The sequence below is a fragment of the Sedimenticola thiotaurini genome, from assembly GCF_001007875.1.
In the GTDB taxonomy this organism is placed as follows: domain Bacteria; phylum Pseudomonadota; class Gammaproteobacteria; order Chromatiales; family Chromatiaceae; genus Sedimenticola; species Sedimenticola thiotaurini.
Genome location: NZ_CP011412.1, coordinates 692058 through 749728, shown reverse-complemented (window position 1 = coordinate 749728; position 57671 = coordinate 692058). Strand labels below are relative to the sequence as shown.

General features: G+C 55.1%; 56 protein-coding genes, 1 tRNA gene and 1 pseudogene (2 of these 58 cut by a window edge). 18 read left to right on the top strand and 40 right to left on the bottom strand.

From position 1 onward, the window contains the following. Positions 1-57: the 3' end of an FHA domain-containing protein gene (locus tag AAY24_RS03290; protein ID WP_046858475.1), read on the top strand. 630 nt of this gene lie to the left of the window's left edge; 57 of the gene's 687 nt are visible here — the last part of the coding sequence; its start codon lies beyond the left edge, outside the window; the stop codon is at positions 55-57. A gap of 46 nt (positions 58-103) precedes the next feature. Beyond that, complete coding sequence (locus tag AAY24_RS03285; protein ID WP_046858474.1) at positions 104-469, top strand: PilZ domain-containing protein; 366 nt, start codon at positions 104-106, stop codon at positions 467-469. Positions 470-531: 62 nt separating this feature from the next. Here the strand turns inward: AAY24_RS03285 and radA are convergent, their stop codons facing one another. From radA to rnr, 9 genes are all read right to left on the bottom strand, one after another. After that, positions 532-1914 carry a DNA repair protein RadA gene (radA, locus tag AAY24_RS03280; protein ID WP_046858473.1) on the bottom strand — a complete coding sequence of 461 codons (1383 nt, stop codon included), beginning with the start codon at positions 1912-1914 and terminating at the stop codon, positions 532-534. A gap of 9 nt (positions 1915-1923) precedes the next feature. Then, positions 1924-3000, bottom strand: coding sequence for an alanine racemase (alr, locus tag AAY24_RS03275; protein ID WP_046858472.1), 1077 nt, complete (start codon positions 2998-3000; stop codon positions 1924-1926). Continuing rightward, entirely contained in the window at positions 3000-4403 is a 1404-nt protein-coding gene (gene dnaB, locus AAY24_RS03270; RefSeq protein WP_082117008.1) for a replicative DNA helicase, read from the bottom strand. Before dnaB ends, alr begins: the two co-directional genes overlap by 1 nt. A 188-nt stretch (positions 4404-4591) precedes the next feature. Next, a complete protein-coding gene (rplI, locus tag AAY24_RS03265) occupies positions 4592-5047 on the bottom strand; it encodes a 50S ribosomal protein L9 (RefSeq protein ID WP_046858471.1) in 456 nt (151 codons plus the stop codon). Positions 5048-5079: 32 nt separating this feature from the next. Then, positions 5080-6000, bottom strand: coding sequence for a YybS family protein (locus AAY24_RS03260; RefSeq protein WP_046858470.1), 921 nt, complete (start codon positions 5998-6000; stop codon positions 5080-5082). Between the two features lie 74 nt (positions 6001-6074). Then, positions 6075-6299, bottom strand: a complete 225-nt coding sequence (gene rpsR / locus AAY24_RS03255; RefSeq protein WP_029133745.1) for a 30S ribosomal protein S18 — start codon at positions 6297-6299, stop codon at positions 6075-6077. 81 nt (positions 6300-6380) lie between these two features. After that, entirely contained in the window at positions 6381-6806 is a 426-nt protein-coding gene (gene rpsF / locus AAY24_RS03250; protein WP_046858469.1) for a 30S ribosomal protein S6, read from the bottom strand. Positions 6807-6936: 130 nt separating this feature from the next. Beyond that, positions 6937-7692 (bottom strand): 23S rRNA (guanosine(2251)-2'-O)-methyltransferase RlmB, encoded by a 756-nt coding sequence (gene rlmB / locus AAY24_RS03245; protein ID WP_046858468.1) that lies wholly within the window; start codon positions 7690-7692, stop codon positions 6937-6939. 17 nt (positions 7693-7709) lie between these two features. Next, on the bottom strand, positions 7710-10124 hold the full coding sequence (gene rnr, locus AAY24_RS03240; RefSeq protein ID WP_046858467.1) for a ribonuclease R: 2415 nt from the start codon (positions 10122-10124) through the stop codon (positions 7710-7712). A gap of 125 nt (positions 10125-10249) precedes the next feature. Between rnr and AAY24_RS03235 the strand changes: the two genes are divergently transcribed. The 4 genes from AAY24_RS03235 (at position 10250) to AAY24_RS03220 (ending at position 15115) form a co-directional block, all read left to right on the top strand. Then, positions 10250-10336, top strand: a tRNA-Leu gene (locus AAY24_RS03235). Positions 10337-10661: 325 nt separating this feature from the next. Continuing rightward, entirely contained in the window at positions 10662-12503 is a 1842-nt protein-coding gene (locus AAY24_RS03230) for a V-type ATP synthase subunit I (RefSeq protein ID WP_046858466.1), read from the top strand. A 463-nt stretch (positions 12504-12966) separates the two neighbouring features. Then, on the top strand, positions 12967-14478 hold the full coding sequence (locus AAY24_RS03225) for a PAS domain-containing sensor histidine kinase (RefSeq protein WP_046858465.1): 1512 nt from the start codon (positions 12967-12969) through the stop codon (positions 14476-14478). Further along, positions 14471-15115: a response regulator transcription factor gene (locus AAY24_RS03220; protein WP_046858464.1), complete on the top strand. Its 645-nt coding sequence runs from the start codon at positions 14471-14473 to the stop codon at positions 15113-15115. The genes AAY24_RS03225 and AAY24_RS03220 overlap by 8 nt, the downstream gene beginning before the upstream one ends. A 39-nt stretch (positions 15116-15154) precedes the next feature. Here AAY24_RS03220 and AAY24_RS03215 read toward each other — a convergent pair whose 3' ends face one another. Next, positions 15155-15604, bottom strand: a complete 450-nt coding sequence (locus AAY24_RS03215) for a universal stress protein (protein WP_046858463.1) — start codon at positions 15602-15604, stop codon at positions 15155-15157. A 316-nt stretch (positions 15605-15920) separates the two neighbouring features. Between AAY24_RS03215 and AAY24_RS03210 the strand changes: the two are divergent. After that, a pseudogene (locus AAY24_RS03210) lies at positions 15921-16658 on the top strand (DUF2238 domain-containing protein). Positions 16659-16664: 6 nt separating this feature from the next. Here the strand turns inward: AAY24_RS03210 and AAY24_RS03205 are convergent. The 7 genes from AAY24_RS03205 to AAY24_RS03175 all read right to left on the bottom strand — a co-directional run bounded on the left by AAY24_RS03205 (position 16665) and on the right by AAY24_RS03175 (position 23686). Further along, the gene (locus tag AAY24_RS03205) at positions 16665-17498 is read right to left on the bottom strand and encodes a hypothetical protein (RefSeq protein WP_046858462.1); all 834 of its coding nucleotides are present in this window, start codon (positions 17496-17498) and stop codon (positions 16665-16667) included. Between the two features lie 102 nt (positions 17499-17600). Next, positions 17601-19322: a nickel-dependent hydrogenase large subunit gene (locus tag AAY24_RS03200; RefSeq protein WP_046858461.1), complete on the bottom strand. Its 1722-nt coding sequence runs from the start codon at positions 19320-19322 to the stop codon at positions 17601-17603. A 115-nt stretch (positions 19323-19437) separates the two neighbouring features. Then, the gene (locus tag AAY24_RS03195) at positions 19438-20724 is read right to left on the bottom strand and encodes a (Fe-S)-binding protein (RefSeq protein WP_046858460.1); all 1287 of its coding nucleotides are present in this window, start codon (positions 20722-20724) and stop codon (positions 19438-19440) included. Then, positions 20721-21383 carry a hypothetical protein gene (locus AAY24_RS03190; protein ID WP_046858459.1) on the bottom strand — a complete coding sequence of 221 codons (663 nt, stop codon included), beginning with the start codon at positions 21381-21383 and terminating at the stop codon, positions 20721-20723. The genes AAY24_RS03195 and AAY24_RS03190 overlap by 4 nt, the downstream gene beginning before the upstream one ends. Further along, positions 21380-22471: a hydrogenase small subunit gene (locus AAY24_RS03185; protein WP_046858458.1), complete on the bottom strand. Its 1092-nt coding sequence runs from the start codon at positions 22469-22471 to the stop codon at positions 21380-21382. Before AAY24_RS03185 ends, AAY24_RS03190 begins: the two co-directional genes overlap by 4 nt. Positions 22472-22582: 111 nt before the next feature. Next, entirely contained in the window at positions 22583-23014 is a 432-nt protein-coding gene (locus tag AAY24_RS03180; protein WP_046858457.1) for a hydrogenase expression/formation C-terminal domain-containing protein, read from the bottom strand. Between the two features lie 192 nt (positions 23015-23206). Further along, a complete protein-coding gene (locus AAY24_RS03175) occupies positions 23207-23686 on the bottom strand; it encodes a HyaD/HybD family hydrogenase maturation endopeptidase (protein WP_046858456.1) in 480 nt (159 codons plus the stop codon). 152 nt (positions 23687-23838) lie between these two features. Between AAY24_RS03175 and AAY24_RS18845 the strand changes: the two genes are divergently transcribed. From AAY24_RS18845 to AAY24_RS03165, 3 genes are all read left to right on the top strand, one after another. Continuing rightward, complete coding sequence (locus AAY24_RS18845; RefSeq protein ID WP_082117231.1) at positions 23839-24147, top strand: hypothetical protein; 309 nt, start codon at positions 23839-23841, stop codon at positions 24145-24147. 547 nt (positions 24148-24694) lie between these two features. Then, complete coding sequence (locus tag AAY24_RS03170; RefSeq protein ID WP_046858455.1) at positions 24695-26851, top strand: adenosylcobalamin-dependent ribonucleoside-diphosphate reductase; 2157 nt, start codon at positions 24695-24697, stop codon at positions 26849-26851. Positions 26852-26941: 90 nt separating this feature from the next. Next, positions 26942-27631, top strand: a complete 690-nt coding sequence (locus AAY24_RS03165; protein WP_046858454.1) for a TSCPD domain-containing protein — start codon at positions 26942-26944, stop codon at positions 27629-27631. A 428-nt stretch (positions 27632-28059) separates the two neighbouring features. On the opposite strand, the gene AAY24_RS03160 is transcribed toward AAY24_RS03165, so the two are convergent. Beyond that, complete coding sequence (locus AAY24_RS03160; RefSeq protein WP_046858453.1) at positions 28060-30654, bottom strand: DEAD/DEAH box helicase; 2595 nt, start codon at positions 30652-30654, stop codon at positions 28060-28062. A 5-nt stretch (positions 30655-30659) separates the two neighbouring features. Next, positions 30660-31607, bottom strand: a complete 948-nt coding sequence (locus tag AAY24_RS03155) for a Hachiman antiphage defense system protein HamA (protein WP_046860971.1) — start codon at positions 31605-31607, stop codon at positions 30660-30662. 151 nt (positions 31608-31758) lie between these two features. On the opposite strand from AAY24_RS03155, the gene AAY24_RS18840 reads away from it, so the two are divergent. Then, entirely contained in the window at positions 31759-32775 is a 1017-nt protein-coding gene (locus AAY24_RS18840) for an IS110 family RNA-guided transposase (RefSeq protein WP_082117005.1), read from the top strand. Between the two features lie 496 nt (positions 32776-33271). Here AAY24_RS18840 and AAY24_RS03145 read toward each other — a convergent pair whose 3' ends face one another. Beyond that, positions 33272-33760 (bottom strand): GNAT family N-acetyltransferase, encoded by a 489-nt coding sequence (locus tag AAY24_RS03145; protein WP_046858451.1) that lies wholly within the window; start codon positions 33758-33760, stop codon positions 33272-33274. Between the two features lie 542 nt (positions 33761-34302). On the opposite strand from AAY24_RS03145, the gene AAY24_RS03140 reads away from it, so the two are divergent. The 4 genes from AAY24_RS03140 (at position 34303) to AAY24_RS03125 (ending at position 38088) form a co-directional block, all read left to right on the top strand. After that, positions 34303-34872, top strand: a complete 570-nt coding sequence (locus tag AAY24_RS03140; protein ID WP_199930479.1) for a hypothetical protein — start codon at positions 34303-34305, stop codon at positions 34870-34872. A 353-nt stretch (positions 34873-35225) separates the two neighbouring features. Continuing rightward, positions 35226-36239, top strand: a complete 1014-nt coding sequence (locus tag AAY24_RS03135; protein ID WP_335337208.1) for a DctP family TRAP transporter solute-binding subunit — start codon at positions 35226-35228, stop codon at positions 36237-36239. A 60-nt stretch (positions 36240-36299) separates the two neighbouring features. Next, positions 36300-36794 (top strand): TRAP transporter small permease, encoded by a 495-nt coding sequence (locus tag AAY24_RS03130; protein WP_046858448.1) that lies wholly within the window; start codon positions 36300-36302, stop codon positions 36792-36794. Next, positions 36784-38088: a TRAP transporter large permease gene (locus tag AAY24_RS03125; protein WP_046858447.1), complete on the top strand. Its 1305-nt coding sequence runs from the start codon at positions 36784-36786 to the stop codon at positions 38086-38088. The genes AAY24_RS03130 and AAY24_RS03125 overlap by 11 nt, the downstream gene beginning before the upstream one ends. 53 nt (positions 38089-38141) lie before the next feature. Here the strand turns inward: AAY24_RS03125 and AAY24_RS03120 are convergent, their stop codons facing one another. From AAY24_RS03120 to eutS, 18 genes are read right to left on the bottom strand one after another with little or no spacing between them, the layout of a single operon-like run. Continuing rightward, a complete protein-coding gene (locus AAY24_RS03120; RefSeq protein ID WP_046858446.1) occupies positions 38142-38696 on the bottom strand; it encodes a BMC domain-containing protein in 555 nt (184 codons plus the stop codon). A gap of 2 nt (positions 38697-38698) precedes the next feature. Further along, the gene (locus tag AAY24_RS03115; RefSeq protein ID WP_046858445.1) at positions 38699-40033 is read right to left on the bottom strand and encodes a 4Fe-4S dicluster domain-containing protein; all 1335 of its coding nucleotides are present in this window, start codon (positions 40031-40033) and stop codon (positions 38699-38701) included. A 17-nt stretch (positions 40034-40050) separates the two neighbouring features. Then, the gene (gene eutL, locus AAY24_RS03110; protein WP_046858444.1) at positions 40051-40707 is read right to left on the bottom strand and encodes an ethanolamine utilization microcompartment protein EutL; all 657 of its coding nucleotides are present in this window, start codon (positions 40705-40707) and stop codon (positions 40051-40053) included. 44 nt (positions 40708-40751) lie between these two features. Further along, positions 40752-41666 carry an ethanolamine ammonia-lyase subunit EutC gene (eutC, locus tag AAY24_RS03105; RefSeq protein WP_046858443.1) on the bottom strand — a complete coding sequence of 305 codons (915 nt, stop codon included), beginning with the start codon at positions 41664-41666 and terminating at the stop codon, positions 40752-40754. A gap of 11 nt (positions 41667-41677) precedes the next feature. Further along, positions 41678-43042: an ethanolamine ammonia-lyase subunit EutB gene (locus tag AAY24_RS03100; protein ID WP_046858442.1), complete on the bottom strand. Its 1365-nt coding sequence runs from the start codon at positions 43040-43042 to the stop codon at positions 41678-41680. A 10-nt stretch (positions 43043-43052) separates the two neighbouring features. Then, on the bottom strand, positions 43053-44483 hold the full coding sequence (locus tag AAY24_RS03095; RefSeq protein ID WP_046858441.1) for an ethanolamine ammonia-lyase reactivating factor EutA: 1431 nt from the start codon (positions 44481-44483) through the stop codon (positions 43053-43055). Continuing rightward, positions 44473-45771, bottom strand: a complete 1299-nt coding sequence (gene eutH, locus AAY24_RS03090) for an ethanolamine utilization protein EutH (protein ID WP_335337207.1) — start codon at positions 45769-45771, stop codon at positions 44473-44475. The genes AAY24_RS03095 and eutH overlap by 11 nt, the downstream gene beginning before the upstream one ends. A 37-nt stretch (positions 45772-45808) precedes the next feature. Beyond that, entirely contained in the window at positions 45809-47041 is a 1233-nt protein-coding gene (locus AAY24_RS03085) for an iron-containing alcohol dehydrogenase (RefSeq protein WP_046858439.1), read from the bottom strand. Then, positions 47034-47891, bottom strand: coding sequence for an ethanolamine utilization protein EutJ (gene eutJ, locus AAY24_RS03080; RefSeq protein ID WP_046858438.1), 858 nt, complete (start codon positions 47889-47891; stop codon positions 47034-47036). Before eutJ ends, AAY24_RS03085 begins: the two co-directional genes overlap by 8 nt. A gap of 10 nt (positions 47892-47901) precedes the next feature. Continuing rightward, a complete protein-coding gene (locus AAY24_RS03075) occupies positions 47902-49308 on the bottom strand; it encodes an aldehyde dehydrogenase family protein (RefSeq protein ID WP_335337206.1) in 1407 nt (468 codons plus the stop codon). 21 nt (positions 49309-49329) lie between these two features. Beyond that, a complete protein-coding gene (locus AAY24_RS03070) occupies positions 49330-49632 on the bottom strand; it encodes a EutN/CcmL family microcompartment protein (protein ID WP_046858437.1) in 303 nt (100 codons plus the stop codon). A 47-nt stretch (positions 49633-49679) separates the two neighbouring features. Further along, the gene (eutM, locus tag AAY24_RS03065) at positions 49680-50000 is read right to left on the bottom strand and encodes an ethanolamine utilization microcompartment protein EutM (RefSeq protein ID WP_199930478.1); all 321 of its coding nucleotides are present in this window, start codon (positions 49998-50000) and stop codon (positions 49680-49682) included. Positions 50001-50041: 41 nt separating this feature from the next. Continuing rightward, positions 50042-50344, bottom strand: coding sequence for an ethanolamine utilization microcompartment protein EutM (gene eutM / locus AAY24_RS03060; protein ID WP_234422272.1), 303 nt, complete (start codon positions 50342-50344; stop codon positions 50042-50044). 23 nt (positions 50345-50367) lie between these two features. After that, positions 50368-51348, bottom strand: coding sequence for a phosphate acetyltransferase (pta, locus tag AAY24_RS03055; RefSeq protein WP_046858435.1), 981 nt, complete (start codon positions 51346-51348; stop codon positions 50368-50370). Beyond that, on the bottom strand, positions 51345-52169 hold the full coding sequence (gene eutT, locus AAY24_RS03050) for an ethanolamine utilization cob(I)yrinic acid a,c-diamide adenosyltransferase EutT (protein ID WP_046858434.1): 825 nt from the start codon (positions 52167-52169) through the stop codon (positions 51345-51347). Before eutT ends, pta begins: the two co-directional genes overlap by 4 nt. 14 nt (positions 52170-52183) lie before the next feature. Further along, positions 52184-52849, bottom strand: coding sequence for an ethanolamine utilization acetate kinase EutQ (eutQ, locus tag AAY24_RS03045; RefSeq protein ID WP_046858433.1), 666 nt, complete (start codon positions 52847-52849; stop codon positions 52184-52186). Positions 52850-52894: 45 nt separating this feature from the next. Further along, positions 52895-53419 carry a EutP/PduV family microcompartment system protein gene (locus AAY24_RS03040; RefSeq protein WP_046858432.1) on the bottom strand — a complete coding sequence of 175 codons (525 nt, stop codon included), beginning with the start codon at positions 53417-53419 and terminating at the stop codon, positions 52895-52897. Beyond that, on the bottom strand, positions 53398-53760 hold the full coding sequence (eutS, locus tag AAY24_RS03035; RefSeq protein WP_046858431.1) for an ethanolamine utilization microcompartment protein EutS: 363 nt from the start codon (positions 53758-53760) through the stop codon (positions 53398-53400). The genes AAY24_RS03040 and eutS overlap by 22 nt, the downstream gene beginning before the upstream one ends. Before the next feature lie 694 nt (positions 53761-54454). On the opposite strand from eutS, the gene AAY24_RS03030 reads away from it, so the two are divergent. The 3 genes from AAY24_RS03030 (at position 54455) to AAY24_RS03020 (ending at position 57362) form a co-directional block, all read left to right on the top strand. Then, entirely contained in the window at positions 54455-55951 is a 1497-nt protein-coding gene (locus tag AAY24_RS03030) for a CoA-acylating methylmalonate-semialdehyde dehydrogenase (RefSeq protein ID WP_046858430.1), read from the top strand. Positions 55952-55998: 47 nt separating this feature from the next. Further along, entirely contained in the window at positions 55999-56871 is an 873-nt protein-coding gene (locus AAY24_RS03025; RefSeq protein ID WP_046858429.1) for a 2-hydroxy-3-oxopropionate reductase, read from the top strand. A 92-nt stretch (positions 56872-56963) separates the two neighbouring features. Then, the gene (locus AAY24_RS03020; protein ID WP_046858428.1) at positions 56964-57362 is read left to right on the top strand and encodes an OsmC family protein; all 399 of its coding nucleotides are present in this window, start codon (positions 56964-56966) and stop codon (positions 57360-57362) included. A 21-nt stretch (positions 57363-57383) separates the two neighbouring features. Here the strand turns inward: AAY24_RS03020 and AAY24_RS19100 are convergent, their stop codons facing one another. Further along, on the bottom strand, positions 57384-57560 hold the full coding sequence (locus tag AAY24_RS19100) for a hypothetical protein (protein ID WP_199930477.1): 177 nt from the start codon (positions 57558-57560) through the stop codon (positions 57384-57386). A gap of 33 nt (positions 57561-57593) precedes the next feature. Further along, a protein-coding gene (locus tag AAY24_RS03015; RefSeq protein WP_046858427.1) for an amidase crosses the window boundary here: on the bottom strand, positions 57594-57671 show its final stretch. Its footprint extends 1284 nt past the window's final position; only the last 78 of its 1362 coding nucleotides appear in the window; its start codon lies off the right edge, out of view; its stop codon occupies positions 57594-57596.

Here is a 57671-nt window from a genome sequence, read left to right as displayed (position 1 = left end):
ATGGGTGAGATAAAAATGCGTTTCCACGAACAGATCGAACAGTCTGCTGCTATATAGTTAGTAAACCAGCAGAACAATCCAACCAGCGAGGGGAGTTTTTTCCATGACCAGCGCGGATAAAAATGAACGTCGCAACTTCCAGCGGATTCTTTTCGATGCACCAGTGACCATCTCCCACAACAACAAGCTGTTCTGCAGCAAGTTGGTTGATATCTCCCTTAACGGAGCGCTGCTGGAGACCACCGATCAAGTTGATGTTCAATCCGGCGATACGGTCTTTCTCAATATCCGTCTTGGCGAAGAGTTCTTTATCGACATGGAAGCGCAGCTCACTCACCTGGAAGGCGGGCGACTGGGCCTGCGCTGTGTGCACATCGACATGGAGAGCATTGCCCACCTGCGCCGTCTGGTGGAACTGAACCTCGGGGATAGTAAACTGTTGGAGCGGGAACTCTCTGCACTGGGATAACACCTGCATAAACGGCGCTATAGCGATGCCACTACCAGCCCAACAGCGCCGGCACAGTGCATTTAATAGAGATCCAGCACATCGGACAGCCGGTCAACAGCAGAGACCTCTATCCCGTCTATCGGTTTTTTTGGTGCATTGGCACGGGGTACGATGGCCCGGGTGAAGCCGTGTTTGGCAGCCTCCCGCAAGCGTTCCAAACCGTTGGGTACCGGTCGAATTTCCCCCGCGAGCCCCACTTCACCAAAAGCCACCAGTTCCCGGGGCACCACCCGATCCCGAAAACTGGAGAGCACCGAAAGTAACAGCGGCAGATCGGAGGCCGTCTCGGTAATTCGCACACCACCGACCACATTGACATAAACATCCTGGTCAAACATGGCGATACCGGTATGCCGATGGAGCACCGCCAGCAGCATGGAGAGCCGATTCTGCTCCAGCCCAAGGGTGACACGACGTGGATTAGCCAATGGGCTCTCATCCACCAGGGCCTGTACCTCCACCAGCAAGGGCCGGCTGCCCTCCCGGGTCACCAGGATCACGCTACCCGGAACCGCCTCCCCATGCCGGGACAGGAAAATGGCAGAGGGATTGCTCACCTCCCGCAGTCCCCGGTCTGTCATGGCGAAGACGCCCAGTTCATTGACCGCGCCGAAACGATTCTTGATGGTACGGATAAGACGAAACTGGCTGCCGGACTCCCCCTCAAAATAGAGCACCGTGTCCACCATATGCTCCAGCACCCGGGGGCCGGCCAGGGCGCCCTCCTTGGTGACATGACCAACCAGGAACACCGTGGTTCCGGTCTGCTTGGCAAAGCGGACCAGTTGTGCCGCCGACTCCCTGACCTGGGCGACTGATCCGGGCGCCGACTGCAGCTGTTCGGTATAGAGTGTCTGGATCGAATCCACCACCATCACGGCGGGATTCTCCTGCCGGGCCAGGGCGATTATCCGTTCCACGCCGGTCTCGGCCAGCAAGCGCAGCTGGTCACCCTCCAGACCCAGTCGCAGCGCTCGCAGACTGATCTGTTCAGGAGACTCCTCGCCACTGATGTAGAGAGTCTTGAGCCGCACCGAGAGTTGGGCCAGGCTCTGCAGCAACAGGGTCGATTTTCCAATACCCGGATCACCCCCAATCAGGATTACCGATCCATCCACCAGGCCACCACCCAGCACCCGATCCAGTTCCGCCAGGCCGGTGGGCTCGCCACTGCGCTGTTCCGGCGACACATCGGCCAGATTGCGGATCTGGTTCTGGTTGGCATCACCCGCATAGCCGGCAAAACGGGAGTTAGGGGAAGAGACCGCAGCGGCCACCGACTCCTGCAGGGTATTCCAGCCCTTGCAATCGGGACATTGCCCGGCCCATTTCTGGAACTGTCCGCCGCAATCAGCGCAGATATAGATCGATTTTCCGCCTCGCTTGCTGCCTATACCGGCCATGGGTTAACCCTATCCATTAATCTCCTCAAACGGCACCCGCTGGGTCACGCCACAGAACAGTTCGTAGGCGATGGTACCGGACGAGGCCGCCACCTCCTCTGCCGGTAAACCAGCCCCCCAAAGCGTAACCGGATCACCCGGACGGGCGGTGGGCTGACTGCGCAGATCCACTGTCAGCATATCCATTGAGACCCGGCCGATGAGCGGCACCCTGCGACCATTTAGCAGCACCGGGGTACCGGATGGGGCATGTCGGGGATAACCGTCACCATAACCGGTCGCCACTACACCGACCGGCATATCTTCCGGACAGGTCCAGATACCGCTATAACCCACCGGGCTTCCCTTGGCAAAATGATTAACTGCTATCAACTCGCTATGCAGGGTCATAACCGGCTTCAGATCGATCTGTTCCCCGGTCTGTCCCGCCATGGGGGAAGCTCCGTAGAGCATGATGCCGGGTCTGATCCAATCGGATCTGGCGCTCGGCCAACTGATAATGCCGGCGGAGTTGGCAATGGAACAGGCGCAGCCGAACTGATCAGCGAAGCGCCGCAATGTTGCGATCTGGGCCAGGGTGGTTTGATCATCCAGATCATCGGCCGAGGAGAGGTGGGTCATCAGCCGCACTTCGTCGGCAACGGAGGGGATCTCCTGCAGCGCCTGCCAGGCCGCGGTCACAGCAGCCGGCTGAAAACCGAGCCGATGCATACCGCTGTCCAATTTCAGCCAGCAGACCAGGGGTTCTGCCAGTTGACGCTGACGTAATAACGCCAGCTGTTCCGGCTGGTGGACCGCCACCTGGAGTCCATATGTTGCCGCTGCATCCAGCTCTTCAGCACCAAAAAAGCCCTCCAGCACCAATAGGGGTTGATCCATCCCGTTCTGGCGAAGCCGGATTGCTTCATCGACCCGCGCCACCGCGAGACCGTCCGCATCCCTCAGGTAGGGCGCCACCCGCATTACGCCATGGCCATAGGCATTGGCCTTGATAACGGCAAAAACACGGCTGTTCGGGGCCAGCTCCCGCACCCGTTTCAGGTTATGCCTGAGAGCAGCAAAGTCGATGCGTGCAGTGGGTCCCATCAGTAACCGGAGTCTCCATAAACATCGTTGGCAAAGTTTTCAAACTTGGTGTATTCACCGAGGAACGTAAGGCGAACTGTTCCGATCGGCCCGTTTCGCTGCTTGCCGATAATAATCTCCGCAATACCCTTGTCCGGGCTGTCCTCATGGTAGACCTCATCGCGGTAGATAAAGAGCACCAGATCCGCATCCTGCTCAATAGCACCGGACTCACGCAGATCGGACATAATGGGACGTTTGTTGGTGCGCTGCTCCAGACTTCGGTTGAGCTGGGAGAGCGCGATCACCGGCACGTCGAGCTCTTTTGCCAGCGCCTTCAAGGAACGGGAGATGGTGGAGATCTCATTGGTTCGATTGTCACCCATACCCGGCACCTGCATCAGCTGTAGATAATCCAGCATGATCAGCCCCAGTTCTCCATGCTCACGCATCAGACGACGGGCTCGGGCCCGAACTTCCAGAGGACTCAGGGCCGGGGTGTCATCAATATAGAACTTGGTCTCCGCCAGCATGCTTACTGCCGAGGTGAGCCGGGGCCACTCATCATCGTCCAGCTTGCCGGTACGCACCCGGGTCTGGTTGATACGCCCCAGGGAGGACATCATGCGCATAGCCAGCGCTTCGCCCGGCATCTCCATACTGAAAACAGCCACCGGTTTACCGCTCAACAGGGCCACATTCTCCGCCACGTTCATGGCAAAGGTGGTCTTACCCATCGAGGGTCGCCCCGCGACGATCACCAGGTCAGCCGGCTGCAGGCCAGAGGTCATTTTATCCAGGTCGGCGAAACCGGTACTGAGTCCGGTGATCGGTTGATCCTGGGAAAACAGTGTCTCGATCTTATCCACCGCCTTGGTCAGCAGTGATTTGATCCCCTCAAAACCGCCCTTGCCCTTAGCGCCTTTCTCAGCGATTTCGAACACCCGGCTCTCGGCAGCGTCCAGCAATTCCGAACTATCCCGGCCATCGGGGTGAAACCCGCTATCGGCGATCTCGTTGCCGACATGGATAAGCTGGCGCATGACTGAACGCTCGCGCACGATATCCGCATAGGCACGGATATTGGCGGCACTGGGGGTATCCTTGGCCAGTCGCCCCAGGTAAGCAAGCCCGCCGGCGCTCTCCAGCTGGCCGTGGCGCCCCAACTCTTCAGAGAGCGTAATCACATCGAATGGCCGTTGCTGATCAGCCAACACCTCAATAGCCCGGAAGATCAACTGGTGTTCCCGGCGATAGAAATCCCCTTCCGCAACCCGGTCGGCCACATTGTCCCAGGCTTGATTATCCAGCATCAGACCGCCCAGTACGGACTGTTCCGCCTGGATCGAGTGCGGAGGTACCCGCAGTTGTTCGGTCTTGCCGCCCTCATCGGGCATATCAGATGGAAAAACAGGTTTTTGCATGCTTGGCTGACGTTCCGGGTGCAATAAATTCAAAGGATACGGCAAAACGTGGCTATCTGAAATTGTTCAGTGACCTTTCCAGTCAGTAACATCGGGAAGAGCAATGGAACCGGTGGATCCCTGAACAAAAAACGCCGGGGTCGATACATACATCGACCCCGGCGTTATGCTATCACCTGAAAGCGGGATCAGGCGACTTCTTCAGGCTTGATCACCAGTTTGAGGGTGGCATCCACATCGGTGTGCAGATGAACCTGGACATCGAACTCGCCTGTGGCATGGAACGGGCCATCCGGCAGACGGACTTCCCGTTTCTCCAGTTCACCGCCGGCAGCCACTACCGCTTCGGCGATGTCCGCCGTACCGACAGAACCAAACAGACGACCTTCATCACCCGCCTTGCGCTCAATGGTAACAGTCAGTGACTCCAACTTGACTTTACGGGCCTCTGCTTTGGCCAGTGCTTCAGCCGCCTGCTTCTCCAGTTCGGCACGACGTGCTTCAAACTCGGCCACATTGCTCTTGGTGGCGGTAACGGCCTTGCCGGTGGGGATCAGGAAGTTACGGCCGTAACCGGACTTCACATTGACCTTGTCTCCCAAACCACCCAGGTTGTCTACTTTCTCTAACAGAATAACTTCCATCGTTATTTCCCCTGTAATCAGGTATTAAATCTTCAGCTCGCCTTTCCCGGGCTACGGGGGCCAAGACGGGCCCTAAAATCAAACCATGCGTCTGCTATTCCAGCCATTGCCAACGCAATCATCATGTGTGGCAACGCAAATAACAGCAGCAGATAGGTACCAATCAACCAACCACTGCTTGAACCTAACTTGCCGACCAGCCCATGCACCAGTGCAAGGCCGTGGATAAACCAGGCAACCACCAACAGCACCACCGCATGCTCCAGCAGCGTTACCCGCCCCACCCCCTGCAAAAGCAGTGGAAGCGCCACGAGCAACAAGACAACCGAGAGCGCCCTGGGCAAGCGCAGCTGATGAAACTCGGCACGGAAACCGCCCGGGTTATACAGCGTCGCCTGCCACCAGCGTGCCAGCAGCAGCGAGACAACCATCTGCAGGAAAAAACCTGCGGCGATTATCCCCGGCATCCAACCGGCCATTGTTGTGACCAGAGACGCCTGCTGGCCCGGCTCCACCAGTTGCGCATCGACTAATGACTCCACGAAGGGAGACAGTAATCGCTGCCAATCAGCAGCGGGGTCAGCGGACTCCATAAACTGGCTGCCGAGCATCACAAAACCCAGCACCATTCCGCCAACCACTGTCAGAGACAACGAGCGACTCGATCTGAGCAGCACGGCCAGCAACCAGGCAGGTATCCACAACAGAACCAGAAACCCAATCGCCAGGCTGATGCTACCCAGGGAGAGCAGCGCAATCCCCCCACTGACAACTGTGGCAACCCCGAATATCAGGGCGCCGGCAGATGCCCCCTGCCGTAACGTCACCAGAGCGACTACGGCAGAACTGAGCATACTTGCCGGAGGAATAACCAGCGACAGGGCCGCCAACAGGATGGTCGACATCACCGCCTGTGTCAGGCCCCGCATCACGAAAGATGCTATAAACCGCATCTATTCCAATCCGGCAATTTCAAGCAGTGCCCGTTCGTAATCCACTTGAATCATGAACGCGGCGACCGACAGCCTCAGTGGCTGTCAGTGTAAGGTAACAGTGCCAGATAACGCGCGCGCTTGATGGCGGTAGCCAGTTGGCGCTGATATTTGGCTTTGGTACCGGTAATACGGCTGGGTACAATCTTGCCGGTTTCACTGACATAGGCCTTCAACAGGTTGAGATCCTTGTAATCGATCTCGGTAATCCCTTCGGCGGTAAAACGGCAGTATCTTCTGCGACGGAAAAAACGTGACATATCTTTCTCTCTATTCAATTCATTTGCGCCGGCAATCTCTGCTTGGCAGTTAGCCGGCAAAATCCGCAATCAAGCGCCCGATCAGGCTGAAGCAGCAGCCTCAGTCTCATCACTACCGCTGTCGTTATCTGCATCTTCTGCATTGTCGGTGTCATCAGCGGAGGATCTGGGTGCATCATCACGATCATCCTGGGACTTCACCAGCGGAGAGGGCTCGGTGATAGCTTTGTCGCATTTGATGATCATGTTACGCAGGATGGCATCGTTATAGCGGAACACGCTTTCCAGTTCTTCCAGAACCGCAGCGCTGCATTCGATGTTCATCAGCACATAGTGGGCTTTGTGCAGCTTTTGAATAGGATAGGCCAACTGACGACGACCCCAGTCCTCCAGACGGTGGACCTGGCCGCCATCGGCCTCAATCAGTGAGCGATAACGCTCGATCATTCCGGAAACCTGGTCACTCTGGTCCGGATGAACCATAAACACAACTTCGTAGTGTCTCATTATTTCCCCTTACGGATCATAAGAGCCTCCCAATTGAGATTTGGTGAGGCAAGGAGTAAAGCGCGGAGGTACCTCCACGCCAGGAAACCGCGAATTCTACATCCCCCAACCGGGACATGCAACCGGGATACTATTGAGCCGCTGCCCGTTGTCGCACCGCCTCGAACAGGCAGATACCGGCTGCCACGGATACATTCAAGCTCTCCACCGCACCGGCCATGGGCAATTTGACCAACAGGTCGCAGGACTCCCGGGTCAGTCGCCGCATCCCCTTCTCTTCGCCCCCCATAACAATGGCCAGCGCTCCCTGCAGATTGGCATCATAGAGCGAGGCGTCGGATTCTCCCGCAGTACCCACCAGCCAGATCCCATGGTCTGACTGCAGGCCCTTCAGGGTTCGGCTCAGGTTGGTGACCTGAATAAACGGGATGGTCTCCGCGGCACCGCTGGCCACCTTGCAGGCGGTTGGTGTCAGTCCCACTGAGCGATCCTTGGGTGCAATTACCGCATGCACCCCGGCGGCATCCGCACTGCGCAGGCAGGCGCCCAGATTGTGCGGATCCTGTACCCCATCCAGCACCAACAGAAACGGTGGCACATCCAGCCCGGCCAACAGCGCTTCCAGCGCCTTTTCGTCCAGCGAGGATGGCACCCGGGTGCGCGCAGCCACCCCCTGGTGATTGGATCCCCGGGTCATCTCATCCAACTGTTCCCGGCTCACGTAGGAGACCTGGACCGCCGACTCCCGGGCCAGACTGATCAGCTCACGCATCCGCCTGTCCTGTTTACGGGCCCCTTCGATCCAGATCTCCAGCAACGCCCCGGCGCCGTGCTTCAGCGCCGTCCTGACACTGTGCAGCCCGGCCACAAGCTGAGTTTCACTCATTGTCCGCACTCCCGGGATTAACTGGTCTTGGGTTTTCTGCGTCTACCGGCGCCACCCCGTTTCCGGGTGGTAGGCTGATCACCTGGCTTACCGCTATCGGTCTGCTTGGCCTTGGCCGGCGAACTGGCGGTGCGCCCCTTACCCCGCTTGCGGCGGCTTTTTCCGGCCTGATCCCCGGCCCCGGTTTCACCAGTGGTTTCCGCAGCCCCCGTTTTCCGGCGCCTGGATTTTGATCTGACATCGAGCGCCTCCACCAGGGTAAAGTCGATCTTGCGGTCATCCAGGTTCACGGCGGCCACCTTGATCCTGACCCGATCCCCCAGGCGATAGACCATACCTGAGCGCTCACCGGTGAGCCGGTGACCCACCGGGTCGAAATGGTAGTAGTCATTATCCAGGGCCGTGATATGCACCAGACCGTCGACAAAGATATCATCCAGTTCCACAAACACACCAAATGAGGTAACGGATGTGATAATGCCGGCGAACTCATCACCGATTTTGTCCATCATGTACTCACATTTAAGCCAGGAGGTGACGTCCCGGGTTGCCTCATCGGCACGCCGTTCGGTGGCGGAGCAGTGCTCGCCCAGACTCTGGAGTTCGGTTGGGGAGTAGTCGAAATCTTCCGCCGTACCGCCCTTCAGCAGATGCCGGATGGCACGGTGGACGATCAGGTCGGGGTAACGTCGAATAGGTGAGGTAAAGTGGGTATAGGCGGGGAACGAGAGCCCGAAATGGCCCTGATTTTCCGCACTGTAGACCGCCTGTGACAGCGAGCGCAGCAACACGGTCTGGATCAGATGTGAATCGGGCCGGTCCCGCACCTGGTCCAACAACTCCGCATAGTCCCGGGTGGTCGGCCTGTCACTGCCGGGCAGCCTGAGTCCCAGTTCACCGAGAAACTCCTTCAGATCCAGCAGCTTTTCCGCCTGGGGCCCGTCGTGGTTGCGGAACAGGGCCGGCAGTTTCTTGCGTAGCAGAAAACGGGCCGCCGCCACATTGGCCGCCAGCATACACTCTTCGATCAGCCGATGGGCATCGTTACGCACCACCGGCACAATCCGCTCCACCTTGCGCTCCTGGTTGAAGATGATGCGGGTCTCGGTGGTATCGAAATCGATCGCCCCCAGTTTGCTGCGGGCATCCCGCAACACCTGGTAGAGGGCGTACAACTGGTGCAGATGCGGCAGCAGCTCGGCATGGGTAGCACACAGCTCGGGATCGCCCTCGATCAACATCTCCGCCACCTGGTCATAGGTCAGGCGCGCCTGGGAGCGCATCACCGCCTCATAGAAGCGTGACCGGGTGACCTGCCCCTCCCGGTTGATATAGAGTTCGCAGGTCATGCAGAGGCGATCAACCGCCGGGTTGAGAGAGCAGAGGCCGTTGGAAAGGACCTCCGGGAGCATCGGAATCACCCGCTCCGGGAAGTAGACGGAGTTACCCCTTGAACGGGCTTCCCGATCCAGGGCACTGCCGGGCTGCACATAGCTGGAGACATCGGCAATGCAGACCAGCAGACGCCACCCCTTGGGCTTGGCCTCGCAGTAGACCGCGTCATCAAAATCCCGGGCATCGGCACCATCGATGGTAACCAGCGGCAGATGGCGCAGATCCACCCGTCCCTGCTTGGCCTGCTCATCAACCTCCGCCCCCAGGTGAGCGATCTCCTGCTCCACCTCTTCGGGCCACTCCACCGGTAGCTGATGGGTCCAGATAGCCACGTCGGTCTCCATACCCGGCGCCATATGCTCGCCCAGTACATCCTTCACCCGACCGATGGGTTGGCTCCGTTTGGTGGGCTGCTGGACGATCTCCGCCACCACCATCTGGCCGTGCCCGGCGCCGTTGAACTCACCTTCGGGGATGATAATGTCCTGGTTCAGGCGCTTGTTGTCCGGTACGACGAAACCGACCCCGCTATCCATATAGAGGCGGCCCACTACCAGCTGGTTGTTGCGCTCCAGCACTTCAACCACCGCCGCTTCCTTGCGACCACGACGATCCAGCCCCACCACCCGGACCACCGCCCGGTCGTTGTGCAGCAACTGGCGCATCTGGCGGGGCGACACAAACAGATCATCGCCACCCTCATCCGGGCGCAGGAACCCAAAGCCATCGGGATGGCCAATAATACGGCCGGCGATCAGATCCTTGCTATTGACGATACAGAGCGCGCCCTTGCGATTGCGCACCACCTGACCATCGCGCTCCATGGCATTGAGTCGCCGGCGCAACGCTTCCAGATCATCTTCGCTGTGCAGCCCCAGCTGCGCCGCCAGCTCCTGCCGGGCCATCGGCACCCCGGCGGTCGCCAGGTGCTCCAGGATGAACTCCCGACTGGGGATAGGATTGGCGTATTTCTTCGCCTCCCTGGTGAGATGCGGGTCGGCATCTCTGGATGTTTTCTTACGTGAACTTCTACTCAAAGGTATTTCCCTGAAATTTGTTTAATAGAAATGCCATTGTACCGTTGACAAGCATTAAATGTCGCTGTAAAGTTCGCGGCCTCTGGGAAATGAGCGCGATTAAAAGCGATCTGAACCAGACAAAAGCCGAGGTGGTGAAATTGGTAGACACGCTAGCTTCAGGTGCTAGTGGGGGAAACCCCGTGGAGGTTCAAGTCCTCTCCTCGGCACCAAACTCGAAAACCCCTTTCATATTTATATGTCAGGGGTTTTTTATTGCCCTCTAAACAGCTCATTATAGACTCAGTTGAACTCCAACCAGAGAAATTCAGTTACTACCTGGTAGCTCCACGATCTGCGGAGCTGATCCCCGACAGGCCGAACCATTTTTCCAGCAGAATCCGGCAACCCGCCGGTGACAACAGCCCTTGGGGATTGATCAGGGTCTATCCCCGGACAGGAAAGTCTGTAACCGTTCGCCCTGTCACGTGATAATGGCAGCGGACCCCGGACAGCGGGTTGCTGTTACATCGCTCTACTGGCCAACAGGGATTCAGCTTGCCTACTGCATTTAAATTAAAAGAGATTTTTCGACCCAAAGAGGCACACTGGTTCGAACTCTATGTTCCCCGTGACGACACGGTTTATGCCATTGAGGCGCTGGCCGCCACCGGCGAGGTGCAGCTGGAATCCAGTACCCGTCTGGCTTCTCCCCTGGACGTAGAGAAGATCCGAACCACCTTGGCGGAACTCGATCATTTCTGCAAAATCCACCAGATTGCCCTACCGGCCTATGAGGTCTCCCCGTCACGGCTGCTTGAATCCCCCGAAGAGACCGCCGAACAGGCGCTCTCCTCCATCCGCCACTGGGGTAACCGACTGGTATCCCTGCAGGACCAGATGCACGCACTTCAATCGGAAAAGGAGGATCTGCAACATCTGTTCAACTGTCTCAAGGCACTCCAGGAGGACGACACCGGCATCGAGTTGTTCGCCCACCACGGCGACTTCCTCTACAAGGGGATCTACGCCTGCCCACGGGACCACCCACTGACCCCCAAGCTGGACGATACGATCTGTCGTTATTTTGTCCTTGGAGACACCGAGTTTCTGTTGCTGGCCGCTGACCCCGACCAGAAAGCGGCCATCGATCAGCTGGTGGAGAATTCCGCCTGTATCGAGATCAAGATACCGGAATGGCTACCCCCTGGCCGGTCCGCCCAGAAACAGGCGGTCAGTGAGCGGTTGGCCGTGGTGGAAAGGAGATATCACGAGCTGCGGCACCAGATCGAAGCACATTGGGCCAGCGACAAGCTGAAAAAGACCCTGGCCAATGTGGCGCTTCTGCATTGGTTCCTCAGCAAAGCGCCCAAAGTCACCGAGCGGGGGCGATTCTGCCGGATCACCGGCTGGAGCACCCTGCCCGCCCCCAACGCCGTGGAATCGGTCTTGAAAAAAGCCCATATCGACGCCGTGGTACGTCATCCGCTACCACCACCCACTTCGTTGCCCCCGGTACATATGCTGGAGACCTGGTGGAGCCGTCCGTTCCACCTGTTCAAAGCGTTCTCCGGCACACCGGGACGCAATGAGATCAATCCATCTTTTATTATTCCCCTGGTGGTTCCCCTGCTGTTCGGCTTCATGTTTCCCGACGCGGGCCACGGATTGATGTTACTGGTCTTCGGATTGATTTTTGGCTTCAAGTATTCCCAGCTCCGGTTCCTGGCACCCTGCGGACTCTCCTCCATCATCTTCGGGCTCCTGTTTGGTGAGGCGTTTGGTGTAGAAGAGTTGCTGCCGGTGATCTGGTTCAGGCCCCTGGACGAGCCCTTGCGTGTGCTCGGGGTCTCCCTGCTGATCGGTTGCGGACTGATTCTGACCAGCATGATTTTTTCTGCTATTGAAGCAAAGTGGCGCGGGGCCTTATCCGAATGGTTTGCCACCGAGGCACCGGTAATGGGTCTTTATACCGCCGCCGTAATCGGCGTGTTTCACCACCCCACCCTGCTGGTCATGCCACTACTGCTGCTCTGGTATCTGGCTGGCAGCGTCCTGTTCCAGCAGCGCAGAGGAGAAGTCGATCTGGTCGCGGTTATCGGCCACCTGCTACAGAGCGGTTTTGAGCTGCTGCTGCACAACTTCTCTTTCATCCGTATCGGCGCGTTCGCGCTTGCCCATGCCGGCCTTACCAGCACCGTTGTATTGCTGGCGGATAACATGGAGAACGGAGCGGGTCGTCTGGTGGCGCTGCTGACAGGCCACCTGCTTGTGGTCGGTATTGAGGGATTGGTGGTTTTCATCCAGACCACCCGATTGATCTTTTTTGAGTTCTTTATCGGTTTCCTGCGCGCCGATGGCAGACCCCTGAAACCCCTGTCGCTGCCGGACAAAAAGTAATATAGGCGGAGTACAGTTCCCGGTCGCTTTTGGAACGCCAACACCATAACCAACTGCGCCGGCTCACGAGTATTTTATTTCTCACCCAATCCCCTCCCGACACTGTGATATTCGTTACGTTACCAGGGGTTCATTCCAGACAAATCGTGAAAAGCAGTCGCTGTTTTGCCAATTGTCATTTTTGGATCACACACCTGACTATAAAATGAACCGGTATTCACCGGACACCACCCCATTAAGGAGCATATTCAGTCTGCCAGAAAAAGGGACGGGGCTTGGAATTTTTCAGGTTCGGCACAATCAGATAAATCGTTGAGCACCCGGTCGACTATGCTTAGAACGTGAATCCGGTGCAACACCACTTTGTGGAACGGCTGATTGAGTTGATTAATAAATGGTATCTGCCACCCATCCGGGGAACAAGACTCCAGAAAAAGAGCCGCGAAAAGGTCATCAACCAATTATGGCGTTAAACGAGACACAACACCCGGTTACCTCTATCACGGACAACCTGCCTGGCATGGTTTATCGCTGCCACAACGACCGCAACTGGAGCGCTGAATACATCAGCCAGGGTGCCATCAAACTGACCGGATACACCCCTGCCGAACTGGTTTCAGAGAGTAGAGTCAACCTGGGATCCTTGATCATCGAGGAAGACCGTGAGCGGGTATGGGAGGAGATACAGGCAGCGATCAAACAGGGCCGTTACTACACCACCACTTACCAGATCAGAACCCGACAAGGGGAGTTGAAGTGGGTCTGGGAGCAGGGCCACAAGGTTACTTCGGGCAAACGGAATGAGACTCTGCTGGAAGGGATAATCATCGACATCACCGAGCAGAAAAGAACGGAATCGGAGTTGTACCAATACGGCAAGTGCTTTCGCAGCATTGTGGACGGCTCTGTGGAAGGCATATTTGTCCACCGGGACTGGCGGCCACTGTTTGTGAATCAATCCCTGGCGGATATGCTCGGTTACGACTCCCCGGCCGAAATCCTGGCGATGGATTCCGTTTCGGATATTGTCGCGCCCCATGAACGGCCCCGCCTCAGCGCCTACGCAGAGGCCCGCATGACCGGAGGAAATCCGCCCAGACGCTACGAATTCGAGGCGTTGCGCCGAGATGGATCACCCATCATTCTTGAAAATCTCGCCAGCAAAGTGAACTGGATAGGACAGGAGGCGATCCTCGCTACCCTGATCGATGTGTCGAAACGTAAACGAGCCGAAGAGGAGGCGAAGCGTTATCGTGAACAGCTTGGACACATCGACCGCTTAAATGTATTGGGTGAGATGGCGGCCGGCATTGCCCATGAAATCAACCAACCCCTGACCGCCATTCTCAGTCGTTGCGGTGCCGCCCGACGCCGCATAAACATGAACAACCCGGACCTGGACAAGCTGCGCATCGCTCTGGAGGCGATCGAGCAACAGGCACACCGCACCGGCGAAGTTATCGAGCGAGTACGTACGCTCGCCAAACATTCCACCGGCCAGCGGGAATCATTCAATATCAACGCACTGATAAAACAGTGTGTCGAATTTGCAGAGCTGGATGATCGTATCGACAGTATCCATTTAAAGATCGATCTGAACCACAGCTTGCCATCCGTTATTGGCGACCCCATACAGGTGCAGCAGGTGATACTCAATCTGATGCGAAATGCCTGTGAAGCCATGACAGGGCTGCCGCCCGAACAGCGAATCTTGACTCTGGCCGTGGGACGGCATGACCAGGATACCGTGCAGGTTTCCATCTGTGACAATGGATCCGGTATCAGCGAATCCACGGAAAAGGGTCTGTTTCAATCGTTTTTCACTACCAAGGAGCTGGGCTTAGGCATGGGGCTGTCGATCAGCCGCTCAATTATTGATGCCAATGGGGGTAGCCTCTGGTTTACCCGCAACCCTGAACAGGGTGTCACCTTCCGTTTTACCCTACCAGTTACGCCGGAGAAAGCGCATGAGTGATAACACCCCGAATGTATTTATTGTGGATGATGACCTGGCCGTTCGTGAATCACTATCCGATCTGATGGACTCGGTCGGGCTGAACGCCGAAACCTACGCATCTGCCCAGGAGTTCCTCACCCGTTACACCCCGACACTCTGGGGTTGTCTGGTGCTGGACATCCGTATGTTCGGTATGAGTGGACTGGAACTGCAGGATGAACTGATCCGACGAGGCGCTCTGCTGCCGACCATTTTCATCACCGGTCACGGAGACGTTCCCATGGCGGTACAGGCGATGCGCCGGGGGGCGATGGATTTCATTCAGAAGCCCTTTCGCGAACAGGAGCTGCTGGACAGCATCAACCTGGCCCTGGAAAACGGCAGCAAAATCCGGGCAAGTGAACTGGAGCGCCAGACCGTCTGGCAACAGGTCGAGTCACTGACCCCCCGGGAACGGGAAGTCATGGACAAGATCATTGCCGGCAAATCGAATAAGGTTATCGCGGCCGACCTGGGATTGAGTCAACGGACCGTGGAGGTACATCGCGCCAATATGATGGAGAAGCTGCAAGTACATTCACTCGCGGACCTGGTGCGGGTGATCACCCATGCGGGACTGGATGGGACGGAACATCAGGTTTACTCGAATGGATAAACGCCACCTGGCCCACGCCGGGCATGCTCAGCGAGCCATTCAATCGGCCATAACACCGCGCACAATCAACACTTCGCAAGGCGCCTCCAGCAGTACCCCCTCAGCGGTGGAACCCAGCAGAGCGGATGCCCCGCCCTGGCCATAGGGTCCGATGACGATCAGGTTCGCCCGGATCTCCCTGGCGACCTGCACAATCTCATATTTGGCCGCGCCCGGTGTCACCCGCACAATCAGCACAGCGGCGTGATACTGGATGCGCCTGGCCAACTGCTCAAGCCGTTTTCGACACTCTCCCTCCAGATGCTGGGCAAGATCTTCCAGCTTGACGGAACCTTGCTGAATACGCTTATCTTCAGGGAAGTATTCAACCACGTGCAGCAGCGTGAGCATGGCGTTGAAATGCCCGACCAGGTCCACAGCCCGCCGGGCCGCAATTTCGCTGAATTTGGAAAAGTCTGTCGCCAACAGAATCTGTTGATACGCCTTCATGATTTACTCCCGAGCAATTGCACGGGCCCACCCGGCCATGCCAGTCTGACCCGCACCTGACTACCCGGATATGATGCGACGGATTGACCAAAGACGATACAGGGGGAATATTCGTAATTTCCCTGTGGAAACTACCTAACGCTCCCCGGCAGTGGTTTACATGGGTTGGCGGGCCTATCAGGGAAGGTTCCCGTTCCGGCAGGCAGAGTCACAAGAAGAGCAGGCGATTGTCTGAATGGAAGTTGGGATACAATAGCTGACCTCGGAGCAAACTATCTTTTCAGGATATCCAGCCACTGGCCAACAGACAGGTGCAATGACCACATTCAATAACAATTCTCACCGCCGTTTCACATTGACCCTGCTCTGCCTGTTTCTGGCCTGGTGGCTCTGGCTCGCCATTGCCCCCCTCTACCGTAACGATTGGCTACTGGAGAACGCGCTGGTGTTGCTCTCTATCGGCCTGCTGGTGGGAACCTACCAGCAACTCCCCCTGTCCCGTATCTCCTACACCCTGATCTTCCTGTTTTTCTGCCTGCATGAGGTGGGGGCACACTACACCTACGCCGAGGTGCCCTACGACGCCTGGTTTCAGCGCCTGACCGGGCACACCCTCAATGAGCAGCTCGGTTGGGAGCGCAACAACTTCGACCGGGTGGTGCACTTTCTATATGGCCTGCTGCTGGCCTATCCGATACGGGAGGTATTTCTGCGGGTGGCCAGTGTGCGGGGCTTCTGGGGCTACTTCCTGCCACTGGACCTGACCATGTCCAGCTCCATGATGTTTGAGCTGTTCGAGTGAGGAGCGGCCGAGCTTTTCGGAGGAGCGCTGGGTATGGCTTATCTCGGCACCCAAGGTGATGTATGGGACAGCCATAAGGATATGGCCCTTGCATCCCTTGGTGCGTTGATCGCCATGTCCGGTACAGCACTGCTAAACAGCTACCTGCAACGCGATTTCAGCCAGGAGTGGATAGAGAGTCTGCGGGTGAAACAGCCTGCTCCGCTGGGTGAAGAGGAGATCCTCCGCCTAATCGACAAGGAGAATCCATAGCAACGGCTAGCGACGATCAAGCCACTTCAATCCCAACCAGGCGTACAGACCACCGGCAATCAACCCACCCGTGCTCCCGCCGAGGATCGCCAACATCACTTGCTGGAAACCGACCTGCTGGTCTGAAAAGGCGGCTAACTCATAACTGGCGGCCATCACCTCATGCACAGACCAGATACTACCGGCCACCACTACTGAAAGTAACGCAGCCACCAGAGAGCCCACCATCGACAGGGGCAAGCGACAATCCATGCGGCTGATCACCTTGAATACCCCATAGATGTAGAAGGTGCCGGTCACCGGCACCAGTACAGCGGTTACCAGATAGCTGTTCAGCTCAATAGCTGTCCTGCTCACTCCCCACAACATGATGCCAGCAAGCGCACCGGCGACCAACCCGGTCAAGGCCTTCATCAGTGCCCCGCTCACTTCACGGTGGGTGTTACCGTAGATAAAGCCGGCAACCACGCCGGCCATCAGGGAGACAGCGGCCATCTCATCAAGCTGATGATTATTGGCAAGAATCAGGTAACCGATCCCCGAAACCGAGCCGGCAAGTGTGCCGATAATCGCCACCTGGAAGGAACCATAGAATGCCGCACCGACGGCGCCGGCAAACGCGGCAGCCGGGATAATGGCCAGATCATTGCCCATCAGAGGAGAGAGCACACCCGCGAAACCGACATAGAGTCCGCCAAAAATACTGCCCACAAACCCCCAGATAATGGCGCGAATAAAAATATCAGCCTTTCGGCCATGGTAGTTACTGCTTCCAGGGCCCTGTGACGCAGCCGGATCGATACCACTGCGTTCAATGGCAATACTGTTGGTCGATTTCATGGATTACCCTTTTAGGGTTGGATTGGATGAAGAGAGCGAGTGACCAAAACCGATCCGGTCATCCCCCTTTAACAGAAGGGATGACTGGATCGGTTGCTGGACTCAGACCACCTTGACCTGGACCATCTCTTCGCCATCTTCATCGGACAGATGTACAGCACAGGCGATACAGGGATCGAAGCTGTGCACGGTACGCAGGATCTCCAGGGGCTGCTTCGGATCGTGCACCTGATGATTATCCTGCAGTGCCGCTTCATAGGCTCCCGCCTGCCCTTCCCCGTCCCGGGGGCCGGCATTCCAGGTGGAGGGCACCACTGCCTGATAGTTCTTGATCTTGGTGTCCTTGATCACTATCCAGTGGCCCAGTGCACCCCGTGGGGCCTCCATGTAACCTGCCCCCTGACATTCGCTGGGCCAGGATGAAGGCTCCCACAACTTCTCATTAAAGGTCTTGCTGTCACCCGCTTTGATATTGGCGACCAGATCGTTGTACCAGCCCTGCATCGCGTCGCCCAGTATCTTCGACTCCAGCGTACGGGCGGCGGTTCGGCCCAGGGTTGAGAACATCGCTTCAATCGGCAGATCCAGCTTTTTAAGCGCATACCCGGCCAACTCCTTGGTGGGTTCATGGCCCTTGGCATAGAGCAGCAGCACCCGGGCCAGGGGGCCCACTTCCATGGCATGGTTCTTCCAGCGTGGCGATTTCATCCAGGAGTAGCCCTGGTCCACATCCAGGTGTTTATAGGGCGGTTTCGGCCCGGTGTAATTCAGATTGGTCTCGCCATCATAGGGGTGCAGGCCCTGTTCATTACCGTCATCGTAGTCATACCAGGAGTGTTGCACGTACTCCTGGATCTGCGAGGCGTCGTGAACGTCAACATCGTGAACGGTGCTGAGATCCCGATTCAGGATCACACCGGGGGGGAACAGCAGTCCGGTGGTGTCGCTCATGCTGCTGGCGGGCAGATCACCATAGCACATGAAGTTACCCAGGCCCTCGCCCCGCTTGAACCAGTCCTTATAGAAAGAGGCCACCGCCAGTGTATCGGGCAGGTAGACCTGATCGACAAACTGCTGCATCTGGCTGATGATGTCCTGCACCTGGGAGAGTTTCTTGGCATTGATCGCTGAATCGGAGTTCAGATCAATGGGTGACGCCACACCGCCCACCAGGAAATTGGGATGGGGGTTCTTGCCGCCAAAAATGGTGTGCAGTTTAGCCACATCCCGCTGCCAGACCAGTGCTTCCAGATAGTGGGCCACCGCCATCAGGTTGGCCTCGGGTGGCAGTTTGTAGGCCGGATGTCCCCAATACGCCTTGGAGAAGATGCCCAACTGGCCACCCTCAACAAATCCTTTCAGCTTCTTCTTCATATCAGAGAAGTAACCCGGTGAGGACTTCGGCCAGTTACCGAGGGACTGGGCCAGCTCGGAAGTCGCCTTGGGATCGGCGTCCAGGGCTGAGACCACGTCCACCCAGTCCAGCGCATGCAGATGATAGAAGTGCATCACATGATCATGGATAAACTGCGCACCGATCATCAGGTTTCTGATCAGCTGGGCGTTTTTGGGTATCTCGTAATCCAGCGCATCCTCGACAGCGCGGATCGAGGCCATGCCATGTACCAGGGTGCAGACACCGCAGATACGCTGTACATAGGCCCAGGCATCCCGTGGATCACGCCCCTTGAGAATGGTTTCGATACCGCGCACCATGGTGCCGGACGAGTAGGCCTGGCTGATATTGTTGCCTTCCATCTGCGCCTCTATACGCAGATGGCCCTCAATACGTGTGATCGGGTCAACGACAATGCGTTCGCTCATAACTCTTATTCTCCCGTAGCCGTCCCGGTTAGCACTGGACGGAGCTTGGCGCGCTTGGCGCTCCTGCAATATTTTTTAATAGACCTTCCACTCACCGGGAGTGGAAGGCTGCGCACTATTTTTCAGCTTCTTCTGGCTCGTCATCCACCACCAGGTGATCGGCGATCATCTCGGAAAGCCCCACTATGGGCATCTCGATGTTGTACTCTTCGAGTCCCTCTTCGATCACCAGGCGGCAGTTGGCGCAGGCCGTCACCAGCACATCCGCGCCGGTCTCGGCAATCTGGTCTCGCTTACGCTTGAACGCCTTGATCCGCAGCTCATCGGCATCCTCGTTACTGGAGACACCGCCGCCACCGCCACAACACCAGGCCAGCTTGCCCCGGTCCTTCATGTCGACAAAATTGCTGGTGACCATATCCATGAGCCGGCGGGGCTCGTCGATCACACCGCCCTTGCGGACCAGGGAACAGGGGTCATGGAACGTGTGTGTATCCGTTTCCAGGTCCTTGGTCTTGATGCGTCCGGCAGCCCGCAACTCGTCCAGCAGTTCCAGAATATGTACCACCCGGAACGGGAACGGCCGACCAATCAGATTGGGGCCTTCCCAGCGAATCGCGGTGTAGGCGTGACCACACTCCGGGCTGATGACATATTTCACTTTCAGCCGCTCGGCGCCATCTACGACGCGCTGCACCAGGGTACGGGCGATATCGCTGGAGCCGATCTGGATACCGGAGTTGGTAGCCTCAAAAGCGGTGGAGCAGAGCGTCCAGCTGACACCCGCCTGTTTGAAGATCTTGGCCAACCCTTCCAGATACTCGGGGAAGTTCATGATCTCCATTGAAGAGAGCAGCGCCATGTAGTCGGCCCCCTCCACATCCACGGGAATCTTCAGGCCGCTGTCCGCCTCGATATGCCGGATCTGTGCCTCCAGGGCATTCAGCTTCACCCCCATGGGGCTGCCGATGGTGACGGCCCGGACCGACGCACCCTTGACCCCTTCCGGCGCGTTGCCGGAAGCGACCATGCCTTCACGGGTTTTGCGGATCATGTAGGCGATATCGTTGCCCACCGGGCAGATCATGGAGCAGCGGGCACACATGGTGCAGCTGTCGTAGAGCAGCTCCTGCCACTCCTCCAGCATCTCGTCAGTGACCGGTTTATGCAGGCCCAGGGCCTTTTTGACCTTGCCGAACAGGGTGTACTCCTGCTCCCAGACCCGGCGCAGGGGCTCCAGTTTGTAGATCGGCGTATATTTGGGATCGCCGGTTTCGGTATAGAACAGACAGGCTTCGGCACACATACCGCAACTGACGCAACTGGAAAAGAAGGAGGCGACTGGCGCATCGATCTGTTCTTTCAGGGCGTTAATGCCCCTTTCAAGTGTGGCTTCACTCATGATTCAACCCCCCGACGGCCGTTCATGGCGCCGTTGTACCAGCGCGAAAGGAAAACGGTGAACGTGTGCATCAGCTTGGTGAACGGGAAGGCGATCATCAGCGCCTCCACGCTCAGGATATGCAGCCCGAGAATCACCGGGTATGGATTGACCAGACGGTGATAGGCCAGGTAGCCGGTCAGGATGGGCAGGAATGTCAACGCCCAGACCAGCCAGTCTTCCCAGGTGGTGATCTTCTGCATCACCGGATTCATGATGCGGTGCCACAGTCCCGCCAGCAGACCGACAATGGCGAGGACGGCCGCGGCATCCACAATCGGTGTCGGCAGGCCGGGCCAGCTGATGCCGAAGGTGGCGCGAAACAGCTCGATATGGGGCACAAACAGAAACAGGCTGATAAACAGACCGATATGGAACATATACCCGGTGACCACCGTCAGTGGTTGACGCCGGAAAGTACCCAGGTCAGGAATGGACCGGGTGAGGATCGTTTTCATACCGGGACCGAACTCAGTGCCCCGGGCTTCTGCAAGGTTCTGCTTGCGACCCAGTGAAATGACTTCAAACAGCCGCAGAATAACGCCTATAACAAAAATGGTAACCGCAATGTTGAACGCGGTACCCTTTGTCCAGATGAGAAAGTCCATCGGTTCATTCATGATGATTTCTCCAAATCGTCGATGGTGACAGTTTCATGGGCCTTCTGTGCCGCATCCTTCTCTTTGAAATTGATACCCGCGGCCGCAGCGCCCAGCGCCAGGCCGGCGGCACCAGCGAATGCCACGGTCTGTGAGTTGTCGCTGATCGGTACCGACAGGGCGTTGTAGAATCCACCCGCATCCCAGAACCGGGGCTCGGAGCAGCCCAGGCAACCATGCCCGGACTCCACCGGCCAGCTGGTCCCCTGGTTCCACTTGGTGGTGGCACAGGCGTTATAGGTCATGGGACCTTTGCAACCCAGCTTGTAGAGACACCAGCCGGCTTTTGCTCCCTCGTCATCGAAGGTCTCGGCAAACAGACCCTTGTCGTAGAACGGACGACGATAACAGCGATCGTGAATACTCTGGCCGTAGAACACCTTGGGGCGGTTGTATTGATCCAGTTCCGGGATCGAACCGAAGGTGAGGAAATGGGCCAACACCCCGGTGATCACCGTGGGGATCGGCGGACAACCGGAGACATTGATGATCGGTTTATCGGTAATGATATCCGCCACCGACACGGCACCGGTCGGGTTGGGATTGGCCTGGGGCAGCCCACCGAAGGCGGCACAGGTACCCACGGCAATAATGGCCGCCGCATCTTTTGCCGTCTCCTCCAACATCTGCAGATTGCTGATGCCGGCGATTGTGGAGTAGCCGGGATCACCCAGGGGGATCGAACCATCCACTACCAGGATGTATTTCCCCTTGTTCTCGTGCATGGCCGCTTCCCGGGCCGCTTCGGCGGCATCGCCGGCTGCTGCCTGCAGAGTGTGATGATAATCCAGGGAGATATGATCGAAGATCAGACTCTCAACCGATGGTGAGTGACTGCGGGTGAGTGATTCGGTACACCCGGTACACTCCTGAAAAGAGAGCCAGATAACCGATGGGCGCCGCGCCTTTTCCAGTGCCTGCGCTATGGCCGGGACCATAGTAGGCGGTAAAGCCATGAGCGAGGCGGTTGCGGTACAAAACTTCAGGAAACCGCGCCGGGAAACCCCGTGACGTCTGAGGCTGTCACCGAGGGTGCTTTTGTCAGCCATGTTACCTCCCTTAATCTATTGCTGATTTCTGTTAATTTTCTGTTGTTCTTCGTAATCGCGATTATCACTCTCTAACCGCGATCATCTGTTCCGGGCTGACTGGCCGACAGCTCACTCCGTACCCTGCAGTTCGTCTTCCAGCAGCGTAGCCAGTTTATCCAGACTTTGGGACATATCATCCGCCTGAGCGCGCAACAGATCGGGAATATCGATCACTTCGATCTGAAACGCGATACGCTCATCTTCACTGTTGTAATGATCCACGATCCAGACACCGCTGAAGCGGGACTCCTTGATGCTGGTCCGGCCCAGACTATCCAGAGTTGCCTGAACCTCGCCCTGTCCCAACAGATCAAGCAGGCGCTCTTCATCACCCGGCCCGAAGGGGATGGCACGCAGGTCGATAATGGTGGATTCACCGGTGCGTACCAGTCGCTTCAAGGCGTGGCGGACCTCATTGAGCAGAGGCAAGGTATTGTGCGTCAATTCGGCGTTTCCGGAAGCCGAAACGGATGAGGAGTCTGTCTGATCTAGTGCGCTCATATACTTAATTCGTCCCTTGCCTTAAAGATTATCCTGATTGACAAAAATCAATGATGACACAGGTCAGGTTACTTCTGCTTTTCGTCAAATCATTATTAAATAATTAATAAATTACTTAATAATGTAATAAAACAACTCACAGAACCGGGTTGAAGATTATTTTTATTCCCCGGCCCATTTGGACAATTACCTTTATTCCTCTGCCCAGCGGTCGATCAGGCCGATGACCTGGGAAACGGCCACCGGTACCGCCTGCGCAACCGGTGCAGAAGGCTGTTCGCCCCAATCCAGATTTTCCGGCTCTATTCCCACCAGCGCCCGCCTTTCCGGGTAGTGATCAGAGAGCCGGGCAATATCCAGCAGGTCGGTCAGGCCCACCTCATGGACGCTCTGTCGATCACCGGTCAGGTAGCGATCCATATCGCTCCCCTCATAGCAGACCACACTGCCCGGGCTATTGCCGGTGCGGGCGGCGTCAACCACAATCAACTGGTCATGCTCCGCCAGCAAACCGGCCAGGGAGAAGCTCAATGTACCCCCATCGACGAAAGTGGTGCCCGGCTTCTCGGCAAACTGCTCCTGTAGCCGATTAACGACATGCACACCGACGCCTTCGTCGGTCAACAGGGTGTTTCCAACCCCTAATACCAAAGTGGTTTTTTGCTTATTCAATGTGAGTGTTTCCGAGTGGCCAGTACTATAGCTATATTCATTTATTAACAACTACTAATGATATGACTTCAATCAAAATATTTTTTGATTAAAGCCGATATTCTACTTCTACACCAGATTGTATTTCGGACAACCTAATCGGAGGGATGATTATGAAAAAGACCCGTCAGATTCTTGTTGCCGCTCTGATAGCCGGCTCTGCGGCTATGGCACCGTCGTCTGCAAGCGCATTCTGGGGGTGGGGTCCATGGGATGGCTGGGGTGCGCCCTGGTCCGGCGGCCCCTGGGGCGGCTACCCCTACTACGGAGGTTATCCATACTATGGCGGTTACCCGCCCTATGGTTACGGTTATGCCCCCTACGGGTACTATCCCCCCTACCCTTACACCGTTAATCCCTATTTAACCCAACCGGCCCGGCAACCTGCGGCACCTGGCAAACCCGACGCAGAGGACAAATAGGCAACCTGACAGCTTCAGAAACTGATACACCTATCCGCCGTCACAAAAATCCGGCGGCGGATGGGAAGCGGAGACGATATTTCCTCCCACTCCATCCTGAAACCAACCATCACTAGTAAAAAAGTTTGAACCGCAACACAATATATAGTGTTTTGCTGAATATCCTTGTCTTTCCGGTACTTATCCTCAACCGACTGACACAAACAATTTGTAACATATTGTTTTTCTTATTTATTAGTATTCACTTATGGTTCTATAGACACACTTGACAGGCGACACCATCCCCCCTAATCTCCGTCTGACTAAAACACAACATCTTGTGTTTTCTCGCCGAACATGGAAAGCGACGCTACAATATATGGGAATCAGCCCTAAAGACCTGATCCCCAGCGACAGCGCACCAAGCCGGTGAATGACGCGCCCTTACCCAATTTGAAGTCGTGAAGAATTGCTTATGCGTTTATTGCGCCCTTTTGCACCAGTATCAGCCAACCGGGTGCTGGCGCAGCGGACTTAATAAATAGAAGAGCCCAAGGATTTGTCTAAAATGAAAAGCGCCCATCTGAAAGCTGTACCCACTGCCGCCGTGGAGATACCCTTGCAACCCGCCTCACTTGATATATGGGATACCAAGTACCGCCTGAAAGCAAAGGACGGTACCCCTGTCGACCAGGACATCGATGGCACCTATCAGCGGGTTGCCCGGGCCCTGGCCGAGATTGAATCCTCCCCGGAACTACAGGAAGAGTGGGAAGCGCGTTTTCTCTGGGCTCTGCGACGCGGCGCCATTCCGGCGGGCCGTATTACTTCCAACGCCGGCGCCCTGGAGCATAAGCCCGCCACATCGACCATTAACTGCACGGTTTCCGGCACCATCTACGACTCCATGGATGAGATCCTCGGCAAGGTGCACGAAGCGGGGCTGACCCTGAAAGCCGGCTGCGGTATCGGTTACGAGTTCTCCACCCTGCGTCCGCGAGGCGCCTATGTGAGTGGTGCCGGCGCCTACACCTCCGGTCCCCTCTCGTTCATGGATATCTACGACAAGATGTGCTTCACCGTCTCGTCCGCCGGTGGACGCCGGGGCGCCCAGATGGCCACCTTTGACGTGGGCCATCCCGATGTGATGGATTTCATCCGCGCCAAGCGTGAGGCCGGCCGCCTGCGTCAATTCAACCTATCCCTGCTTATCACCGAAGAGTTCATGGAAGCGGTCAAGAAGGACGCCAAGTGGGACCTGGCCTTCCCGATCTCGGAAAAAGAGCTGCAGGAGGATCAGATCGACCTCACCGACAGCAAAAAAGTGATCTGGCGCGAGTGGCCTTACAAGGACGGTTTTATCAGCGATGAGACCGGTACCAAGGTCGCCTGCCGAATCTACAAAACCATTCGTGCCCAACGGCTGTGGGACGTCATCATGTCCTCCACCTATGACTACGCCGAGCCCGGCTTCATCCTGATCGACAAGGTCAACGAGATGAACAACAACTGGTTCTGCGAAAACGTGCGCGCCACCAACCCCTGTGGTGAACAGCCCCTGCCGCCCTATGGCGCCTGTCTGCTGGGCTCAATCAACCTGACCAAGTTTGTCCGCAACGCCTTCACCCAGGAAGCCTCCTTTGACTGGGCGGAATTCCGTGAGGTTGTGGCTGTATTCACCCGCATGCTGGACAACGTGGTGGAGATCAACGGCCTGCCGCTGGAAGAGCAGCGTAAAGAGATCGAGCACAAACGCCGTCACGGCATGGGTTACCTGGGACTCGGCTCCGCCATGACCATGCTGGGCATGCAGTACGGTGATGCCGCCTCGCTGCGTTTCACCGAGAAAGTGACCAAAGAGCTGGCCATGGTAGGCTGGCAGACCGGCCTGGAACTGGCCCAGGAAAAGGGCCCGGCTCCGATCATGGAGCAGGAGTTCACCGTAACCAAGGAGATGCTCACCCAGCGCCCTGAGATGGCGGTGGACAACTGGAAAGTGGGCGATAAGATCAAGGGCAAGGTCCTGCATGCCAGATACAGCCGCTACATGCAGCAGATTGCCGCCGAAAACCCTGAACTGGTGGATCAGCTCGCCGAACATGGCTGCCGCTTCACCCACCACAGCTCCATTGCCCCGACCGGCACCATCTCGCTCTCCCTGGCGAACAACGCCAGCAACGGCATCGAGCCCAGCTTCGCTCACCACTACTCCCGCAACATCATCCGGGAAGGCAAGAAGAGCAAAGAGAAGGTGGATGTATTCAGCTTTGAACTGCTGGCCTATCGTGAATTGATCAACAAAGAGGCGATGCCGTATGCCGAAGAGTCCGACAAACAGCTACCGGACTACTTCATCACGGCGGACAAGGTAACGCCCAAGCAGCATGTGGATGTGCAGGCCGCCGCGCAGAAGTGGATCGACTCGTCCATCTCGAAAACGGCCAATGTGCCGACTGACTTCGATTACGACGCCTTCAAGGATATCTACCTCTACGCCTATGAACAGGGATTGAAAGGCTGCACCACCTTCCGCTTCAATCCGGAAGCGTTCCAGGGCGTACTGGTGAAAGAAGAGGACCTGGCCAACACCACCTACAAGTTCACCCTGGAAGATGGCACCGAGATCGAAGCCAAGGGTAACGAAGAGATCGAATACGACGGCGAAATCCATACCGCCGCCAACCTGTTCGATGCCATGAAAGAGGGCTACTACGGTAAGTTCTGACACGGCGTAACAGACCAGACAGTAAGCAGCAGACCGCGGTCTGCCTCAGAGGATTCAACCGTTCAGCACCTGCTGACAAGGTTAAGAGAAATGGCAATCAAGATCGAAAGTAAAATCGTTGGCTTCAGTGTCAATAAAGAGGAAGAGGCCCCCGCCGCCGAGGAAGCCAAGGCGCCGGAAAGCAACATCATCCAGATGCATGAAAAAGTGGCGCGGCCCGAGATGCTGTTCGGCTCCACTTACAAGATCAGCACGCCCCTTTCCGAGCATGCACTCTATGTCACCATCAATGACATCATTCTGAACCACGGTACCGAGCACGAGGTACGCCGCCCCTACGAAGTGTTCATCAACTCCAAGAACATGGATCACTTCCAATGGATCGTCGCCCTGACCCGGATTATCTCAGCCGTGTTCCGCAAAGGTGGCGATGTCACCTTCCTGGTTGAGGAGTTGCGCTCAGTGTTCGATCCCAGCGGCGGCTATTTCAAGAAAGGCGGCAAGTACATGCCCTCCCTGGTTGCCGAGATCGGCGATGCTATCCACTGCCACCTGGTGATGATCGGCCTGCTCAAAGAGGAAGGCCCGGACGAGCACCAGCAGAAACTGATTGATGAAAAACGCGCCCAGTACGAACAGTCGATCAACCTGCGCGACCAGGAGCACACCAGTGATTTTCCTGAAGGCGCCCAGCTGTGTAAAAAATGCAATACCAAGGCCGCCATCATGATGGACGGCTGCCTCACCTGCCTGAATTGTGGTGATTCAAAATGTGGTTGAGCCTACTGGTAAATTAAATTGTAGGTTTGCTATCCAAACAGAAAAAGGCGGGATTAACCCCGCCTTTTTTGTTGGTGCGATAAAGCACTGCTGTGACTCTCTAAGAGCACGGACAATTTCCCTACCTACTTGGCAGACTGGAATCATCCGGAACTGGGTTACTGCTGATGTCCGCCTTGCCTGTAGAGAATAGCCCCATCCCTTCTCTTGCTTAAAATAACGGCTTAGCAATCAAAGAAATGGCCGTGTGCAATCAATGACTCTGACTCTTAGATTTACATGAATAAACGTCTCTAGATCATCGTTAGGCATCCAAACTCCCTTTGATATAACGCTACCAACAGCGACTGTGCTGTAGCGAGGTCCAGCGCACGAAGTACGCGATGCTGCTTGGCTTTGTTAGATTGAGTAACACAGTATTTTGCCAACTAGTATCCAGCCTTCATCAGGTGCCTTTTAAAGATGTTAGGAAGTTTTTCCTTATTAATGGCTGAAAGCGCTTTTTCTGCAGAAGAATCTATCTTCTTGATTTTGCTTGAGATTGAAAGTGCTACAGATCTATTTATTCCACAACTCATTAGTTCTAAAACCACAGGGTCGTAACTCCCCATTTCTAGCATTGAGGGTAGATTTAGAATATAGGCATTTTCTTCAACTTCTTCTTCGTTCAAAAAGTATGAAACCATGTCAGCCCAGAGCATGAGATATTTAACTGCAATGAAAGTCAGATTAGTACTGATATGGCTAGTAATTCTCCGCGCTGCCTTATCGACTTCTTTCTCATCATTATTGTTTTCACCAATGAGATCAAGAATGAAGAACTTATGTTTTTTTCCTGTCATCCAACGATGGGCGTCCCTTACAAGTCTTCCTATATTAATGTAGTTGTCTTTCGCATAACCATCACCATTGATCTCATATTCGATATTGAAAATATCATTGAGTCTGTTGAAGATACTCCATAGCTGAAAGTAATAGCTTTTTTCTTGGAACGCCACAGAATCTGAATCTCTACCACCATTGGTCATGGGCTTCCTACTAATCAGCCAATTTTCTATGCCTTCGGCTTGAATCGCCCCGAAAAGCTTGTTTTGCAAGATAGGATCAATAAACGGATTTTTAGCTATAAGTTCTTGAGGTATAGTCATACCTTCGTACATAGATTCTAATTTCTTAGAAAAATCTTCGACGTTTTCTGATGAAACCCCTGAGCTTGATAGAATTCTGTCGAAGTGATTTCTGTCGGTTTTAAATATTGCCCTCAAGTAAGATAGGTTGCCGTAAATATCTTTATCACCCGTCATTTCGCGTATCTGATCTCCTGACATATCGGCAATAACTGATAGATGATCTTCATTTTTTTTAAGGAAAATATTAGTTGATGTATCAACAGTTTTGTTAACTTCGGTTTCAAGTTTCTTGCTCCCCCATTCATCATCAACAATATCAATACAGTAGATTTCACCATAAAGTTTAGTGTTGGCCCTGCCTGCTCGACCAAGAAGATTAAGAAAATCAAAGGCTGGCATATCGTCCGAATTCACTTTAGGGCTTATGACAATGAGTCTGTCCGCAGGCAAGTTAACACCTTGCAGCAAAGTAGATGTGCAAACAATATTCTTAATTATTGACTCCGAATAGAGTTCCTCTACTTCTTGCCTTACAATATCTGGAAGCCCTGCATGGTGATATGCAACTCCAAGCCTAAGGGTTCGGATGAGTGAGTAATCTGGATGCACTTCTTCAGATAAGAAATCTATTAGATCCTTAACTCTAGAGTCGGCCGCCTCAATAATTTTGGGGTTCTTTGAGGCGATAACAGGAGCAATTTTGCTTGCCCATTTCTCTGCAAGGTTTTTCTTTGGAGCATAATAAATATTATGGTCCTCAGGAGAAAACATATCTGCAATAACCTCTAGCGCCTCCCCTTTGTTTGTTTTTATCTTCGAATACAGTGATTTTCTCAACTTAATATCACCTGAGATTATTCGTTGAGTTGGGCTTGATATTTTATATTGGGCTATTTTTTTGTTTGGAAAAAAAGTAAGTGCTGACCGAACCTGAAACACTGGAGAGGATAGAGTTTGATGATCAATAATAGAGACATTACAGATTTTCTTAATGCTGTCTGAAAGTGAGTTTATGAATGGCCCTGCGACGACAAGTTGAGTAGAAGTCCAAGTAGAGATTACTCGATATAATATGTTCTCAAATATAACCCCTCTCGAACCGGCTTCAATATTATGCACTTCATCCATGAATATTAATTCTGGTGGAGTTATATTTTTGTCTTGTAGAAGTTTCAAACATCTCTCTGGCGTCAGCACATATATAGTGGCAAGATTATCTTCTTCATTAGCTATGTAGGTCGTATACACGTGCGCTTTTTCGTGAAGCTGGCTCTTTAGCACGTTGCTTACTTGATTTATCAGTGCTTTTGTTGGCACGATAAAAACTATATTCTTTGCACCAACTTCTACCAGCTCCATAATATACTTTTTGATGATGAAAGATTTACCCGCTGATGTTGGGGCAGAGATAGCTATGTTCTCTCCAGAGTTAAGGGACTCCCATAGCTTTTTCTGAAACTCAGTGAAAAAGATCTTTGTGTCATCGGAGAATTCGTGCTCTAGCAGCGCTCTATGTGCAGCCAGTTCAAAATTTAGTAGCGTTCCATAATCGCTGAGTGTGTTTTCTTTATGGAAGAGTTTGGGTATATGACTGCTGGTAATAAGGTTTCCAGCTCTTGATTGCAGGATATAGCACACACGTTTGTATATTTCATTTTCTCTATCGGTAAGATGGAGCAGTGCTCCAAACGCATTTGCCATATTGCGTTCTTTATCATCATCACTAAGAGCTGCTATCGAAGCGAGCCAGGTAGCTTTTTTGATCTCTTCATTATCAAGATCGATTTGCACATTATCTGCTACTTTATCTTCGAGAAATAGCTTTTCCAATAGCTTGTCAAACACTCGAATAAAGTCTTCATGATTTGCTGCTTGAGAATATATCTGCGTCATATTATTTATTTTTTATGTGATACATAGTCTATGCCGTGGATTTCTTTATAGAGCGCGTGTTTGAACTTAGATACATTAGTCAACGGTATAAGAAATACATCGATGTATATCTTCTTGAGCTCTGTATATTCATTTAATTTGTCACCTAGAAGTTTTTGTATCTTTTTTGACCTGCCAGTTAGCCATTCGCTGAACATCTGCTCTGCTTCGTCTTTATTCTTAGCCTTCTCTTCGATAGCACTAATTACATTTGATTCGAAAACAAGAAGAACTGGGTGCACCTTGACACATCCTTTGTACTGCTTGGTACCTGGAGTAAATGCTTGATAAAGGCTCTCGACATCATCTAATGATGAAAAATTCTCTGAAATATTTGACCGAGCAATGAACATTTCATGTCCTAGTTGACCGGTACTATAGTTGTCGTAAAATCTATCCAGTGACTCTAACGCCTCTTCCATGGCCCCAGCAGCTCCTTGGTGAATCTTGGATTCCCCAATTAAGATAGCTAATTCATCTTTATAGTCACCAAAAAAAATACCATCGCCGCCTTTGACTTGATCGTTTGTATTTGTAATAAGAGATAGTTTATGACTTACAAGAGGTGTCTGGAGAAATTTTTCTGTCAGAAGATATAGAAGAAGTTCTCCGTACTTACCATCCATATCTGGATTTGTTTTTCCGAAGAATTTCATTGCCTTTTGAAAAGGAACCTTTCCTTCTTTGTGGAAGCATGCTAGCTGCTTTTCATCAAAAACATAGTGTTCGATTGATTCTGCCAGTGCCTCTGTTAGAGCGAGCATCTCTTGCTGAGTACCTGAAAAGTCCAGAGAAATGAATCGACACACTGTTTTCTGGTCTTCAAGAACGGAGTGGACTTTTAAATGATCGTCAATCCATGAGTGCTTGCCAGCTACGAGGCTTGACCAGTTAATCGCCTTCAATTTATCCATATTGATCGCTTTTACATTAACACCTAATTGATTCCGCCTAGTTAATACGGACATTCTAACAAATGGAATGGACCCATCCCTCTTCAAAGTGGGTATAGATTGAACCACCATTAAGAAGACATTTTCTCGCTATCTGACTAGAGGGTCCTTTATGAATATTCAGACTATCGTCATCGATCTCGCCAAGGATGTATTTCAAGTGCATGCTGTAGATCAGCATGGCCATACTGTCCTGAAAAAGCGACTGAACCGCAAACAGCTTCGTCCTTTCTTCGCGACTCTGCCAAGCTGTACTATTGGTATAGAGGCCTGTAGTAGTGCCAGCTATTGGGCGCGTCAACTCGAATCTCTTGGCCATGAGCTCCGCCAGATGAGTCCCCAGCATGTAAAGCCTTACGTAAAAACAAACAAGAACGACTACAACGATGCCGAGGCCATCTGTGAAGCGGTTACTCGGCCTAACATGCGTTTTGTGTCCACTAAGTCTGTTGAGCAGCAGGACATACAGGCCATTCATCGCATCAGAGAACGGCTTATTAGAGTTCGTACTGCCCTGATCAACCAAACCCGTGGATTGCTGCGTGAGTACAGCGTCTCCTTCCCCCTGAGCCACGCTGCCTTCAACGCCCGCATAAGCGATGCCCTTGAGAAGGCCCGGAATGATCTCTCCATGCTGACCCGAGAACTTATTGCCGACCAGATTGAACAACTGCGTGATTTGGATAGGCGAATCTGTCAATACGATCAACGCATCGGCAGGGTTTTTCAGAACAATCCTTTGTGTAAACGACTGGCAGGCGTAAATGGTGTTGGGCCGATGACAGCTACCGCCATAGTTTCCGCCGTCGGTGATGCAAGCACGTTCCGCAATGGCCGACAACTCGCCGCCTGGATCGGATTGGTTCCGCGACAACACTCCAGTGGCGGCCAACCCCGACTCCTCGGTATCAGTAAACGGGGCAATACCTATTTGCGCACACTCCTGATTCGCGGAGCCCGAGCGGTGCTCCGTTATAGTCGGGATAGAGATGATCCTAGAAGCCGCTGGTTGCGGGAACTCATTGCACGCCGCGGCTTTAATCGGGTTTGTGTTGCTTTGGCGAATAAAAATGCCCGTATCCTCTGGGCGTTGATGGCTCGCGGCACCACGTATCAACCCGCAGCATAAGCAGTAGGAGGTTTCCTCACCCAGACGACGCGTAAGATGATTGCGTGATGGTTTCACAGGTCAGACCGGCTCTTGCAGAACCTGGCTAATCAGCGGGCTTGCCACCAAAGCACAGCCGACTAACAGATGAGGTGGAAGAGTGCGGTTTCCATCAGGGTCAGGCGGCTTCAAAGCGCCATCGATAGGCCGTATGTAAGTGTGCAGTCGTGACCTGTTTTCCATCATAAATAGTCCTTTACAACACCGGGTTGGGTCCATGTAATTTGATTATGCGTCTCCCATGCTCGTATAAATGAATATTGCAGCACGCACGCATAATTAAATATTGGGACTTATAATTTTCTTATAGTTGTATTCTAAGGAATAAATCCAGACTTATGCACTCAAGCTATCGAAGTATATTCCTTAATTTTTCGCGGTTTATCAACCGAAAAACCTGTCGAATAGCCACTAGGTGGGTCACAACTTGATGTCGCTACCTGTTGATCAGGGCATACTAGTTTTCTAGCCACTTATACATAACCAACGCATCGACAAGCCCTTTCTCTGGATGGTTAAAGGCTTTTGGTAGCCTACCTACAATCTCGAATCCTAGTTTGCTCCACAAATGAACCGCGCCCTCGTTGCTTGAGGCGACAAAATTAAATTGCATGGCCTTGTAACCAAGCTCTAATGCCATTTTCTGCGAGTGCTCACACATGATAGTTGCCAGCCCTCGCCCTCTTGCTTGTGACGAAACCATATAGCCGCAATTACAAACATGGCTTCCGGGCCCTTCTTGATTGGTTTTTAAATAATAGGTTCCGACTATGTCTCCATTCTCTTCCAAGACGTATGTCTTCCTTGGAGCGTCGATCCATATCTTCTTCCCCTGTTCGATAGTGGTGGAAGGCCGGTACGCATAGGTCTCGCCTGCTTTGACAATTTCGTGAAAGATTGGCCATATCAACACCCAGTCTTTTTCAGTTGCTTCTCTTATTCTCATACGAAAACTCTTCTAAAAAGATAACATTCAGAAAATGAACAGCGGGAGGTAGCGCACCGACGAATACCACCCCCGTCGTTCTGCTTGTGCTCTTTGTTACCTGGTGGGCAAAGTTGCAAGTATCCTGGCAATTGACACTCAACTAAACCGATATAGCCAGCACGCAGGATAATCCAGTGCATCGCTGCCTATCCTGACCAGCCGCTTCAGGGAGTTGCCGCCATACCTGCATGGCGTAACCACTGATACAGCTAATTCCCGAGTATATTTGTCAGTATTATTTACACCTCGGCAGCTACTCCCATCGACAAGTTCACCTAAGAGACTGTTATTCCACGATAAGAGAATCCATCGACTCATTCTTGCTTACTTTTTTTTCGTAATTCAAGCAGTCTACTGATAACCCTCACAGAGGACTTGCAAGAATGAATCTCACCCACAAACTACTTGCTGTCACCCTGTTGCTGACCACATGTTTCGCGGGAAATGTGCAGGCAATTTACCTCAACCATTCAAATATCACTGTAGCTTTGGGATCCAGCATGGCTGCAGAGCCATTTGCCAACCGCTCGACTGCCGACTCATTAGCCAGTGTGATTGATGCAGCCTCGGCAACCACGGAGGAGTTTCACACACAATCCACCCATGTCTGGGTAAATGGTGGAAGCCTGGAACTGGATTTTGATTTCGGCACCGAATACGACCTGACTACCCTGCACTTCTGGAATTATTGGGGCGAGGGTTACGATGTGGACAACATTGCGTTTACCTTCTTCGATACCACCATGCAGTTGGTCGGCGCACTGGATGTGATCAATCCATTCCTTGGCGGTTACCAGGAGCCAGGCCCGTTCAACGACAGTACACCGTTAAGCGCACAGAATTACGCACTGAGTTTTTCCTCCAAGGTGCAATTCGTCAACGCCGTTTTGACCGGTTCGAATGGTCAGGTTGACTTCAACAACATCGGCTTTACCGGCCAGTTGTCGATCTGTGCGACCAACCCCTCATTGCCGGAGTGTCTCAACAGCGTGCCGACACCGGGTACCCTGCTGCTGTTGACGCTTGGCCTGGGCGTCATCGGACTGCGGAGACCCCTGGCGCGGCGCTGAAGAAACAGTGGTTTCTGAGACCTCTGACCCCGCCCCGGCGGGGTTTCTTTTGACTAAACCAGTTGACCTTATGCCACCTGGCGGGTCTTCGGGGCGTCTGCTGCGCGTCCAACATGGCTGACCGATTCCCCTGATAATAATCTGCAAATTCCCCTTCAAGCGATCGCTCATTCACAGATCCGGGTGGCCGGTAGGGCTGGCCAAATCGCAGAAAGAGGAATATTTCGACTAATAGTTAACGGATTACCGATTAATTTTGCGTCGCCATGAATTAGCCTTCTATAATTGGCAGTTGCAGTCAGCGCCCCCGGGTATTACTGCCTCCATAACTCAAAGATCAACTAAAGGAAGATATGATGCTGAAACGTCGCACCTTCATGGCCGCCGTGGCCGCCACTTTGCTGTTCAGCGCCAGCGCCAGCGCTGAATACAAATCAGAATACACGGTCTCTACTGTACTCCCCTCGGCATTTCCCTGGGGGCAGGCTGCCGATAAATGGGTAGAGCTGGTTAAAGAGCGTTCGGAAGGACGCATCAACATGAAGATCTACAGTAACTCCCAGCTGGTCTCCGGTGACCAGACCAAGGAGTTCTCTGCCATGCGTTCCGGTCTGATCGATATGGCTGTTGGCTCCACCATCAACTGGTCTCCCCAGGTACCGGAGCTGAATCTCTTCTCCCTGCCCTTCCTGATGCCGGATCACAGCGCCATTGATGCCATCACTCAGGGTGAGGCCGGAGAAGCGGTATTTGCAGCCATTGAGAAGCGCGGCGTAACCCCCCTCGCCTGGGGTGAGAACGGTTTCCGGGAGCTCTCCAACTCCAAACGGGAGATCACCAAGCCGGAAGATCTGCAGGGTCTGAAGATCCGCGTGGTGGGCTCGCCCCTGTTCCAGGACACCTTTACCGCCCTGGGCGCCAACCCCACCCAGATGAGCTGGGCAGACGCCAAGCCGGCCCTGACCACCGGTGCGGTGGATGGCCAGGAGAACCCGCTGTCGGTGTTTAACGTGGCCCGTATTGATCAGGTCGGACAGAAATACCTGACCCGCTGGCACTACATGGCCGATCCGCTGGTATTTGCCGTCAGCAACCGGGTCTGGCAACAGTTCAGCCCGGAAGATCAGGCGCTGCTGAAGCAGGCCGCGATTGATGCCGGTAAATGGGAGATTGAGAAATCCCGCGCCGAGTTGAACGACACCCTGGCGAAGATCAAGGAGCGTGGCGTAAAGGTCACCGACCTGACACCTGAGCAGCATGCAGCCTTCGTGGCAGCCACTGCTTCGGTTTATGAGAAGTGGGCGCCGCGCATCGGTGAAGAGCTGGTGAGGAAGGCCCAGGACGCCATCGCCAATCGCAATAAATAAATATAAGACTGTGTTGACGCCCGCCATCCGGCGGGCGTCGTTGTCTGTACCGGAGTTACCATGTCTGTCCGTCCCCCCAAGTTCAGGCCCGAGGCCTGGTTGGCAAGCCTCTCTTTGATTGCTATCTGTCTGATCAGTCTGGGCAATGTGATTATTCGTTACGCCACAGACGCCTCATTTGCATTCACCGAGGAGTTTTCGGTCTTCTTTCTGGTAATTCTGACCTTCGCGGGAGCTGCGGTGGCCTCGCGCCATAATCAGCATATCCGTATTGAATTAATCGAACACCACCTGCCGGTCGGCGCAAGGAAAACCGTCTTTGTACTGCAGTGGCTGGCCGGGATGGTTGTGATGGGGGTGACCTGCTGGTATGGGGGCAAGTTCGCCCTGGAGGAATACCAGTGGGAGTCCCTCTCTCCCGGTCTGGGACTACCGAACTGGATATATGTTATCTGGCTGCCGCTGCTGTCGGGGGCCATCATGATCCGCATGACACAGAATCTGCGTGATCGTCTGCAAGGCAAAGATGGTCCGGCGGTGATCCATGAGTCCTGATCTGCTGATGATCGGCAGCTTTCTGCTGTCACTGCTGCTGGGCATGCCGGTGGCCATTGCACTGGGCTTTGGCGGTGTGGTCGGCATTCTGGCCGGACTCTCCCCGGACATGCTAGCGACACTGGGAACCAACACCTACAACAGCGTCGCCAAGTATCCCCTGATCGCCATCCCCCTGTTCATTCTTACCGGGCTGATTTTTGAACGCGCCGGGGTAGCGGCCAGCCTGGTCCGTTTCGCCCAGTCGGTGATCGGTCCACGGCATGGCGGATTGGCGGTGGTCACCGTGCTGGTCTGCCTGATCATGGGTGGTATGAGTGGTTCCGGCCCGGCGGATGCGGCGGCCGTGGCCATGGTGATGCTACCCAGTATGCGTAAGGCGGGTTATCCACCCCCCTTCTCCGTCTCGCTGATCGCCGCCTCTTCATCAACCGCGATTCTGATTCCACCGTCGATTGCGCTGATTCTCTACTCCATCGTGGTACCAGGCGTGGATCTGCGGGCCCTGTTTGCCGCCGGACTGTTCCCCGGCATTCTGGCCGGCGCTTCCCTGCTGGTGCCGGCTCTGTACCTGTCCCGGAAATTTGGCTGGGAGAATCCCGAGGTATCTGAGCGGCCGCCGTTCTGGCCCAGCTTCAAGGCGGCCTTGCCCGCGCTGTTTGCTCCGGTCATTATTCTGGGTGGCCTGCGTTCCGGACTCTTCACCCCTACCGAAGCGGCGGTGGTGGCGGTCACATACGGCGTGATCGTAGGCAGCGTCATCTACCGAAACCTGAGCTTCGGCAACCTGTTTAATCTGATGACCGAAGCGGCGGTCACCTCGGGTGTGGTGATGTTCATTATTGCGCTGGCGGGCATCTTTGCCTGGGCAGGTACCACCCTCGGTACCTTCCAGCATCTGGCGGAAGGATTACTCTCTTTGTCAGATAGCAGTTGGGTATTGCTGGGCCTGGTGATGATTCTGGTACTGATTGCCGGAATGCTGCTGGATGCGGTATCGATCTACCTGATCCTGATCCCGATCATTCTGCCGATGATGAACCACTTCGGCTGGAACCCGATCTGGTTCGGTATTCTGCTGGCCATGAATATCGCTATCGGTCAGTTCACACCACCGGTAGCGGTCAATCTGATGGTGACCACCCGGATCGCCAATGTCCGGCTGGAACACACCCTGGGCTGGGCCATGATCTTCATCGCCGCCATGGCTTGCAGCCTGTTGCTGGTGATGCTGATTCCGGGGATTGCCCTCTGGTTGCCGGAGCAGCTGGGTTACGTGGTCGGGAAGTGGTAAACGACGGCGGTACGTTCAGGGCCTGATCGCCCGGCCAGTCGCAACAGGCCAGATCAGACCCTGTCCCGCAGTATCTCTTCCCGGGGTTGCGGTATCACGACCTTCTCCACCAGCACGCCCTTGGCCCGTATAAAATCGGTACCGGCATCCACAGCGGCGGTTACCGCGGCCACATCGCCGGTCAGGGTGGCATACCCCTTGCCGCCAATGGCCATGGCCAGGTGAACATCAATCAGCTCCACATTGGCCGCCTTCACCGCCGCATCGGCCGCCTCGATAATGGATGCGACCGAGAATGTTTCAATAATCCCCAGCGCTGCGGTCTTCTCTATCACCCGGGTTCCGCTGATGGCCCCAAACACCGAAGGGTGCACGTTGGGTATCACCAGTTCATCCACAATGGTTTCGCTACCCAGATGCAGGCCCGCATCCATGGCCGACTCCACCGCTGCCACATCACCGGCCACCATCACCATAAACTTTCCCGGACAGATGGTTCGGTTAAACAGTATCTCCACATCGGCCGCTTTCAACATGGCATCCCCCACTGCGTAACCCTTGGCAATGGAGTTCATCTCGATCATACCGATAGCGCTTTTTTTACCCATAATCAGTTTCCGCCGCGCTCAATTTCAATCATTTCACCAATCCCAACCACCGTACCAGTGATGCTGGCGTGTAAAGGCACTCCCATGGCATCTTCAGGTGGTGCCGCAATCACGTCACCCATTTTCACCTTGTCACCCACTTTGACCGTGGGCGCCGGTCGGGCACCCATGCGCGCATGCAGTGAGATGGTCACCCGCTCGGGAACATCCTTAACATCCAGCCAGGGCGCACTCCGATGGTCATATTCGTATAGGCCCAGACGCTTGACCAGACGCTCGGTAGGCACGCCCCGATACTCACGCATACCGTGGACCGGCCGGGTCTGTTCCTGCAGCTGTTGTGCCGTCTGCCACATATCATTGGCTTTCAGATCCCGTTTGGTGGCCGCACAGACTGCGCAGGGGTTGAGTTGTTCCGGACAGGACCAGAGTGAACATACATTACATTCACAACAGGCCTGGGCATACAGCGACAGCGTTTCACTCAGGGGGTCCGTGGTCAGTAAGGAACGCATCACCAGATGTGGCTGAATCGGGTAGCCCAACAGATAGCGCGGACACATCTCTGTGCACAGGGTGCACTGGTCACAGGCCGATTTACCGATCCGCCTGAAGGCCTGTTCCGATTCCGATTTCCGGACCACCAGGTGGGACTCCGCCGGCATCACCAACAGGCCGCTGGTCATGGCCGTAATGGGCGTGGAGAGATCCCGCTCGATCGAACCCATCATGGCACCACCTTCGATAATCACCGGCGATTGACAGCTTATGGCGCCCGCCAGTTGCAGCACATCCGCGTAGGACATGCCGATGGGTAACCAGGCGGTAAACGGACGCTCCACCTCTCCATGCACCGTTAACATGGTATGGGTCACCGGTTTGTCACGGGATGCGGCATACACATTCATCAGTGTCTCCACATTCTGCACCAGCACCCCCACATCCTTGGGTAAGCCGCCCGCCGGAATGCGCTGCCCGGTCACTTCGTACACCAGTTCATACTCATCACCGGCAGGATAGACATTGGGCATGATCTTCAGATCCATATCGGCCGGTAACAACGGCTTGATATGATTGATCGAATCCTGATGTTTCTCCTTGATGCACAAAACAGCGCGGCGGGCGCCGATATGCTCCATCAGCAACTTCATGCCCCCCAGCAACTCCTCGGTGAACTGCTGGATCACCACCTGATCCTTGTTGAGCAGCGGTTCACACTCGGCGCCGTTGGCGATCAACAGATCCGCCTGCGTGGCAATTTTGACGTAGCAGGGAAAGCCGGCTCCACCAGCACCCACAACGCCCGCCTGTCGTACCTTATCCTGTAACCCGTTCACGATTCATTCCAGACCCGCTAGATATCAATGGGCATGCCGGCAACATCCAGCACGGCCTGTTGGAATGCCGCGCAGGCGGCACCACAGGCGGCTTGGGTTCCGGTCAGATAGCCACCGCCGTAGTTGGTTTCAGAAGGTGGTGCGAAGAAAGTGGCCACCTCCACATCCGCCGCTTTCAGGGCCGCATCCATCCCGTACATCGCCTCCAACGGTGGTGCAATCAGATAGGCCAGCGCCTGGCCCCTTGGTACACCGCCCTCTTTGGAGAGATAACTACCGGTGGAAGACACCAGGTGGGCGAAGAACGCCAGGCTGCCATCTTCATTAGCTGCCTTGAAAGCCGCCTCGTTCTCGATCACCTCTCTTGCCCGTTGCAATCCGGCCCGAACGTCAGCCGGCCCTGGTCCCGCCAGGATGCCGATAATCTCACCCGATAACGGGCCGGAGGCGTGCGCGGCGCCGGCGTAGAAGGAGTGCGCATACACCACTTCCACCTCAGCGGCCTTGGTGGCCTCATCGAGCGCGACATAGGTCACATCGTCACAATCCGAGGTCAGCATACCGATGCAACGCTGGTTGCTCTTCAACTTGAACTGCTCGGCCATACCCTGATCTACCGAGGCGATGACCCGAGTCGCAAGTACCGATGCTCTGATTTCGTCTAATACACTCATGCTATTTGTCCTTGGTCTCTTGTCGTGAAACTGATGGTGGAGACTCAGCGTTTAAGCTTCAGTCCACTCGCCTTCTGCTCCAGCATTTTCTTGGTCAGATCAACAATTACAGCCGCCGCCTCAACCGGAGGCGTTCCTCCCGAATGAATATTGGAGATCACCATGCGGTCGGACTCCACGGTTTCCGGGGTAGGCTTGTAAACGCAATAACAGCTCAGGCTCTCCGACTGGCCCAGTCCCGGACGCTCGCCGATCAGCAGCAGGTTCGCCTCCGCCTGCAACATGTAGCCGATCTCATCCTGTGCCTTGACCCGGCCATAGCGCAGGAAGAAGGGAGTACCCACGTCAAAACCGGCATTCTTGAGTCCCTTCAGCAAGGGTGGTAACAGTTCGTCGTAGTTGTTGGTCACCGCATCCGTACTCAGGCCATCGGAAACCACCACCTGAACCTGTGGTGCTTTCTTACAACGCTCCATGACGATTTTTTTGCTCTCATCCGAGAGCATGCGACCCAGGTCGGGGCGGGTCAGATACTCATTCTTATCCGTCACCTGTGACTGCACTTCCCACATATCATGTTTGGCCAGCCACTCCGGCGTAATCTCCTTAACCACGGTATCCTTGGAGCGGGAGTGATCAGCAATGAAGCGCAGCAGGGAGATCGTCCGTGGTCGTGGACCGGCACGGCCCTGGCATACCCGGGCGGCCGTCTGGCTGATCATGTCATCATTGACACTGGGATTGTGGGCATTCCTGATCCCGTTCCAGCGGATGAACTTCTTCTGACTCAGATCTTCCAGACTCTCGCCATCATCCACCTGTACAGCATCTGCAGCCGCGCCCTGCCCGGCGTTTCCCACCGAGCTGTCAATCGTTGTCACCTTACCCGGCTTCACATCATTCACACCCAGTTCACGTAACACCGAGTTCACAATAGTTTGAATACTCTGTTCGTCCATTGTCATTACCCTCAATCAAAGAATATGGATGGATCTCCGGCGCGAGCCGTCAGTTCGCCATTCTCCATCAGCCCCATGCGCTCCATCCAGGCTTCAAACTCCGGCGCCGGACGATAGCCGAGTAACCGTCGTGCGGTAACGACGTCGTGATACCCCGTGGTCTGGTAGTTGAGCATGATGTCGTCGCCCAAAGGCAGAGACATCACATAGTTACAACCGGCCGCTGCCAGAAGCACAGTGAGGTTTTCATTCGAGTTCTGGTCGGTATCGGCGTGGTTTGTGTAGCAGGCATCGCAGCCCATGGGTATACCGGTGAGCTTGCCCATGAAGTGATCTTCCAGGGCAGCCCGGGTGATCTGTTGATGATTGAACAGATACTCGGGACCGATAAAACCGACCACCGTGTTAAGCATGTGGGGGTTGTAACGTTTGGCCAGTCCGTAATTGCGCGCCTCGATGGTCACCTGGTCGGCACCATGATGGGCGTTAGCAGACAAGGCGGTACCCTGGCCGGTCTCAAAATACATCATATTGGGGCCAGCCAACTTGCAGTAGTGCTTGCCCAGTTCATAGGCCTCGTCGAGCAACTCGACAGTGACACCAAACTCCGCCAGGCCCTTTTCAGTTCCGGACAGACTTTGGAATATCAGGCCACCCGGTGCACCCTTTTCAATCGCTTCCATCTGGTTGCTGACATGGGCCAGCACACAGCCCTGGGTGGGAATATCCCACTTATCGGTCACTTCCTTGATCGCTTCCAGAATCCGCCGGGTGTTCTCCACTGATTCGGTCACCGGATTGACTCCAATCACCGCATCACCACAACCGTAGGAGAGCCCCTCATAGGTCTGTACGATGATACTGTCGATATCATCCCGGGTATCGTTCGGTTGCAGACGGGAGGAGAAGCGGCCCGGCAATCCGGTGGTACAGTTAGCTTTAGATACCACATAGAGCTTTTTGGCTCCCACCATCAGGTCGGCATTCGAGCAGATCTTGCAGACCGCTGCGACCATCTCGGACGTCAGGCCGCGGCGTAACCGCTCGTAATCCTCGTGGGTCGGTGTGTCATCCAGGATATACTCCCGCAACTCACTCACGGTCCAGTTTTTGATCTCTTCATAGATCGCCGTATTCACCGAGTCCTGAATGACACGGGTGATCGCATCCTCTTCATAGGGTACAACCGGGTTTTCCCTTAAAGTCTCCAGGCGCATCTCACTGAGCACCTGTTTTGCGGCCACCCGCTCCTGTGCTGATGACGCGGCCACACCGGCAAGCACGTCGCCGGATCGAAGCTCATTGGCCTTCGCCAGTACATCCTTTACGTCTCGAAACTGGTAGACCTGGTTGAATAGTGTTGTCCGTAATTTCATGAATTACCTCCTAAGCAGGAAATGCCAGGGACTTGATGGTCAGTGGTACTACTTCACCACCGAAGAAGCTCTGGCCTATATCAATGTAATCGCCTTCTCCCGTGCGCACCTCATCAATCACCAGCAGTTGCTGTGGGTTTATCAGTGGCTGCAGCTCCATGCCGAGAACTTTTCCCAGATCATTCTCCGTCACTATGATGAGTGGAGCATTGTGATTACCGTGTTGCTGATAGAAGTTGGCCAACTGCCGCGCACTGCTACTGACGGCTTCGTAGTTAATCGGCATACTTGCATCAAAGGCGATAGCGTAACGGTCTTCGGTCAGATTAAGGTCGAGGCGATGCCCGGCATTGACCACCTGCTCAGAGACATCGGAGGGCGTGCTCGACCAATCGATATTGGGTTGTAGAACGGGAATATTCCGTATTGGCAGATCCTCTGAATTCAACCAGATGGAGCTTCCTGACAGGGAGAGTGTATAGGTGCCGGCGCCAATGACGGTCGCCTGCAGCGTGTGCTGGGGCTGCTTCAGTTTATATTCTGCCAGGCGCTGATTTGCATAGAGCGACCGGGCCAGCAGAACACCGATATCCTGCCAGTCAAACGAACCCAGCTCTCTATCCTTCAATTGATAAAAACAGTCCCCCACACCACCACTCAGAAATACCGCGTCCAGACGTTGATCCGGTTTCAATGCGGGCGTCATCAACAGGCTGCTGCAAAGTTCCGAATGACAGCCATCGATCGTTTCCACTATCAAGCCAGCCATCCGGTCAGCAATCTTTTCCAACTTATCCATGTCCAGGCGATCTGCCGACAACTGCTCACCAAACAGTTCCGTTATCACCCCCAGGGCCGGTTTACGAATTCTGGTTACCCGCCCGTTTAAATCGGTCTCCAGCAGATGGCCACCCACGTTGAGGCAGGCCGTCTCCACCGTTTTGCCACTGTCGAAAATCACGTAGTTGCTGGTACCGCCGCCTATATCGATATTCAGCACCCGCGCATGATTTTTCTTGGAGTATTCACCTGCGCCACTACCCCGCCCCGCAATGACCGACTCCAGATTGGGGCCGGCCGTGGCAACGACAAAATCACCCAGCTTTGCGGCCAGATCCATCACCGTATCCCGGGCGTTCCTGGCTTTGGATGTTTCACCGGTAATGATAATGGCACCGGTCTCTATATCGTCCAGCGTGAGCCCGGCTTCTTTCAATTGCAGATCGATAAACTCCTGCACCCGCTGTACGTCCACTATTCCCTCTTCGGTTAGTGGCGTACGTATGACGGGGCTTTGGAAGGTAATCGCGCGCTCGATAAACTCGTAGCGGGGCACCTGAGTAACCGGCGCACGATTAACCATTCCCAGGCGTGAAAATATCAGCTGTGTTGTCGTGGTGCCGATATCCACACCCACACTGTGTACCGTTTTACGGTTCACTGGTTACCTCTGCTTCCTGCTTCGGTTCATTGTTACCGGCTTTTGCCGCTGACTTATCAATCGATGCAATCATCTTCTTGGACAGCAACATGGCAAACAGGACCGCGGTAATACCACCTACCAGCTTGCCGATAATGACCGCCATGATCATGTCTGGCTTGTTGGCTGCCGTGAAACCGAGATGATCACCAAAAGTAAAGGCAGCACTGACCGCAAATGCGGAACAGAGAATCTTGCCCCGGGCATCCATATCCTTCATCACCTGGAACATCGGGATATTGTTTGCCAGTGTGGCAATCAGGCCGGTTGCTGCGGTCGGATTGACATCGAGCATGCTGCCCATTTTCAGCAGTGGCTTCTCAAACCAGCGGGTCAGCAACAACACCATCGGGTAGGCACCCAGCAGAATAATGGCGATAGAACCAATCACTTCGATGGCGCGCATATCCACACCGGGCACATCTCCCTCGACCATAAAGATGGGATCCATACCGGGTATCAAGGTAATTCCAACCGTCCGCTCCAGTACCGCCGCCATCAGGCCGATGGTAATAAAGGCCACCAGGAACTTGGCGAAGATTGAAAAGCCGTTGATCATACGGTCGGGTATCAACCACAATCCTGTTGCGATCAGGGCCGATACGATGATCACCGGTATGAGATTCATAAAGATCAACGGCAGATTAAACTCCACCAGTTGATCGGTTCCGGGAATCATGACGTTGGAGGCCATGGCACCCAGTCCGCCCGCTATACAGCCGAGGGGAATGGTGACGATACCCGCCAATACACCGGCTGCCAGGTAGGGCCTGTCCTTCACATCGATAATGCCCACTGCCACGGGGATGGAGAACACGATGGTCGGACCGAGCATGGCACCCAGTATCAGGCCGGCGTACATCCAGGCGCCGTAGTTAATGACACCATCTGCACCGGTGGCCATCTCCTTGGCCAGGAAGTAGCCACCCATATCGTTCGCCAACAGCGTGGTGGCAAACATGGCGGGGTCTGCGCCCAGAGAGGTATAGATGGGTACAACGATGGGAGAGAGTACCTTGGCGAGCACCGGGGCGATTGCGATAATACCCACCATCGCAAGCGCCAGGGCACCCATGGCGTTAAATCCCTCTTCAAACTGATCGCCAGCACCTCCTATGGCTTTGCCCAGTTTGCCCAGGCCAATCTTGTCCAGGACGGCTTCCGCCCCCCCGAACTGCTGGAATACGCGATCCAGCGCGCCTATGACCATGAAGGTCATCATGATGTATAGAATTATCTGATTTAACATTCCCATGATCTTCTCCCCGTCTTGTCGACGTTGGGTTTCAGCTTGTGGCTCTTTCTAACAGCTGCATAACGTCTGCTTTGGTAACGTTACGCGGATTAGATTCAACACAGATATCCTGCAAAGCCTCGTTCGCCAATTCACTAAAATCATCCAGCCGTGCACCGTAATCCGAGAGGCTTTCAGGTAATCCGATATCTCTCAATAACTGGCGTACCGCCGCAATGCTGGCGTCACACTGTTCACGTTCATTCATACTTTCCCGCGCCACACCCATGGCCTGGGCAATGGCTGCAAACTGGCTGCGGCACACCAGGGCGTTAAACTCCATTACATAGGGCAGCAGAATGCCGTTGGCCACGCCATGGGGTATGCCGTACTGGGCGCCCACCTGATGCGCTATTGCATGCACCAATCCGAGTCCGGCGTTGCAGAATGCCAACCCGGCCTTGTAGGCAGCGACTGCCATCCCCAGCCTGGCCGGCATACAGCCGCCACTTCCCACGGCCGTCGGCAGTTCATTGTGTATGCCGGTAATTGCTGAGGTGGCCAGCGCCCTTGTCAGTGGATTGGCACTGGCGGAAACGTAGGATTCGATGGCATGGGTCAAGGCGTCGATGCCGGTGGCCGCAGTAATCAGGGGAGGCAATCCGAGCATCAGCCCGGGATCTATAATGGCCAGGTCGGGCATCAGATCCGGCAGTTTGGCAACAAACTTCCTACGTTCATCAATATGCAGGATGACACTGATATCGGTCACCTCAGAACCGGTGCCGGCGGTGGTCGGTACGGCCCCCAGACCGAGGCTCCGCCGTCCCTCAAAACCGGGGTCGGTGAGTTCGTCCACGCTGCAGTTACAGCTTTTCATCACCGCCACTGCCTTGGCCGCATCCATGGCGGATCCACCCCCGAAGCCCAGTACGAAATCCGCATCGCAACGGGTCAGCATGGCGAGCGCCTGCTCCACCACTTCGGTGGTTGGCTCGCGCTCGACGCCGCTAAAGACGGTGCAGTCGATATTGGCCCGCTTCAGACAACGCAGGGTGCTGCTCAACAGGCCAAGTTCATGGACGGTCTTATCCACCACCGCGAACACATGCTTCACCCTTTGCTGACGCAGCAGTTTTCCAATGGTGAGTATCGACCCTTCACCCACGACAGCCTGTCTGGGGGAGTTGAAGTGGAACACATTCCTCGGCGTCAGCTCATCCACGGTTTGCGCCACAACGCTCTCCACTGTTGCTGCATCGAGAAATGTATCTTGGTTATACATAGCCCCCCCGATTAACCAGTTGAGCCGTTTCGGTAGTTGAGAATGCCGCAATGGCCAGAGGCGTCAGGTAGATGGGCTGGGACGGAATGACCACCTGGATATCCGGGAACTCGTTGGAGAAAACCTGGGCGAAGCCGTGTAACGCACAGCAGCCACCGGTCACATAGATCACCGGCGGGGCGTGTTCCGCAATATGGGCCTTTACCAGGTCGGCCATTTTCTGGATAACCGGCCGCACCACCTGCAGAACATCACCACTCTTGTCCTGGCGTTTGATTAACTCGGCCTCTTCATAGTTCAGCCCGTTATGGCCGGCCAGGGTCAGGGTAATGTGGTGCCCGCCCGTGGGGTCATCCACCGACTTAACAACACGCCCTTTTTCAATTATGGCCGTACCGGTGGTACCACCGCCGATATCCACCACTGCGGCATGGTCCAGTTGCAACAGGGCCGCCACACTGCAGGGTTCATCCACTACATCGGTGACCTCGATACCGGCCGCTTCCACCACGTTGACTGATATGCGGGAGTCGGTGCCGGGGGGGAATGAGGTCACCGCCTGCTCTATATTGATACCAAGACGCTGGTTAGCGCGCTGCAACTGCTGTTTGACAATCTGACAGGCCCCGAAGTAGTCCACCACCACGCCATCCCGAACCACGTCAGACCAATCCAGATAGCAGGCCACTGGATGGTTGTTTCCATCCAGTATAATGGTCTGAATATCGGCGGTACCGAGATCGATCCCCACCTTGTAGTCGTTGCCCTCATAGGGGACGACGGTATCGTCATTAACGATCGCTGATGCCTCGTTCAGCAACTGGTTGACGGCTGTGATATCTGGCTTCATGAATTGATCCTTATACAATCCTGAAAGCGTCGACCAAGGTACAACGGCGCTTGCGAACAAAAGTAGACGCGTTAGTCACACCCTCACCCGTGGGGGTGGATATGGTCATGGAGGTCCAGCCTTCACCACCCGCTCCCAGACCTGCCAGACAGGGGCCATTTTTGACAAACAGGCTGGTATTTATCTCTGCGGCCATGCGTGACAGATTGTCGATATTGCGCGAGTGCATGGCAGCGGAATGGAGATTGCCCTTCTCCAGCTCGATGGCCCAGTCAATGGCCTGATCCACATTGTCTGCGCGAATCAAGGGAATCACCGGCAACATCATCTCGGTACGGGCGAAGGCATGTTTACGATCCGTTTCCAGTACCAGCAATCGGGTGGAGTCGGGAACCTTGAAGCCGGCAGCGGCTGCGATCTTTGCCGCATCCCGACCAATCCACTCCACTTTGGATCTGGGGTTGGGACCCGGATAATCGGCCAGCACCAGCTGAGCTACCGCCTCCCCCTGCTCTTCCGTCAGCAGGACCGCACCGTTATCACACAGGGCGTCTATCAACTCGTCGGCGATGGTATCGACGGCGATAATCTCTTTTTCATCGACACAAACAATGTTGTTATCAAACGAGGCCCCCTGCACGATACTGATGGCAGCCCGTTTGATGTCTGCGGTTTCATCCACCACTACCGGTGGATTGCCCGGACCGGCGGCAATCAGCCGTTTATCGGTCACCTTGCGTGCCGCCGCCACTACTGCGTCGCCACCGGTAATCGTCAATAGACGGATCCCCGGATAGACAAACAGCTGATTGGCTACGTCAATGCTTGGAGTCTCCACACAGGTGACAATGTTTGACGGACCACCAACACTGGCGGATGCCTGGTTAACCAGCTGAATAGCCCGCAGGGAGACCGCCTTGGCCGCCGGATGGGGTGCAAAAACCACCGCATTACCGGCCGAGATCATACTGATACTGTTGTTCAGGATGGTGGCTGACGGATTGGTCGATGGAGTGACCGAAGCGATGACGCCCCAGGGCGCGTTTTCAACCAGTGACAAACCGTGATCGCCACTGATTGCCATTGGATATATCGCTTCGATGCCCGGTGTTTTATCGATCACCAGCTGGTTCTTGATGATCTTATCGGAGACCCGGCCGAAACCGGTCTCCGCGACACCCATCTCGGACAGCTCCCTTACATGTTCGTGCCCCAGCTTACGAATAGCAGCGATAATTGCTCCCCGCTGAGCCAGGTTACGCACTTGGCGTTGTGCGGCGCTTGCCGCCGCCACTGCATCATCAAGCGACCGGAATACACCATACTGTTCGCCATCCTGTTGCGGTGCATGCAGTTTATCGATGACTCGCCGCACAATCGCTTCTATCTGTTGCGGATCCAACTGCTGCTGTGCCATACCTATGCCTCACCTAATCTACTACTGCGATTGATTTTTCTTGAACAGGGTTCCGGCGTCACTGGTTACTTCATCGACAATACCCACGATGCTCAAATCCACCGGCACCTGGCCACTGCCATCCACTGACATTCGGGCCGAACTACCCCCGACTACCAGAACCCATTCACCCTCGCCGGCACCCAATTTATCGACCGCCACCGAAACCGATTCCTCCGGTGTACCGTCCTGGTCGATAAACCTGACCAGTGTCAGCTTATCCATACCAAGTCGATCACTGCGTACCGTTGCAACAACCTGACCCACTACTTTTGCAAGTCTCATGTTTCAGTCATCCATTTGGTTGTTCCTCAGCCCGACACGGCCTGCCTTTAACCCGCAGTCTTCTTCGGTGCTGGTTTTTTGGCTGCCGGAGCTACCGGGGTAATGGGGAATATTTTCTCCAGATCCGCATGCGGTCTCGGAATCACATGAACAGCGATCAGTTCACCCAGTCGCTGCGCCGCCGCTGCTCCGGCATCAGTCGCCGCCTTGCAGGCCGCCACATCGCCGCGCACCAGGGCCGTCACATAACCGTGACCGATCTGTTGATAACCGACCAGTTCCACTCGCGCTGCCTTGACCATGGCATCCGATCCCTCAATCAATGCGGTCAGTCCTTTTGTTTCAAGAATGCCCAATGCTTCCATCATGATGTAATCCTCTTTACGGATGTTGTTAAGACAAAGAACCGTTAATTGTCCCCGGATAACTTACCGGTGCTGGTGATCGGGAAAATCGATTCCAGATCATCATGGGGACGCGGTATCACATGTACGGCGACCAGTTCACCCAGACGCTGAGCCGCTGCTGCGCCGGCGTCTGTTGCCGCCTTACATGCCGCCACATCACCCCGAACCAGCGCGGTTACCAAGCCACTACCGATCTGCTTGTAACCAACCAGTTCAACCCGGGCGGCTTTGACCATGGCATCTGATGCCTCAATCAATGCGGTTAACCCTTTGGTTTCGATAATACCGAGTGCTTCATTCATGATTATTTCCCTCTCTAGAACGTCGTTTAACGTGTAGCCAGGCACGATGCCAGGACCGCCAGGTCCACAATGTCATCAACACTGCACCCCCTGGACAGATCGTGCATGGGTTTCCTTAACCCCTCCAAAAAAGGGCCAAGAGCCTGGTAATGACCCAATCGCTGGGCCACCTTGTAGGCGATATTTCCCGCATCCAACGATGGAAATATCATTACATTCGAATTCCCCTGTAACGGGCTATCCGGTGTTTTTCGTGCGGCCACTTCCGGTACAACCGCCGCATCAAACTGAAGCTCACCATCGACAATGAGATCAGGCGCTTTGCGATGAACCAGTTCAAACGCCTCCCGAACCCGCCGTGCCGATGGGTGATCCGAACTCCCCTTGGTGGAGAATGACAACATCGCCACCCGGGCGGTATCACCCGTCAGTTTTTCAAAGTTTTCTGCCGCATCCATGGCGATCTCCGCCAGCTGTTCCACTGTCGGGGTGGGTACCACACCGGCATCGGCGAACAGGCGTACATCACTGCCATCTGCAGACGTCATCAAAAAGAACGACGAGACGGTACGGTGCTGCTCGGCAACGCCAATTACCTTCAATGCGGTGCGTAACACTTCACCGGTGGTGGAGAGATTGCCGGCGATACAGATATCGGCCTGGCCGTTGCGCACCATCATGGCGCCATAATTGAGCGGGTTTCGCATCGCCTGACGGGCATCATCACGACTCATCTCTTTGTCGCCGAGCCCCATATAGGTGTCTACATACTGTTCGAACAGGGTCGATTGATCCGGATAAGCAATGCTGAAACAGGGCATCGATGCACCCCGGCGCGAGGCGTAATCCCGCAACTCGAACGGATTGCCGATCAGTATCGGCTGGGCCAGTCCCTCGCTCTGCAATTTGTTTGCTGCATGCAGTAAACGGATATCAAGCGCATCGGGAAACACGATCCTTTGCGGATTTTTTCTGCAATTGGCGCGGCACTGTTCCAGCAGTTTCATACGGCCACCACCTTTTCCACCTTATCAACCGCTCCAGACTCACTGACCACGGTCATTATGGACAGTACGTAGAGCGCACTACTGAGTCGATTCAGGCCCTGTACGATATCCTCCCTGGAGAGGGTGAATTCGTCGGTCACATAGACCCTGCACGCTTCCAGCTCAACTTCCCGTGACAGGGCCCGTAAAAGATTCAACATGGCCGCATTGGCGCCATAGGAGGCGTCGGGAAGCAGATGATCATGCCCCAGGAATTTGAGTGGCTGATGGGAGACCTGATGTAGGGCCTCTTCATCCAGCGATCCCATCTGCAACGGCTGGAGCTGCTCTCCGGTCACTTCACTTCGCAGCACATCTCCCATGTAGGAGCGCAGATCCGCCAGCAGCTTGTGCAGCAGCGGGTATTTGTGCTCGGGATCAAACCGGGTCTGAACATCGATGGTTTGGGCGATCAGGGTATCGAGTTTGCCGCGCAGACTGATCCTGGGATGGGTCTTCGGCACCAGCCGATCACAATCCAGCAGGGTCAGCAGCTCACCCTTCTTATCCACATGGCTGTTACAGACGGCACAGCTGTTTGCCGGGCGATGATTACCCCCGGTGAGGGGATGCACCTGTACCAGTTGCTCACCCCTGTCCTGCTTGTTCTTATCCAGGTACACCCGGCCTGCCTCGTCCAGGTAGCGGATGCGAATCTTCCGTTCAGCCAGTAACTGGGCAGCCGACGGGGTCAGGTTGGAACCGGCGGGCAGATGAATTTCGCTGCCGTGGGTTAACCCGAACTTGTCTCGCAACCAGGATTCTGTGATGAACTTAGGCATGATCGTATCGGTCCCTAGGCATCCGACCAGTCAGCCGGATAGGAGATGTAAACAAAACGCACCTTGCTGGGTGTGCCGAACTCGATGGACGAGCCTTTGGGAATAAAGAACACATCACCCGGCTTACCGATGGAGGTTTTACCTCCACAGGTGATGTGCAACTCTCCCTCCAGCACCACGTCTATCTCGTCATAATTCAATGTCCAGGGAAAACTGGAGTTCTCCCACTGCATGAACCCGGCGCCAATGGAACTGCCATCTTCACTGCCGATCACATCGGTCAGGCCGATATTCTTGCCCGGCGCCCCATCAAAGCGGCCGAACCTGACTGAACCACCCTTTACCAGCACAATGCCGCTATCCGATACATCCCGTTCGCAATAGGGGCCAATCGCCCCCTGCGCCAACTCCCGCAACGCCTTGTTCACCAGCTGCTCAAGCAGTGCGGGATCACATTTTCCGGCAGGCAGCCTGGCCTCCACAGCTTCACGTATTGCCTGTTTGGGATCTTTGGCAGAGATGCCATCGGTCTGCGGGGTATCCACGATACTGATACCCAATTTACTCGCCACATCACGCGCTTCAGGCGTGATAATCATGGACTGCATGGCGAAATCGAGTTTAACTCCGCCGTCGCGATGGAGTTTTCTTATATCCTCGGCGGTTATCAGCGTTTTCATGAGCTATACCTTTTATCGCTACTTGTGTTGTCGTTTGACGTTCATTCACGCCGCCTTGAATCGATACTTTGGGGGAGCGGTTCCCAACGGCCCCTTCCGCAGATCTGCCAGGTAGGCCCGCAGCTCCGCCACACCGGCACCCGTGACAGTTGACGTTTCAAAGTAGGGTTCCGGAACTCTGTTTTCCCGCAGAATCCCACGCGCTCTCTCGACATCCGCATCCGGCAGATCAACCTTACTGATGACACCGATCACTCGCTTGTTCGGATAGACCTGCAACAAACCGGCAGGCATGGAGAAGATGGCGCTGTTGGCAGGTTGGAGATAGACGATGGTGTTCACTTCCAGCACCGTCGAAAGCAGCGCACCGTAATAGGCGTGAACCTCGGTAAACTCTCCCGGCGTGTCGATGACATTCTGACCATGAAAAATCGCCGACTGGGTCTTCCGAACCTCGTCGTGGTTCTGCAACAGGGCGTTCATCAGGGCGGTCTTACCACAATCGACTTCACCCACCAGGGCAAAATCGGTGGGCAACTTGTCAGACCCTAGGTGCGTGTCGCTGCACATACGCTAAACCCCATGACCGTTTCCAGTGTGGTCAGTACAGCACTCAGGGACTCTTCCACTGCCCCTATACTTCCGGTCACAACCAGTGCGCCGGAAAACCGGTCCAGAAAGCCAATCTCTACAGATGCAAACTTGGTCGCCACATCGCCTGCGATAATCGCGGTCTCACCTGGTGTGAGAGTAAGGATACCGATGGCTTCAGCGTGATCCACGCCAACCTTGTGGCAGAGTTCTTCGGTGGGGTTGGCCAGCAGATGAGCCAATGTAACCTGCTTGCCAGGTACATACTCCTGGATAATTCGTTCAATATCGGTCGAATCATCATGGCCAAGGTGGCTCACTGCTTTTCTCCCAAATTGTCAGAACGGTTACATTCAACAACTATCAACTAAAGAATGATCATTTCCCTAGAAATCAAAAAAGTCCTGTTAAACAAGACCTTTTAAATGTTGTGAACTCCATTGAGCAGAGCGACGGATACACACCATTTTGCCGGGCCGGACCATGACTTCCACCACTGCTCCCGACCGGGAAATCCGCTATCCGGGATGACCAGACTGCCACCCTGTTCAAGCGCGAATGTAGTGAACGATCCCCCATGTCAATGATGACTCCTGTGACGCGGTTGTGCTCTTTCCATGGGCATTATCAGGCGTTCGCTGTAACCACATAATTCGAACAACTACGTAACCTGTTTCGGTTTGTACGTAGGCGATAAAACGGTTCCAGTCCGGTGAACGAAACAGCATTTCATATCGGATAACCATACCGGGGCCAGCCTGCCTCCACAGACCAATCCGGCTTCTGTTATTTTTCTTTAAATATCAATGTATTTGCCGATTTTGCGATCACCAAACCAGGTCATCAGGCAGCCCATCAACACCACCCCGGCCGTGCCGAAAGGGGGCATAAGGTTGCTGCGGATAACCCGGTGGCCCGAGAGGGCCTGCGACACATTTCCTGACCCAGATCAACAGAGCCGGATTTTTGGTCTAACTTAACAGTAGCGTCGGCAACTTTTTCGGGAACAGACATATGGTACAGACTCTACGACACTATATAGACGGACAGGCGATTGAGGGGGAGAGCGGTCGTTATGGCGATGTTTTTAACCCCGCCAGCGGGGAACTCAGGGCCCGGGTGCCGTTGGCATCACCCCACGAAGTGGCCCGGACAGTGGAAGCGGCCCGGGCAGCATTTGACGATTGGCGAGACACCCCGCCCCTGCAACGTGCCCGCGTGCTGTTCAGATTCAAGGCTCTGCTCGACCGACACCTGGATGAACTGGCGGAACTGGTCTCCGTCGAGCACGGCAAAGTGCTTAGCGACGCCCGGGGTTCGGTGATCCGGGGCATCGAGGTGGTGGAGTTTGCCTGTGGCGCGCCTCACTTGTTGAAAGGGGATTTCTCGGAAAATGTCGGCACCCAGGTGGACAGCCACTCAATGCGCCAACCGCTGGGGGTCTGTGTCGGTATCACGCCATTCAATTTTCCCGCCATGGTGCCGATGTGGATGTTTCCGCTGGCGATTGCCTGTGGCAACACCTTTATTCTGAAGAGTTCCGAAAAAGTCCCCTCCACTGCCCTGCGACTGGCGCAACTGCTTAGCGAAGCCGGTCTGCCGGATGGTGTCATGAATGTATTGAACGGCGACCGGGAAACAGTCGACGCCCTGCTCACCCATGCCGAAGTAGCGGCCGTCAGTTTCGTCGGCTCCACACCGGTTGCTGAGCGGGTCTACCAGACCGCTTCCAGCCACGGCAAACGGGTCCAGGCCCTGGGTGGTGCCAAGAATCACATGGTGGTGATGCCGGATGCGGACATGGATCAGGCGGCAGATGCACTGATAGGGGCCGCCTACGGTTCCGCCGGTGAACGCTGCATGGCGATCTCCGTGGCCGTGACGGTGGGCGATACCACAGCCGACGCCCTGATTAAACGGCTGGTGCCCCGGCTCAGGGAGCTCAAGGTAGGCCCCGGTAGCGACCCCGAGGCTGAGATGGGACCGCTGGTCACCGCCGAGCATCGGAAGCGCGTCCGGGATTACGTGGACCTGGGCGTTCAAGAGGGGGCAGAGCTGCTGGTGGATGGCCGTAACCTGACTATCCCCGGTCATGATAACGGTTACTTCCTGGGGGGCTGCCTGTTCGACCGGGTATCGCCGGCGATGCGAATCTACCAGGAGGAGATCTTCGGACCGGTGCTTTGCGTGGTACGGGTGGCGGATTTCGCCGCCGCGCTTCGCCTGGTCAATGCGCACGAACTGGGTAACGGGACAGCCATCTTTACCCGGGATGGCGATACCGCCCGTACCTACGCCGCCCGGGTACAGGTGGGCATGGTAGGTATCAACGTACCGATTCCGGTCCCCATGGCGTTCCACAGCTTCGGCGGCTGGAAACGCTCTCTGTTCGGCGACGTCCATGTGCACGGTATGGAGGGGATCCGCTTCTATACCCGATTGAAGACCATCACCACACGCTGGCCTGAAGGCATCCGGGCCGGGGCTGACTTTCATATGCCGACCATGTAGCCGGCAGGAAAACCACAAAAGCAATTACCAAGGAGGCAGAGGCCAATATGAGCAAGATTGGATTTATCGGAGTGGGCATCATGGGCAAACCCATGGCTGAACATCTGCAGGCGGGAGGACATCAGCTCTACCTGGTGCGACACCGCACCCCCCTGCCCCAGGCGCTGCTGGAGGCTGGCGCGGTGGAGTGTGACTCGGCCAGAGCCGTGGCCACACAAGCAGACATTATTATCATCATGGTGCCCGATACACCCCATGTGGAGCGGGTGCTGTTTGGAGAGGATGGCGTGGTTGCGGGACTGTCACCGGGAAAACTGCTGATCGACATGAGTTCCATCTCCCCGATCGAAACCCGTACCTTCGCCACCCGGATCAATGAGCTGGGTTGTGATTACCTGGATGCCCCGGTATCCGGCGGTGAGGTGGGCGCCAAGGCGGCCACGCTGACTATCATGGTGGGCGGTCCGGAAAGCGCATTCGAAAAGGCCCGGCCACTGTTTGACCTGATGGGCAAGAACATCACCCGAGTCGGGGAAAATGGCGCCGGCCAGACCTGCAAGGTAGCCAACCAGATTGTGGTCGCCCTCACTATCGAGGCGGTGGGTGAGGCGCTGCTGTTTGCATCCAGAGCCGGGGTGGATCCGGCCCGGGTCAGGGAGGCACTGATGGGCGGGTTTGCCGGCTCGAAGATCCTGGAAGTGCATGGTGAACGGATGATCAAGCGGACTTTTGATCCGGGCTTCCGCATCGCCCTGCATCAGAAAGATCTCAATCTTGCACTCACCGGGGCCCGGGAACTGGGCCTGAGCCTGCCCAACACGGCCACCACTCAGGAGCTGTTCAACGCCTGTAACGGCGATCTGGACCACTCCGCACTGGTGAATGCCCTGGAGGCGCTGGCGGATCACAGGGTCGCCTAGCGCAGATAAAAACCCGGAGACGTAGCGCCGGGTTTCCAACCATAAGCCATACTTCTTTCACCGGAAGACCCATTACTACGAGGAACACAATCATGCCAACAGTCCACATCACCGTCGACCAGCTGGATCACTCATCGTCCCGGGGACAGGCCGGTGATCATACGCACGTCATGGATCGCCCCGAGGCCAAGGGCGGACAGAACAGAGGCCCCATGGGGGGGCAAACACTGCTGATGGGACTCGGTGGCTGTTTCATGAGCAACCTGCTGGCGGCGGCCAAGGCACGGGATATTGAGATCAGTAATGCCAAAGCCGAGATAGATGGGGAGCTTGCCGACAGTCCGGCCCGCTATACCGATATCCGGATGACCGTAACCGCTCACTGCTCCGCCCCGGAGGAGCTGGAAAAGCTGGTCACCATCGCCGAGCGAGGCTGTATCGTGGCCAATACCCTGGCCAAGGCGGTCAACCTGACCATTAAGTGTGGATGACGCCTGTCGCCGGGTTACTGGTTAACTGCTACCGCTCTTACCACCGTTTCGCAGCGTGTGCCAGAAGTCGTAGATCGCCAACAGGGAGACCAGCCCGATCACCAGGATCAGATCGAGATCCGGTACGAACCAGGCGACCACGCCAAGGAAGGCGATCATGGTGGCCAGCGCCACTATTGCCATAATCTTGTCTGTCATATTACTCGACCTGTTGCAGACCTGACGACATGTTCAGGTTCCCAAGCTGTTGACCAACCAGCGCGCTGTACGTAACAGCTGTCCGTCGGCATGGCGTCGACCCACCAGCTG

Excerpts from the sequence above, each read along its gene's own strand:
- radA (WP_046858473.1), bottom strand. The coding sequence starts at position 1,914 with ATGGCCGGTATAGGCAGCAAGCGAGGCGGAAAATCGATCTATATCTGC.
- AAY24_RS03145 (WP_046858451.1), bottom strand. The coding sequence starts at position 33,760 with ATGAGAATAAGAGAAGCAACTGAAAAAGACTGGGTGTTGATATGGCCA.
- dnaB (WP_082117008.1), bottom strand. The coding sequence starts at position 4,403 with ATGCAAAAACCTGTTTTTCCATCTGATATGCCCGATGAGGGCGGCAAG.
- rplI (WP_046858471.1), bottom strand. The coding sequence starts at position 5,047 with ATGGAAGTTATTCTGTTAGAGAAAGTAGACAACCTGGGTGGTTTGGGA.
- eutJ (WP_046858438.1), bottom strand. The coding sequence starts at position 47,891 with ATGAAGCCAGATATCACAGCCGTCAACCAGTTGCTGAACGAGGCATCA.
- AAY24_RS03200 (WP_046858461.1), bottom strand. The coding sequence starts at position 19,322 with ATGAGCGAACGCATTGTCGTTGACCCGATCACACGTATTGAGGGCCAT.
- AAY24_RS03125 (WP_046858447.1), top strand. The coding sequence starts at position 36,784 with ATGAGTCCTGATCTGCTGATGATCGGCAGCTTTCTGCTGTCACTGCTG.
- AAY24_RS03100 (WP_046858442.1), bottom strand. The coding sequence starts at position 43,042 with ATGAAATTACGGACAACACTATTCAACCAGGTCTACCAGTTTCGAGAC.
- eutT (WP_046858434.1), bottom strand. The coding sequence starts at position 52,169 with ATGCCTAAGTTCATCACAGAATCCTGGTTGCGAGACAAGTTCGGGTTA.
- AAY24_RS03135 (WP_335337208.1), top strand. The coding sequence starts at position 35,226 with ATGATGCTGAAACGTCGCACCTTCATGGCCGCCGTGGCCGCCACTTTG.
- pta (WP_046858435.1), bottom strand. The coding sequence starts at position 51,348 with ATGAAACTGCTGGAACAGTGCCGCGCCAATTGCAGAAAAAATCCGCAA.
- AAY24_RS03170 (WP_046858455.1), top strand. The coding sequence starts at position 24,695 with ATGAAAAGCGCCCATCTGAAAGCTGTACCCACTGCCGCCGTGGAGATA.
- AAY24_RS03155 (WP_046860971.1), bottom strand. The coding sequence starts at position 31,607 with ATGGATAAATTGAAGGCGATTAACTGGTCAAGCCTCGTAGCTGGCAAG.
- AAY24_RS19100 (WP_199930477.1), bottom strand. The coding sequence starts at position 57,560 with ATGACAGACAAGATTATGGCAATAGTGGCGCTGGCCACCATGATCGCC.
- eutL (WP_046858444.1), bottom strand. The coding sequence starts at position 40,707 with ATGAGTGTATTAGACGAAATCAGAGCATCGGTACTTGCGACTCGGGTC.
- AAY24_RS03025 (WP_046858429.1), top strand. The coding sequence starts at position 55,999 with ATGAGCAAGATTGGATTTATCGGAGTGGGCATCATGGGCAAACCCATG.
- eutH (WP_335337207.1), bottom strand. The coding sequence starts at position 45,771 with ATGTTAAATCAGATAATTCTATACATCATGATGACCTTCATGGTCATA.
- rpsR (WP_029133745.1), bottom strand. The coding sequence starts at position 6,299 with ATGTCACGTTTTTTCCGTCGCAGAAGATACTGCCGTTTTACCGCCGAA.
- AAY24_RS03185 (WP_046858458.1), bottom strand. The coding sequence starts at position 22,471 with ATGGCTGACAAAAGCACCCTCGGTGACAGCCTCAGACGTCACGGGGTT.
- alr (WP_046858472.1), bottom strand. The coding sequence starts at position 3,000 with ATGGGACCCACTGCACGCATCGACTTTGCTGCTCTCAGGCATAACCTG.
- AAY24_RS03165 (WP_046858454.1), top strand. The coding sequence starts at position 26,942 with ATGGCAATCAAGATCGAAAGTAAAATCGTTGGCTTCAGTGTCAATAAA.
- AAY24_RS03195 (WP_046858460.1), bottom strand. The coding sequence starts at position 20,724 with ATGAGTGAAGCCACACTTGAAAGGGGCATTAACGCCCTGAAAGAACAG.
- AAY24_RS03215 (WP_046858463.1), bottom strand. The coding sequence starts at position 15,604 with ATGAAGGCGTATCAACAGATTCTGTTGGCGACAGACTTTTCCAAATTC.
- AAY24_RS03180 (WP_046858457.1), bottom strand. The coding sequence starts at position 23,014 with ATGAGCGCACTAGATCAGACAGACTCCTCATCCGTTTCGGCTTCCGGA.
- AAY24_RS03225 (WP_046858465.1), top strand. The coding sequence starts at position 12,967 with ATGGCGTTAAACGAGACACAACACCCGGTTACCTCTATCACGGACAAC.
- eutQ (WP_046858433.1), bottom strand. The coding sequence starts at position 52,849 with ATGAAAACGCTGATAACCGCCGAGGATATAAGAAAACTCCATCGCGAC.
- AAY24_RS18840 (WP_082117005.1), top strand. The coding sequence starts at position 31,759 with ATGAATATTCAGACTATCGTCATCGATCTCGCCAAGGATGTATTTCAA.
- rlmB (WP_046858468.1), bottom strand. The coding sequence starts at position 7,692 with ATGAGTGAAACTCAGCTTGTGGCCGGGCTGCACAGTGTCAGGACGGCG.
- AAY24_RS03190 (WP_046858459.1), bottom strand. The coding sequence starts at position 21,383 with ATGAATGAACCGATGGACTTTCTCATCTGGACAAAGGGTACCGCGTTC.
- eutM (WP_199930478.1), bottom strand. The coding sequence starts at position 50,000 with ATGATGGAAGCATTGGGCATTCTTGAAACAAAAGGACTGACCGCATTG.
- rpsF (WP_046858469.1), bottom strand. The coding sequence starts at position 6,806 with ATGAGACACTACGAAGTTGTGTTTATGGTTCATCCGGACCAGAGTGAC.
- AAY24_RS18845 (WP_082117231.1), top strand. The coding sequence starts at position 23,839 with ATGAAAAAGACCCGTCAGATTCTTGTTGCCGCTCTGATAGCCGGCTCT.
- AAY24_RS03020 (WP_046858428.1), top strand. The coding sequence starts at position 56,964 with ATGCCAACAGTCCACATCACCGTCGACCAGCTGGATCACTCATCGTCC.
- AAY24_RS03120 (WP_046858446.1), bottom strand. The coding sequence starts at position 38,696 with ATGGGTAAAAAAAGCGCTATCGGTATGATCGAGATGAACTCCATTGCC.
- AAY24_RS03220 (WP_046858464.1), top strand. The coding sequence starts at position 14,471 with ATGAGTGATAACACCCCGAATGTATTTATTGTGGATGATGACCTGGCC.
- eutC (WP_046858443.1), bottom strand. The coding sequence starts at position 41,666 with ATGGACGAACAGAGTATTCAAACTATTGTGAACTCGGTGTTACGTGAA.
- AAY24_RS03075 (WP_335337206.1), bottom strand. The coding sequence starts at position 49,308 with ATGGCACAGCAGCAGTTGGATCCGCAACAGATAGAAGCGATTGTGCGG.
- AAY24_RS03085 (WP_046858439.1), bottom strand. The coding sequence starts at position 47,041 with ATGTATAACCAAGATACATTTCTCGATGCAGCAACAGTGGAGAGCGTT.
- AAY24_RS03160 (WP_046858453.1), bottom strand. The coding sequence starts at position 30,654 with ATGACGCAGATATATTCTCAAGCAGCAAATCATGAAGACTTTATTCGA.
- AAY24_RS03040 (WP_046858432.1), bottom strand. The coding sequence starts at position 53,419 with ATGTGCAGCGACACGCACCTAGGGTCTGACAAGTTGCCCACCGATTTT.
- AAY24_RS03070 (WP_046858437.1), bottom strand. The coding sequence starts at position 49,632 with ATGAGACTTGCAAAAGTAGTGGGTCAGGTTGTTGCAACGGTACGCAGT.
- AAY24_RS03130 (WP_046858448.1), top strand. The coding sequence starts at position 36,300 with ATGTCTGTCCGTCCCCCCAAGTTCAGGCCCGAGGCCTGGTTGGCAAGC.
- AAY24_RS03260 (WP_046858470.1), bottom strand. The coding sequence starts at position 6,000 with ATGCGGTTTATAGCATCTTTCGTGATGCGGGGCCTGACACAGGCGGTG.
- AAY24_RS03030 (WP_046858430.1), top strand. The coding sequence starts at position 54,455 with ATGGTACAGACTCTACGACACTATATAGACGGACAGGCGATTGAGGGG.
- AAY24_RS03205 (WP_046858462.1), bottom strand. The coding sequence starts at position 17,498 with ATGAAATCGACCAACAGTATTGCCATTGAACGCAGTGGTATCGATCCG.
- AAY24_RS03140 (WP_199930479.1), top strand. The coding sequence starts at position 34,303 with ATGGCTGCAGAGCCATTTGCCAACCGCTCGACTGCCGACTCATTAGCC.
- AAY24_RS03285 (WP_046858474.1), top strand. The coding sequence starts at position 104 with ATGACCAGCGCGGATAAAAATGAACGTCGCAACTTCCAGCGGATTCTT.